The organism is Bradyrhizobium sp. MI1.7, from assembly GCF_055811795.1.
In genome coordinates this window covers 26,318-81,833 of sequence record NZ_JBVVPO010000036.1, presented here as the reverse complement: position 1 = coordinate 81,833, position 55,516 = coordinate 26,318, and the positions used below count along the sequence as shown (strand labels likewise).

Annotated in this window: 53 protein-coding genes, 1 pseudogene and 1 riboswitch (1 of these 55 only partly in view); of the genes and pseudogenes, 20 read left to right on the top strand and 34 right to left on the bottom strand. The window is 63.3% G+C overall.

Translation table 11 applies throughout. The annotated features are described in order from the left end of the window. Positions 1–617 carry the 5' portion of a TrmJ/YjtD family RNA methyltransferase gene (locus tag AC0L3X_RS28285; protein WP_166342520.1) on the bottom strand. Its footprint begins 583 nt before the window's first position, so only the first 617 of its 1,200 coding nucleotides appear in the window; it begins with the start codon at positions 615–617; its stop codon lies beyond the left edge, outside the window. Between the two features lie 348 nt (positions 618–965). Between AC0L3X_RS28285 and AC0L3X_RS28280 the strand changes: the two genes are divergently transcribed. Next, on the top strand, positions 966–2,177 hold the full coding sequence (locus AC0L3X_RS28280; protein ID WP_231142293.1) for an NADP-dependent isocitrate dehydrogenase: 1,212 nt from the start codon (positions 966–968) through the stop codon (positions 2,175–2,177). A 98-nt stretch (positions 2,178–2,275) separates the two neighbouring features. Next, complete coding sequence (locus AC0L3X_RS28275) at positions 2,276–2,779, top strand: DUF3455 domain-containing protein (protein WP_354131436.1); 504 nt, start codon at positions 2,276–2,278, stop codon at positions 2,777–2,779. Between the two features lie 4 nt (positions 2,780–2,783). Here AC0L3X_RS28275 and AC0L3X_RS28270 read toward each other — a convergent pair whose 3' ends face one another. Both AC0L3X_RS28270 and alaS read right to left on the bottom strand, forming a co-directional pair. Then, positions 2,784–4,010 (bottom strand): cyclic nucleotide-gated ion channel, encoded by a 1,227-nt coding sequence (locus AC0L3X_RS28270; RefSeq protein WP_354131435.1) that lies wholly within the window; start codon positions 4,008–4,010, stop codon positions 2,784–2,786. A gap of 6 nt (positions 4,011–4,016) precedes the next feature. Continuing rightward, positions 4,017–6,695, bottom strand: coding sequence for an alanine--tRNA ligase (gene alaS / locus AC0L3X_RS28265; RefSeq protein WP_354131434.1), 2,679 nt, complete (start codon positions 6,693–6,695; stop codon positions 4,017–4,019). Between the two features lie 233 nt (positions 6,696–6,928). Further along, positions 6,929–7,017, top strand: a riboswitch (glycine riboswitch). Positions 7,018–7,160: 143 nt separating this feature from the next. Here alaS and gcvT point away from each other — a divergent pair. The 3 genes from gcvT (at position 7,161) to gcvP (ending at position 11,737) form a co-directional block, all read left to right on the top strand. Further along, positions 7,161–8,309, top strand: coding sequence for a glycine cleavage system aminomethyltransferase GcvT (gene gcvT / locus AC0L3X_RS28260; protein ID WP_354131478.1), 1,149 nt, complete (start codon positions 7,161–7,163; stop codon positions 8,307–8,309). An 11-nt stretch (positions 8,310–8,320) separates the two neighbouring features. Further along, positions 8,321–8,689 (top strand): glycine cleavage system protein GcvH, encoded by a 369-nt coding sequence (gene gcvH / locus AC0L3X_RS28255; protein ID WP_354131433.1) that lies wholly within the window; start codon positions 8,321–8,323, stop codon positions 8,687–8,689. Positions 8,690–8,869: 180 nt separating this feature from the next. Then, positions 8,870–11,737, top strand: coding sequence for an aminomethyl-transferring glycine dehydrogenase (gene gcvP / locus AC0L3X_RS28250; protein ID WP_354131477.1), 2,868 nt, complete (start codon positions 8,870–8,872; stop codon positions 11,735–11,737). Positions 11,738–11,889: 152 nt separating this feature from the next. Here the strand turns inward: gcvP and AC0L3X_RS28245 are convergent, their stop codons facing one another. From AC0L3X_RS28245 to AC0L3X_RS28235, 3 genes are all read right to left on the bottom strand, one after another. After that, on the bottom strand, positions 11,890–12,885 hold the full coding sequence (locus AC0L3X_RS28245; protein WP_166342527.1) for a hypothetical protein: 996 nt from the start codon (positions 12,883–12,885) through the stop codon (positions 11,890–11,892). 93 nt (positions 12,886–12,978) lie between these two features. Beyond that, entirely contained in the window at positions 12,979–14,067 is a 1,089-nt protein-coding gene (recA, locus tag AC0L3X_RS28240) for a recombinase RecA (RefSeq protein WP_014494106.1), read from the bottom strand. Between the two features lie 631 nt (positions 14,068–14,698). Further along, a complete protein-coding gene (locus AC0L3X_RS28235) occupies positions 14,699–14,872 on the bottom strand; it encodes a hypothetical protein (RefSeq protein ID WP_166091088.1) in 174 nt (57 codons plus the stop codon). A gap of 292 nt (positions 14,873–15,164) precedes the next feature. Here AC0L3X_RS28235 and AC0L3X_RS28230 point away from each other — a divergent pair, with 292 nt between their 5' ends. The 6 genes from AC0L3X_RS28230 (at position 15,165) to AC0L3X_RS28205 (ending at position 22,197) form a co-directional block, all read left to right on the top strand. Further along, positions 15,165–15,362: a hypothetical protein gene (locus AC0L3X_RS28230; RefSeq protein WP_063982347.1), complete on the top strand. Its 198-nt coding sequence runs from the start codon at positions 15,165–15,167 to the stop codon at positions 15,360–15,362. A gap of 1,653 nt (positions 15,363–17,015) precedes the next feature. Then, entirely contained in the window at positions 17,016–17,258 is a 243-nt protein-coding gene (locus tag AC0L3X_RS28225; RefSeq protein WP_085404277.1) for a DUF6894 family protein, read from the top strand. 1,632 nt (positions 17,259–18,890) lie between these two features. Then, the gene (locus AC0L3X_RS28220; RefSeq protein ID WP_354131432.1) at positions 18,891–19,904 is read left to right on the top strand and encodes a glycosyltransferase family 2 protein; all 1,014 of its coding nucleotides are present in this window, start codon (positions 18,891–18,893) and stop codon (positions 19,902–19,904) included. A gap of 1,189 nt (positions 19,905–21,093) precedes the next feature. Continuing rightward, complete coding sequence (locus AC0L3X_RS28215) at positions 21,094–21,330, top strand: DUF6894 family protein (protein ID WP_063986255.1); 237 nt, start codon at positions 21,094–21,096, stop codon at positions 21,328–21,330. Positions 21,331–21,575: 245 nt separating this feature from the next. After that, the gene (locus AC0L3X_RS28210; protein WP_085404274.1) at positions 21,576–21,767 is read left to right on the top strand and encodes a hypothetical protein; all 192 of its coding nucleotides are present in this window, start codon (positions 21,576–21,578) and stop codon (positions 21,765–21,767) included. A gap of 262 nt (positions 21,768–22,029) precedes the next feature. Continuing rightward, positions 22,030–22,197, top strand: coding sequence for a hypothetical protein (locus tag AC0L3X_RS28205; protein ID WP_094184405.1), 168 nt, complete (start codon positions 22,030–22,032; stop codon positions 22,195–22,197). Positions 22,198–23,086: 889 nt separating this feature from the next. On the opposite strand, the gene AC0L3X_RS28200 is transcribed toward AC0L3X_RS28205, so the two are convergent. After that, entirely contained in the window at positions 23,087–23,326 is a 240-nt protein-coding gene (locus AC0L3X_RS28200; RefSeq protein ID WP_354131430.1) for a DUF2798 domain-containing protein, read from the bottom strand. A gap of 93 nt (positions 23,327–23,419) precedes the next feature. Continuing rightward, positions 23,420–23,671: a hypothetical protein gene (locus AC0L3X_RS28195; protein WP_148312138.1), complete on the bottom strand. Its 252-nt coding sequence runs from the start codon at positions 23,669–23,671 to the stop codon at positions 23,420–23,422. A 452-nt stretch (positions 23,672–24,123) separates the two neighbouring features. Here AC0L3X_RS28195 and AC0L3X_RS28190 point away from each other — a divergent pair, with 452 nt between their 5' ends. Next, on the top strand, positions 24,124–24,312 hold the full coding sequence (locus AC0L3X_RS28190; RefSeq protein ID WP_071917357.1) for a hypothetical protein: 189 nt from the start codon (positions 24,124–24,126) through the stop codon (positions 24,310–24,312). 147 nt (positions 24,313–24,459) lie between these two features. Next, positions 24,460–24,699 (top strand): DUF6894 family protein, encoded by a 240-nt coding sequence (locus tag AC0L3X_RS28185; RefSeq protein WP_028152656.1) that lies wholly within the window; start codon positions 24,460–24,462, stop codon positions 24,697–24,699. Positions 24,700–24,702: 3 nt separating this feature from the next. On the opposite strand, the gene AC0L3X_RS28180 is transcribed toward AC0L3X_RS28185, so the two are convergent. After that, positions 24,703–24,957: a hypothetical protein gene (locus tag AC0L3X_RS28180; RefSeq protein ID WP_085404272.1), complete on the bottom strand. Its 255-nt coding sequence runs from the start codon at positions 24,955–24,957 to the stop codon at positions 24,703–24,705. 103 nt (positions 24,958–25,060) lie between these two features. Beyond that, positions 25,061–25,357: a hypothetical protein gene (locus tag AC0L3X_RS28175; protein WP_084795357.1), complete on the bottom strand. Its 297-nt coding sequence runs from the start codon at positions 25,355–25,357 to the stop codon at positions 25,061–25,063. Between the two features lie 363 nt (positions 25,358–25,720). Here AC0L3X_RS28175 and AC0L3X_RS28170 point away from each other — a divergent pair, with 363 nt between their 5' ends. Further along, positions 25,721–26,185 (top strand): PaaI family thioesterase, encoded by a 465-nt coding sequence (locus tag AC0L3X_RS28170; protein ID WP_354131429.1) that lies wholly within the window; start codon positions 25,721–25,723, stop codon positions 26,183–26,185. A gap of 123 nt (positions 26,186–26,308) precedes the next feature. Here the strand turns inward: AC0L3X_RS28170 and AC0L3X_RS28165 are convergent, their stop codons facing one another. After that, positions 26,309–26,602: an HdeA family protein gene (locus AC0L3X_RS28165; RefSeq protein ID WP_014494092.1), complete on the bottom strand. Its 294-nt coding sequence runs from the start codon at positions 26,600–26,602 to the stop codon at positions 26,309–26,311. Positions 26,603–26,787: 185 nt separating this feature from the next. On the opposite strand from AC0L3X_RS28165, the gene AC0L3X_RS28160 reads away from it, so the two are divergent. Beyond that, positions 26,788–27,030, top strand: coding sequence for a PilZ domain-containing protein (locus tag AC0L3X_RS28160; RefSeq protein WP_071917354.1), 243 nt, complete (start codon positions 26,788–26,790; stop codon positions 27,028–27,030). 46 nt (positions 27,031–27,076) lie between these two features. Here the strand turns inward: AC0L3X_RS28160 and AC0L3X_RS28155 are convergent, their stop codons facing one another. After that, the gene (locus AC0L3X_RS28155; RefSeq protein ID WP_354131428.1) at positions 27,077–29,125 is read right to left on the bottom strand and encodes a pyrroloquinoline quinone-dependent dehydrogenase; all 2,049 of its coding nucleotides are present in this window, start codon (positions 29,123–29,125) and stop codon (positions 27,077–27,079) included. Then, positions 29,126–29,350, bottom strand: a complete 225-nt coding sequence (locus tag AC0L3X_RS28150) for a hypothetical protein (RefSeq protein WP_085404269.1) — start codon at positions 29,348–29,350, stop codon at positions 29,126–29,128. 151 nt (positions 29,351–29,501) lie between these two features. Here AC0L3X_RS28150 and AC0L3X_RS28145 point away from each other — a divergent pair, with 151 nt between their 5' ends. Together AC0L3X_RS28145 and AC0L3X_RS28140 are read left to right on the top strand one after the other, a co-directional pair. Further along, on the top strand, positions 29,502–29,906 hold the full coding sequence (locus AC0L3X_RS28145; RefSeq protein WP_085404268.1) for a hypothetical protein: 405 nt from the start codon (positions 29,502–29,504) through the stop codon (positions 29,904–29,906). 114 nt (positions 29,907–30,020) lie between these two features. Then, complete coding sequence (locus AC0L3X_RS28140; RefSeq protein ID WP_028152664.1) at positions 30,021–30,350, top strand: hypothetical protein; 330 nt, start codon at positions 30,021–30,023, stop codon at positions 30,348–30,350. 59 nt (positions 30,351–30,409) lie between these two features. Here AC0L3X_RS28140 and AC0L3X_RS28135 read toward each other — a convergent pair whose 3' ends face one another. Further along, a complete protein-coding gene (locus AC0L3X_RS28135; RefSeq protein ID WP_354131427.1) occupies positions 30,410–30,877 on the bottom strand; it encodes a DUF6691 family protein in 468 nt (155 codons plus the stop codon). Positions 30,878–30,882: 5 nt separating this feature from the next. Then, positions 30,883–31,311, bottom strand: a complete 429-nt coding sequence (locus AC0L3X_RS28130) for a YeeE/YedE family protein (protein WP_354131426.1) — start codon at positions 31,309–31,311, stop codon at positions 30,883–30,885. A 157-nt stretch (positions 31,312–31,468) separates the two neighbouring features. On the opposite strand from AC0L3X_RS28130, the gene AC0L3X_RS28125 reads away from it, so the two are divergent. Continuing rightward, complete coding sequence (locus AC0L3X_RS28125) at positions 31,469–32,638, top strand: GNAT family N-acetyltransferase (RefSeq protein ID WP_354131425.1); 1,170 nt, start codon at positions 31,469–31,471, stop codon at positions 32,636–32,638. 7 nt (positions 32,639–32,645) lie between these two features. Here the strand turns inward: AC0L3X_RS28125 and AC0L3X_RS28120 are convergent, their stop codons facing one another. From AC0L3X_RS28120 to deoC, 10 genes are all read right to left on the bottom strand, one after another. Then, on the bottom strand, positions 32,646–33,311 hold the full coding sequence (locus tag AC0L3X_RS28120; protein WP_354131424.1) for a DsbA family oxidoreductase: 666 nt from the start codon (positions 33,309–33,311) through the stop codon (positions 32,646–32,648). 76 nt (positions 33,312–33,387) lie between these two features. Next, positions 33,388–34,209 carry a helix-turn-helix domain-containing protein gene (locus AC0L3X_RS28115; RefSeq protein WP_354120621.1) on the bottom strand — a complete coding sequence of 274 codons (822 nt, stop codon included), beginning with the start codon at positions 34,207–34,209 and terminating at the stop codon, positions 33,388–33,390. A gap of 260 nt (positions 34,210–34,469) precedes the next feature. After that, positions 34,470–35,561 carry an ABC transporter ATP-binding protein gene (locus tag AC0L3X_RS28110; protein WP_354131423.1) on the bottom strand — a complete coding sequence of 364 codons (1,092 nt, stop codon included), beginning with the start codon at positions 35,559–35,561 and terminating at the stop codon, positions 34,470–34,472. A gap of 85 nt (positions 35,562–35,646) precedes the next feature. Beyond that, on the bottom strand, positions 35,647–37,086 hold the full coding sequence (locus AC0L3X_RS28105) for an extracellular solute-binding protein (protein WP_354131476.1): 1,440 nt from the start codon (positions 37,084–37,086) through the stop codon (positions 35,647–35,649). A 49-nt stretch (positions 37,087–37,135) separates the two neighbouring features. Beyond that, the gene (locus AC0L3X_RS28100) at positions 37,136–38,173 is read right to left on the bottom strand and encodes a carbohydrate ABC transporter permease (protein ID WP_354131422.1); all 1,038 of its coding nucleotides are present in this window, start codon (positions 38,171–38,173) and stop codon (positions 37,136–37,138) included. Next, the gene (locus AC0L3X_RS28095; protein ID WP_354131421.1) at positions 38,170–39,045 is read right to left on the bottom strand and encodes a carbohydrate ABC transporter permease; all 876 of its coding nucleotides are present in this window, start codon (positions 39,043–39,045) and stop codon (positions 38,170–38,172) included. The genes AC0L3X_RS28100 and AC0L3X_RS28095 overlap by 4 nt, the downstream gene beginning before the upstream one ends. 7 nt (positions 39,046–39,052) lie before the next feature. After that, on the bottom strand, positions 39,053–39,976 hold the full coding sequence (locus AC0L3X_RS28090; RefSeq protein WP_354131420.1) for a ribokinase: 924 nt from the start codon (positions 39,974–39,976) through the stop codon (positions 39,053–39,055). A gap of 5 nt (positions 39,977–39,981) precedes the next feature. Further along, positions 39,982–40,437 carry an RbsD/FucU family protein gene (locus tag AC0L3X_RS28085; RefSeq protein WP_014494077.1) on the bottom strand — a complete coding sequence of 152 codons (456 nt, stop codon included), beginning with the start codon at positions 40,435–40,437 and terminating at the stop codon, positions 39,982–39,984. An 81-nt stretch (positions 40,438–40,518) separates the two neighbouring features. After that, on the bottom strand, positions 40,519–42,909 hold the full coding sequence (locus tag AC0L3X_RS28080) for an aldehyde dehydrogenase family protein (RefSeq protein ID WP_354131419.1): 2,391 nt from the start codon (positions 42,907–42,909) through the stop codon (positions 40,519–40,521). Positions 42,910–42,911: 2 nt separating this feature from the next. Beyond that, a complete protein-coding gene (gene deoC, locus AC0L3X_RS28075) occupies positions 42,912–43,829 on the bottom strand; it encodes a deoxyribose-phosphate aldolase (RefSeq protein ID WP_224580998.1) in 918 nt (305 codons plus the stop codon). A 340-nt stretch (positions 43,830–44,169) separates the two neighbouring features. Between deoC and AC0L3X_RS28070 the strand changes: the two genes are divergently transcribed. Then, the gene (locus tag AC0L3X_RS28070; protein WP_085404259.1) at positions 44,170–44,964 is read left to right on the top strand and encodes a DeoR/GlpR family DNA-binding transcription regulator; all 795 of its coding nucleotides are present in this window, start codon (positions 44,170–44,172) and stop codon (positions 44,962–44,964) included. 80 nt (positions 44,965–45,044) lie between these two features. Here the strand turns inward: AC0L3X_RS28070 and AC0L3X_RS28065 are convergent, their stop codons facing one another. The 3 genes from AC0L3X_RS28065 to AC0L3X_RS28055 all read right to left on the bottom strand — a co-directional run bounded on the left by AC0L3X_RS28065 (position 45,045) and on the right by AC0L3X_RS28055 (position 48,916). After that, entirely contained in the window at positions 45,045–46,196 is a 1,152-nt protein-coding gene (locus AC0L3X_RS28065) for a substrate-binding domain-containing protein (protein WP_166342549.1), read from the bottom strand. A gap of 105 nt (positions 46,197–46,301) precedes the next feature. After that, positions 46,302–47,294 (bottom strand): ABC transporter permease, encoded by a 993-nt coding sequence (locus AC0L3X_RS28060; RefSeq protein ID WP_283017018.1) that lies wholly within the window; start codon positions 47,292–47,294, stop codon positions 46,302–46,304. Beyond that, positions 47,291–48,916 carry a sugar ABC transporter ATP-binding protein gene (locus AC0L3X_RS28055; RefSeq protein WP_404979442.1) on the bottom strand — a complete coding sequence of 542 codons (1,626 nt, stop codon included), beginning with the start codon at positions 48,914–48,916 and terminating at the stop codon, positions 47,291–47,293. The genes AC0L3X_RS28060 and AC0L3X_RS28055 overlap by 4 nt, the downstream gene beginning before the upstream one ends. A gap of 372 nt (positions 48,917–49,288) precedes the next feature. Here AC0L3X_RS28055 and AC0L3X_RS28050 point away from each other — a divergent pair. Beyond that, positions 49,289–49,694: pseudogene (locus AC0L3X_RS28050) on the top strand (hypothetical protein); the annotation flags it as partial. 33 nt (positions 49,695–49,727) lie between these two features. On the opposite strand, the gene AC0L3X_RS28045 reads toward AC0L3X_RS28050, so the two are convergent. The 6 genes from AC0L3X_RS28045 to AC0L3X_RS28020 all read right to left on the bottom strand — a co-directional run bounded on the left by AC0L3X_RS28045 (position 49,728) and on the right by AC0L3X_RS28020 (position 55,416). Beyond that, positions 49,728–51,131 (bottom strand): amidase, encoded by a 1,404-nt coding sequence (locus AC0L3X_RS28045; RefSeq protein ID WP_354131418.1) that lies wholly within the window; start codon positions 51,129–51,131, stop codon positions 49,728–49,730. An 86-nt stretch (positions 51,132–51,217) separates the two neighbouring features. Further along, complete coding sequence (locus AC0L3X_RS28040) at positions 51,218–51,979, bottom strand: SDR family NAD(P)-dependent oxidoreductase (protein WP_028158375.1); 762 nt, start codon at positions 51,977–51,979, stop codon at positions 51,218–51,220. Positions 51,980–52,026: 47 nt separating this feature from the next. Then, positions 52,027–52,752, bottom strand: a complete 726-nt coding sequence (locus AC0L3X_RS28035) for an ABC transporter ATP-binding protein (protein WP_135214633.1) — start codon at positions 52,750–52,752, stop codon at positions 52,027–52,029. Beyond that, complete coding sequence (locus AC0L3X_RS28030; protein ID WP_085404254.1) at positions 52,742–53,461, bottom strand: ABC transporter ATP-binding protein; 720 nt, start codon at positions 53,459–53,461, stop codon at positions 52,742–52,744. Before AC0L3X_RS28030 ends, AC0L3X_RS28035 begins: the two co-directional genes overlap by 11 nt. Positions 53,462–53,463: 2 nt before the next feature. After that, positions 53,464–54,537, bottom strand: coding sequence for a branched-chain amino acid ABC transporter permease (locus AC0L3X_RS28025; protein WP_071912300.1), 1,074 nt, complete (start codon positions 54,535–54,537; stop codon positions 53,464–53,466). Positions 54,538–54,549: 12 nt separating this feature from the next. Next, entirely contained in the window at positions 54,550–55,416 is an 867-nt protein-coding gene (locus tag AC0L3X_RS28020) for an ABC transporter permease subunit (protein ID WP_028151201.1), read from the bottom strand. Positions 55,417–55,516: the final 100 nt, after the last annotated feature.

Genomic DNA, 55,516 nt, shown 5'->3' with positions numbered 1-55,516 from the left:
TCGAGCTCGCGGATGAGGTTGTCGAAGAAGGCCTGCATCTGGTGCTGCGAGGCGCGCTCGGAGCGCTCGGGCATGCTGTGCGGCAGCTCGCCTGACGTTGCCCGCTTGAACCATTCATAGCCGACCAGCAGCACGGCCTGGGCGAGGTTGAGCGAGGCAAAGCCCGGATTGACCGGGAAGGTGATGATGCGATTCGAGAGCCCGACCTCCTCGTTGGTCAGCCCCCAGCGCTCGCGGCCGAACAGGATGCCGGCCTTGCCCCCGGTCGCGACGTGACCCGAGATCTCGGCCGCGGCTGCCTCGGGCCCCACCACCGGCTTGGCCTGGTCATGGGGACGCGCGGTGGTGGCGAACAGCAGGTCGAGATCGGCGACCGCTTCGCCGACCGTGTCGAACAATTCGACCTTTTCCAGAATGTAGTCGGCGCCGGCCGCGGCGCGCTGGGCGGCGATGTTGGGCCAGCCGTCGCGGGGATTGACGATGCGCAATCGGCTGAGCGCAAAATTGCCCATGGCGCGCGCGGCCATGCCGATGTTTTCGCCAAGCTGCGGCTCGACCAGGATCACGATGGGACCGTCGAGGGAAAGGCCCGCCTTGCTCTTGTCAGTCCCCGACATCTCGCTTCGCTTTCACACTGGTTCTCAAGGCCTTGGCAAGGCGCTCTTCAGGAATTGATTCAAAGCCGGTCTGCCCCGATCCGTTGGGGCCGGCTGCCCGTTCGCCTGTCGTTTGCCTGTCCTGACGAAATTCTCAAGGGAAATAACGGGTTGGATTCGACTTTTGAATCTCTTCTGAAGCCTGAGGCCCGCCCCCGCGGCAGGGCCCGCCCCGCCCCCCATCTGGGCAAGCTGGATGAGCTAAAAGTGCATAATCCCTTGGCTTTCGCCCGCTGCAGTCCGGTGCTAAGAGGCGGCGGATATTCCCGTGGCGCGCCAAAGCGCCGTTCCCAAGAGGCTTCCCCGATCATGGCAAAAATCAAGGTGTCCAACCCCGTCGTCGAACTCGATGGCGACGAGATGACCCGGATCATCTGGCAGTACATCAAGGACAAGCTGATCAACCCGTACCTTGATGTCGAGCTGCTGTATTTCGACCTGGGCATGGAGTACCGCGACGAGACCAACGATCAGGTCACCATCGACGCCGCCGAAGCCATCAAGAAGGTCGGCGTCGGCGTCAAGTGCGCCACCATCACCCCGGACGAGGCCCGGGTGAAGGAGTTCAACCTCAAGCAGATGTGGAAGTCGCCGAACGGCACCATCCGCAACATCCTCGGCGGCGTGATCTTCCGCGAGCCGATCATCTGCAAGAACGTGCCGCGCCTGGTTCCCGGCTGGACCAAGCCAATCATCATCGGCCGCCACGCCTATGGCGACCAGTACCGCGCCACCGACATCAAGTTCCCGGGCAAGGGCACGCTGTCGATGAAGTTCGTCGGCGAGGACGGCACCGTCATCGAGAAGGAAGTGTTCAAGGCGCCCGGCGCCGGTGTCGCCATGGAGATGTACAATCTCGACGACTCCATCATCGACTTCGCCCGCGCCTCGCTGAACTACGGCCTGCTGCGCAACTACCCGGTCTACCTCTCGACCAAGAACACCATCCTCAAGGTCTATGACGGCCGCTTCAAGGACATCTTCCAGGACATCTACGACCGCGAGTTCAAAAAGGAATTCGAGGCCAAGGGCCTGACCTACGAGCACCGCCTGATCGACGACATGGTGGCTTCGGCCCTGAAGTGGTCCGGCGGCTATGTCTGGGCGTGCAAGAACTACGATGGCGACGTGCAGTCCGACACGGTCGCGCAGGGCTACGGCTCGCTCGGCCTGATGACCTCGGTGCTGCTCACCCCCGACGGCAAGACCGTGGAAGCCGAAGCCGCCCACGGCACGGTGACCCGCCATTACCGCGAGCACCAGAAGGGCAAGGAGACCTCGACCAACTCGATCGCGTCGATTTTCGCCTGGACCCGCGGCCTGTCGCATCGCGCCAAGCTCGACAACAATGCCGAGCTCGCCAAGTTCGCGAGCACCCTGGAGAAGGTCTGCGTCGACACCGTCGAGGAAGGCTACATGACCAAGGACCTCGCGCTCCTGGTCGGCGCCGACCAGCGCTGGCTCTCGACCACCGGCTTCCTCGACAAGGTCGCCGAGAATCTCACGAAAGCGTTGGCGTAAGCCCGCGCATTATTTTCGTCTGATCGGGGTTAGACATCATTATGGGCCGCGCCGAGGCGCGGCCCATTTTTTGAGACCCCTCGCGCGGAGATGCGACCATGTCGATCAAGCTTGCTGTCCCCTGCCTGATGCTGCTGGCCGCCCTGGCCGGGCCGGCCGCCGCCGCGGAGCCGCTCCCCGACGCCATCGCCGCCCCCGGCGAGACCGTCGTGCTCAGCGTCCATGCCGAAGGCGCGCAGGTCTATGACTGCAAGGCCGCCGCCGACGGCAAGCTTGCCTGGGCCTTCCGCGAGCCGGTGGCGACGCTGCTCGCCGAGGGCAAGACCGTCGGCCGCCACTATGCCGGCCCGAACTGGGAACTCGCCGACGGCAGCGCCGTGGCCGGCAAGGCCATCGGCAACGCGCCGGGCGCAACCGCCGCCGATATCCCCTGGCTGAAGCTGGAGGTCGCCTCCCGCCGCGGCAGCGGCATCCTGACGCCGGTCACCACCGTCCAGCGCATCAACACCCACGGCGGCAAGCTCGAGGGTTCTTGCGACAAGGCCGGCGAGTTCAAAAGCGCGCCCTACTCGGCCGAGTACGTCTTCCTGAAAAAGGGCTGACCGCCTAGCGGTCGGTGTCGTCGCGCTCCGCCTGCGCCAATTCTGCCGCCGCAAGATCGCCGGTCTCCTCGAGCCGTGCCTTCGCGGTCTGGTGGACGTGGGCGGCGAGCGTCGGCATGCGCTCGATCAGGGCGTGAAAATCCTGGGCGTCGAGCACGAGCAGCCGCGTCTTGCGCGTCGCCGTCACCGTGCCGCTGCGTTTGGTCTTGTGCAGCAACGCGATCTCGCCGAAGAAGGTGCCGTCGCCAAGCCGCACCTGCTGGCTCGGCAGCGCGATCTCGACCTCGCCCGCAGTGATGAAATACATCGACGAGGCGGCATCGCCACGGCGCACCAATATTTCGCCCTGCTCGATGGTGCGGGCGCGGAGCAACCGCATGATGTCGGCGATCTCCGCCGCCGAAAGATGCGAGAACAGCGGCACCCGCGCCAGCATGCCCCAGGTCACCACGAAGTCGCGCCGCCTCACCTCCTCGGCAAAGGCGGTCGAGATGATCGCGACCGGCAGCGCGATCATGGCAAAACCTGAGATGATCGCAAACACCGAGACGAATTTGCCGAGCGGCGTCACCGGCACGACGTCGCCATAGCCGACGGTGCCGAGCGTCACGATCGCCCACCACATCGCGTCGGGAATGGTGCCGAGCTTGCTGGGCTGCACGTCGCGCTCGATGGCGTAGAGCAGCGAGGCGAAGGTCAGTACCACGCCGATCAGGATGACGATGCAGCCGATCAGCGCACGCCGCTCGGCATGGATGGCCGCGAGCAGCGAGCGCATCGCCGGCGAATAACGGATCAGCTTGAAGAACGGCAGCACGCCGAGCCCAGCCAGCGTCGCGTGCCGGCCGGTGGCCAGCACGATCGCGGCCGGCAGGAACGCCATGAGGTCGATGATGCCGAGCGCGGAGAAGGCATAAGAGAGCCGGTCGGACAGCGCGGAGCCGTTGCGCTGGGTGTGCCCCGCCACGGTCCACAGCCGCGCCAGATATTCGAGCGCGAACACGATGACGGCGAGGACGGCGACCGCGCTGAACAGCGTGTCGAACCGCGCGTCGAGCTCCGGCACCGAGGCGAGGATCATCGCGACCACGTCGAGCACGATGACGCTGATGATCACCTGGATGAAGCGCGACCCGATCGAGTAGGCGAGCGGATCGTGCTCCAGCAATTCGTACAGGCGATCCCTTAGGTTGGGATCGGCCGAGCCACGTCCTCGCGGAACGAGGCGCATGGCCGTTTACGCGCCTGCCATCGCTTTTTCGATCGCCGCGAGCGCCTCGGGCGCCTTGGCGCCATCGGGACCGCCAGCCTGCGCCATGTCGGGCCGGCCGCCGCCGCCCTTGCCGCCGAGCGCCTCGGAGGCGACGCGCACCAGGTTCACGGCATTGAAGCGCGCGGTGAGATCGGCGGTGACGCCGACCACGATCCCGGCCTTGCCGTCCTCGGTGACGCCGACGATGGCGACCACGCCGGAGCCGATCTGCTTCTTGCCGTCGTCCGCAAGGCTCTTGAGATCCTTCATCTCGATGCCCTCGACCGCGCGCGCCATCAGCTTGACGTCGCCGACCTCGCGCACGCCTGCGGCTGCGCCGTTCCCGACGGATGTACCGCCGCCCATCGCGAGCTTCTTGCGGGCGTCGGAGAGCTCGCGCTCGAGCTTCTTGCGCTCCTCCATCAGGGCTGTGATGCGCGCCGGAACGTCGTCGATCGAGGTGCGCAGCTCGTTGGCCGCGGTCTTCGCCAGCGCCATGGTCTCGTTGGCGTGCCTGCGCGCATAGTTGCCGGTCAGCGCCTCGATGCGGCGCACGCCGGAGGCCACCGCGCTCTCGCCGGTCAGCGTGATCAGGCCGATGTCGCCGGTGCGCTTCACATGGGTGCCGCCGCAGAGCTCGACCGACCAGCCGAGCGCGTTGGCACCGCGCTCCCGCGCGGTCCGGCCCATCGAGACGACGCGAACCTCGTCGCCGTATTTCTCGCCGAACAGGGCGCGCGCGCCGGCCTCGCGCGCTTCGTCCACGCCCATGACGCGCGTGGTGACCTCGTCATTCTCCAGCACCACGTCGTTGGCGATGTCCTCGACGCGGGCGAGCTCTTCCGCCGTGATCGGCTTCGGATGCACGAAGTCGAAGCGCAGACGGTCGGGCGCGACCATCGAGCCGCGCTGGGCGATGTGATCGCCGAGCACCTGGCGCAGCGCCTCGTGGATGAGATGCGTCGCCGAGTGATGCGCGCGGATCGAGGAGCGCCTGCCGTGATCGACCTCGAGCTGGAGCGCGGTGCCGAGCTTCAGCTCGCCGCTCTCGACGGTGCCGACGTGAACGAAGAGATCGCCGAGCTTCTTCTGCGTGTCGGTGACGCGGAACTTGATGCCGCCTTCGCCGCTGAGCACGCCGGTGTCACCGACTTGGCCGCCGGACTCCGCGTAGAACGGCGTCTGGTTGAGCACGATCGCGCCGGTCTCGCCGGCCTTGAGGCTCGCGGTTTCCTGGCCGTCCTTCACCAGCGCGGAGACCACGCCTTCGGCGCTCTCGGTCTCATAGCCCAGGAATTCGGTGGCCCCGAGCTTCTCGCGCAGCGGGAACCAGATCGCTTCGGAAGCCGCCTCGCCCGAACCCTTCCAGGACTCGCGCGCCTTGGCCTTCTGGCGCTCCATCGCGTCGGTGAACGAAGCTTGATCCACGCCGATGCCGCGCGACTTCAGCGCGTCCTGGGTCAGGTCGAGCGGGAAGCCGTAGGTGTCGTACAGCGTGAAGGCGACGTCGCCGTCGAACATGTCGCCTTTCTTCAGGGACGCGCTCTTCTCGTCGAGGATGGCAAGGCCGCGCACCAGCGTCTTGCGGAAGCGGGTCTCTTCCAGCCGCAGCGTCTCTTCGATCAAATTCTCCGCGCGCATCAGATCGGGATAGGCCTGGCCCATCTCACGCACCAGCGCCCAGACCAGGCGATGCATCAGCGGCTCTTTCGCACCCAGCAGCTGCGCATGGCGCATCGCGCGGCGCATGATCCGGCGCAGCACATAGCCGCGGCCCTCGTTCGAGGGCAGCACACCGTCTGCGACCAGGAAGGCGGAGGAACGCAGATGGTCGGCGATGACGCGGAACGAGGCCACGGTCTGCTCGTTCGGCCCGGCGCCGAGCGCTGACGACGTCGCATCGATCAGATGGCGGAACAGATCGGTCTCGAACACGCTGTCGACGCCCTGCATGATGCTGGCCATGCGCTCGAGGCCCATGCCGGTGTCGATCGAGGGACGCGGCAGATCCACGCGCTCCTCCTTCGTCACCTGCTCGTACTGCATGAACACCAGGTTCCAGAATTCGAGGAAGCGGTCGCCGTCCTCTTCCGGCGAGCCCGGAGGTCCGCCCCAGATGTGATCGCCGCGGTCGATGAATATCTCCGAGCACGGGCCGCACGGGCCGGTGTCGCCCATCGCCCAGAAATTGTCCGAGGTCGGGATGCGGATGATGCGGTCGTCGGAGAAGCCCGCGATCTTCTTCCACAGCCCAGCCGCCTCGTCGTCGGTGTGGTAGACGGTGACGAGCAGCTTGTCTTTCTTGAGCCCGAACTCCCGCGTGATCAGGGTCCAGGCCAGCTCGATCGCGCGCTCCTTGAAATAGTCGCCGAACGAGAAATTGCCGAGCATCTCGAAGAAGGTAAGATGGCGCGCGGTGTAGCCGACATTGTCGAGGTCGTTGTGCTTGCCGCCGGCGCGCACGCATTTCTGCGAGGTGGTGGCACGCTGATAGGGCCGCTTCTCGACGCCGGTGAAGACGTTCTTGAACTGCACCATGCCGGCATTGGTGAACATCAACGTCGGGTCGTTGCGCGGCACCAATGGCGAGGACGACACGATCTCGTGGCCGTTCTCGGCAAAGAAGTTCAGAAAGGTCGACCTGATCTCGTTGACGCCGCTCATGTTCATCCAATCGGGTGTGCTTGGACCCGCGATACGCCATCCAAACCGGGCATTTGGGCTGATATCTGCGCGTCAAAGCGCTTTTAGACAAGGCCAGCTGCGCTGTCCAGAAACTGTGCAAGGAGATCAGTGAGTTGCCGCAGGCGCGCAACCCCGTTTGCAATCCCGTTGAAAGCCGCCAGGTGCGCGTTGACAGGCTTGGCCGGCCTGTGGTCTGTACCCATCTGTATCGTACGGCCACGTCGGGAGAGACCGGCTTTGGTGCCGGCGCCGAAGGAGCAACCGCCCCGGAAACTCTCAGGCAAAAGGACCGCGTGGCTTTGACGACATCTGGAAAGAGGCGCCGACGGGCATAGCCCGGACGACGTCCGCCGACGGGATAATACTCTCAGGCACAGCGACAGATGGGGCTTCGACTGGTTGCTACCGGGGAATCGTCCCCGGGGAACCGCCGAGGGCCCCGTGATGCTTGCGCGCGACGACCAAGATTCCCTGAAACGTACGCCCCTTCACGGGCTTCATGTCTCCCTCTGCGGCAAGATGGTGCCGTTCGCGGGCTATGACATGCCCGTGCAGTACCCCGCGGGCGTCCTGAAGGAGCACCTCCATACCCGTTCCTCCGCCGGCCTGTTCGACGTCTCCCACATGGGCCAGCTCGCGCTTCGGCCGAAGTCGGGCAAGGTCGAGGACGCCGCCCGCGCGCTGGAACGGCTGGTGCCGCAGGATATCGTGGCGGTTGCCCCGGGACGGCAGCGCTATGCCCAGTTCACCAATCCGGACGGCGGGATTCTCGACGATCTGATGGTCGCCAATTTCGGCGATCACCTGTTCCTGGTCGTCAACGCCGCCTGCAAGGAAGGGGACGAGGCGCATCTGCGCGCGCATCTCTCGGATGACTGCATCATCGATTCGCTTCAAGACCGCGCGCTGATCGCGCTGCAGGGCCCGAAGGCGGAAGCCGCATTGGCGAAATTGTGTGCAGAGGCGCCCTCCATGAAGTTCATGGACGCCGGCCCGCACAAGGTTGCCGGTCTCGACTGCTTCGTCTCGCGCTCCGGCTACACCGGCGAGGACGGGTTCGAGATTTCGGTCCCCGCGGCCGATGCCGAGCGCCTCGCCAGGACGCTGCTGGACAATCCCGACGTGATGCCGATCGGCTTAGGGGCCCGCGACAGCCTGCGGCTGGAAGCCGGGCTCTGCCTCTACGGCCACGACATCGACACCGCCACCACGCCGGTCGAGGCCGCGCTGGAATGGTCGGTGCAGAAGAGCCGCCGCAGCGGCGGCGCCCGCGCCGGTGGCTTCCCCGGCACTGATGTGATCCTCGCTCATTTCGACAACGGCGCGAGCCGCCGCCGGGTCGGCCTGCGCACGGAAGGCCGCGCGCCGGTGCGCGAGGGCGCGCCGCTGTTTGCGGATGAAGCGGGCGGCGAGCCGATCGGAAAGGTCACCTCGGGCGGTTTCGGCCCGAGCCTGAACGCGCCCGTCGCGATGGGCTATGTGCCCATGGCATCGAGCGCGCTCGATACAAAACTCTTCGCCGAAGTGCGCGGCCAGCGGCTGCCGCTCACGGTCGCCGCCATGCCCTTCGTAAAAAACACCTACAAACGCTGAGGACTGAGAAAATGACCACGACGCTGTACTCCTCCGACCATGAATGGCTGGCCATCGACGGCGACGTCGCCACCGTCGGCATCACCGACTACGCGCAGTCGCAGCTCGGCGACGTCGTATTCGTCGAGTTGCCGAAGGTCGGCCGCAGCCTGAAGAAGGCGGAAGCCGCCGCCGTCGTGGAATCGGTGAAGGCCGCCTCCGACGTCTACGCGCCTGTCACCGGCGAAGTGCTCGAGACCAACGACGCGCTCGCCGCCGAACCGGCGTTGGTGAACTCCGACGCGCAAGGCAAGGCGTGGTTCTTCAAGATCAAGATTGCCGACAAGAGCGAGCTCGGCGGCCTCATGGATGAAGCCGCCTACAAGGCCCACACGGCGTGAAATGAAGCGAACTCTGACCTCATATTCGGTGTCATCACCCGCCTTGTGCGCACTGCGCACTGGGGCGGGTGATCCAGTACGCCGCGGCTTCTCGGCTCAAGCCGTGACGCCTGCGTTTACTGGATGCCCCGCCTTCGCGGGGCATGACGGCGACAGCGAAATCTAAAGCGAGGACCCATGATGACCGCGCACCGCAAATCCAATGGCGACACCGCCGCCACCTTCGTTCGCCGCCACATCGGCCCGTCGGCGCGCGACGTCACCGCAATGCTGGAGGCCGTCGGCGCCAAGAGCGTGGACGCCCTGATGGCGGAGACGCTGCCGGCCTCGATCCGGCAGACCGCCCCGCTCGATCTCGGCAAGCCCTTGAGCGAGACCGAGGCGATCGCGCACATGGCCGAGCTCGCGCGAGAGAACCAGGTCTTCACCTCGCTGATCGGCCAAGGCTATTCCGGCACGGTTTTGCCCGCGGTGATCCAGCGCAACATTCTGGAGAATCCCGCCTGGTACACGGCTTACACGCCTTACCAGCCCGAGATCAGCCAGGGCCGGCTGGAAGCGCTGCTCAACTTCCAGACCATGATCTGCGACCTCACCGGGCTCGACGTCGCTAACGCCTCGCTGCTCGACGAGGCGACCGCCGCGGCCGAAGCCATGGCGCTCGCCGAGCGCCACTCGCGGGTCGAAGCAAAAGCCTTCTTCGTCGACAAGGACGTGCATCCGCAGACGCTGGCGGTGATGCGCACCCGCGCCGAGCCGCTGGGCTGGACCCTGATCGTCGGCGATCCCCTCGCCGATCTCGACAAGGCCGACGTGCTCGGCGCGCTGCTGCAATATCCGGGCTCCTCGGGCGCCGTGCGCGACCTCAGGCCCGCGATCGCGACGTTGAAGGCCAAGGGCGCACTCGCGATCGTTGCCGCCGATCTCTTGGCCCTGACGCTGCTCGCCTCGCCCGGCGAGCTCGGCGCGGACATCGCGATCGGCTCGGCGCAGCGTTTTGGCGTGCCGATGGGCTATGGCGGGCCGCACGCGGCCTATATGGCGGTGCGCGATGCGCTGAAGCGCTCGCTGCCCGGCCGCATCGTCGGCCTCTCCGTGGACTCGCGCGGGATGCCGGCCTATCGCCTCGCGCTGCAGACCCGCGAGCAGCACATTCGCCGCGAGAAGGCGACCTCCAACATCTGCACCGCGCAGGTGCTGCTCGCCGTGATCGCCTCGATGTACGCGGTCTATCACGGCCCCGAGGGGCTTGCGCAGATCGCGCGCAACGTGCATCGCCGCGCCGCCGTGCTTGCCGCCGGCCTACGCAAGCTCGGCTTCGCGCCGCAGTCGGATAGCTTCTTCGACACGCTCAGCGTGGACGCCGGTGCCAGGCGCGCCGAGATCGTCGCGCGCGCTACCGCCGAGACAATCAACCTCGGCGTTGGCGAAACCGCGCTCCGCATCGCGCTCGACGAGACCACAACGCCGGCGACCGTCGAGGCGGTCTGGCGCGCGTTCGGCGGCACGCTTGTTTACGCCGAAATCGACGCCACCACGCGCGAGGCGCTGCCGGAGGCGCTGAAGCGCACTACCGCCTTCCTCACCCATCCCGTCTTCCACGCGCATCGCTCGGAGACCGAGATGCTGCGCTACATGCGCAAGCTCAGCGACCGCGATCTCGCGCTCGACCGCGCGATGATTCCGCTCGGCTCCTGCACGATGAAGCTGAACGCGACCACCGAGATGATGCCGCTGACCTGGCCGGAGTTCGGGTCCTTGCATCCGTTCGCGCCGCGTGAGCAGGCCAAGGGTTACCACGCGCTGTTCGCGCGGCTGGAAAAGTGGCTGTGCGACATCACCGGCTATGACGCGATCTCGCTGCAGCCGAATTCCGGCGCGCAGGGCGAATATGCCGGACTGCTCGCGATCCGCGGCTATCATGCCGCGCGCGGCGAGACGCACCGAAAAATCTGCCTGATCCCCTCCTCCGCCCACGGCACCAACCCGGCTTCGGCCGCGATGGTCGGCATGGACGTGGTGGTGGTCGCCTGCGAGAAGAACGGCGACGTCGACGTCAATGATCTCCGCGCCAAGGCCGAGAAGCACTCGAAAGATCTCGCCGCGGTGATGATCACCTATCCCTCGACGCACGGCGTGTTCGAGGAGCACATTCGCGAGATCTGCGACATCGTCCACGACCATGGCGGCCAGGTGTATCTGGACGGCGCCAACCTCAACGCGCAGGTCGGCCTGTCCCGGCCCGGCGATTACGGCGCCGACGTCAGCCATCTCAACCTGCACAAGACCTTCTGCATCCCGCATGGCGGCGGCGGCCCCGGCATGGGCCCGATCGGCGTGAAGGCGCATCTCGCGCCGTTCCTGCCCGGTCATCCGGCGACGCAAGCCGAAGCACCGGTCGGCCCGGTCTCGGCCGCGCCGTTCGGCTCGGCGTCGATCCTGACCATCTCCTACATCTACATTCTGATGATGGGCGGTGACGGCCTGAAGCGCGCCACCGAGATCGCGATCCTCAACGCCAACTACATTGCCGCGCGCCTCGATGCGCACTTCCCGGTGCTCTACAAGAACGCGAAGGGCCGCGTCGCACATGAGTGCATCGTCGACCCGCGCGCGCTGAAGACGACGTCGGGCGTCACCGTGGACGACATCGCAAAACGCCTGATCGACTACGGCTTCCATGCCCCCACCATGAGTTTTCCGGTGCCGGGCACGCTGATGATCGAGCCGACCGAATCGGAATCGAAGGCGGAGCTGGATCGTTTCTGCGACGCCATGATCGCGATCCGGAAGGAGATTGCCGAGGTCGAGGCCGGCCGCTTCAAGATCGAGGCTTCGCCTTTGCGCCACGCCCCGCACACCGTGCACGACATCGCGGATGATGCTTGGAATCGCGCCTACACCCGCGCCGAGGGCTGCTTCCCCGTGGGCACCTCGCGCACCGACAAATATTGGTGCCCGGTCGGCCGCGTCGACAACGTCTACGGCGACCGCAACCTGGTGTGCTCGTGCCCGCCGGTCAGCGATTACGCGGAAGCGGCGGAGTAAGGGATCGTAGCTTCGTAGGGTGGGCAAAGCGACTTGTCCGCCGTAGCTCGAAGAGCGAAGGCGGAAGCGTGCCCACCACCTTTGTGCGCGTTGGAATATGGTGGGCACGGCGCTTACGCGCCTTTGCCCACCCTACGGCCCCGAACGCGTATCTAGGGTGCAACCAGCGAACAGTTCTTTCGGTCCCACCGCCAAAGCCGTTCGTTGGTGAGAAGCGTACCACCCCACCAGCGTCGAATCGGGTTTTGACGGCGGAAATCCTCCCGGCCTTCAAGGACCGCTTCCCCAAATTCGGTGAGCGATAGCCGGCTTCGGCGAAAGGCGGCGTTGCGGCCTCGCGCATCGTGCGGGGCCAGCGTCGCGAGTTTCGGATCGAGACCCGTGATCACCGGCATTGGGCCGGACCCAAGCCCTTCGAGCAGCGGGCCCAATTCCCATTGATCGAACACGCGCGTTTGCAGCGGACCGTCCGGTTGAAACAGCTCCTTGGTACGGTTGTGCCCCCGCGCAATCAGGTCGAGAAGCCGCGCTTCCGTCGTACCTAGTCCGGTGATTGGTGATGGCAGTTCTGCCAGCAATTGTTCCATCGCAGGCTTCAGGAAGGGCAGCCTGGGGAAATCCCTGCCGAGCAATCCGAAACAGAGCTCCGGCGTTGGCGCCCGGTAGGCTTCCCAGGCCATGTTGGCGATCTCGAAGTCGCAGTCCGCGACCTCCAATTCCCGCACCATACGATCGCGAAGCTCTGTGCCGTCCGCTCCGCGCAGATCGAAATTGACACGTCGCAATCTCAGACGATCGGTGATCGATGGATGGGACCGCAAATAATCGAGGATCCAGATCAGTTGCAACTGACTATTGGGCTCAGGGTCGAACCACAGCTCGATGAGATCGACGCCATAGGTCTCGCAAAACCAAATCAGGCCTGTCTCCTTGTGCGCTAGACCGGTCTGAGGCAACCGGCCAACAAGATCGGACCAACGCACCTCTGGATCGCCTCTGACATAGCCTCCCGTCAGGTATTGCTCGAGGTGATGCGAGGTAGGCAGTGGCCCCGAAACGAAGCGAAAGATAAACGGGACGACCATGTCGGCACGATTTGCGTAGGTGAGACCCACGCCGGACGAACTGGTCAGGATCACGCGTTTCATCGCGAACGCCCCCAAAACGAAACGGGCACTGACGACGTCGGCAACTCAACGTCTTCAGCGCCCGCTCCTCGCGATAATTTTTCGCGTTAGGTCTTACTCGTCCGCCGGCTCCTCGCCGTCGGCGTCGCGCTCGGGGGTGCCGGCAAGAATCTGCTCGGCAATCAGGCCGGAGTTCTGGCGAATCGAGGTCTCGATCTTGGCGGTGATGTCAGGGTTGGCCTTCAAAAACGCTTTCGAGTTCTCGCGGCCCTGGCCGAGGCGCTGGCTGTCGTAGGAGAACCAGGCGCCGGACTTTTCGACGATGCCGGCCTTGACGCCGAGATCGAGGATCTCGCCCATCTTGGAGACGCCCTCGCCGTACATGATGTCGAATTCGACCTGCTTGAAGGGCGGCGCCAGCTTGTTCTTCACCACCTTGACGCGCGTGGTGTTGCCGACCACTTCGTCGCGCTCCTTGATCGCGCCGATGCGGCGGATGTCGAGACGGACGGAGGCATAGAATTTCAGCGCGTTGCCGCCGGTCGTGGTTTCCGGCGAGCCGTACATCACACCGATCTTCATGCGGATCTGGTTGATGAAGATCACCATGGTGTTGGATTTGTTGATGGAGGCCGTCAGCTTGCGCAGCGCCTGGCTCATCAGACGGGCCTGGAGACCCGGCAGCGCGTCGCCCATCTCGCCCTCGAGCTCGGCCTTCGGCACCAGAGCCGCGACCGAATCGACCACCAGCACGTCCACCGCACCCGAGCGCACCAGTGTGTCGCAGATCTCCAGCGCCTGCTCGCCCGTGTCCGGCTGCGAAATCAGGAGCTCGTCGATGTTGACGCCCAGCTTGCGCGCATAGACCGGGTCGAGCGCGTGCTCGGCGTCGATGAAGGCGCAGATTCCGCCCTTCTTCTGCGCTTCCGCCACCGTGTGCAGCGCCAGCGTGGTCTTGCCCGAGGATTCCGGCCCGTAGATTTCCACGACGCGCCCCTTCGGCAGACCACCGATCCCGAGCGCAATGTCGAGCCCGAGGGAACCCGAGGACACCGCCTCGACATCCATCGACCGGTCGTTCTTGCCGAGCTTCATCACCGAGCCCTTGCCGAACTGGCGCTCGATCTGGGAGAGCGCGGCGGCCAGAGCTTTACTCTTGTCCATGGAAGATCCTTCGACGATACGCAGGGCAGTGTTGGACATTGGGTCGTGCTCCTTATGGCGAGGATTCGCTAGAGGGACAAACGATTGGCGGGGCGGGCCGGCGATAAAAGTAATGTACCCTATTTGTTCCAAGTTCGCAATATGTTCTTTCGCGGATTTTGGTACTGGCCTGTTTCCGGCGACATTGGCCTGGTTTGAAATGACACGTGGCCTGTTTTGTTCTGGGCCAACCATAAGGTGTATTCACGGGCGGAACACGCCGTCATATATTACCGAAATTTCCCGGTTCTGGCACAATCTGCATAGACGCTCGTTCCGATTGAGCGCAGGGTTCCCTCTCAATCGGGGGGTGACACCATGACCGAGCGACTTATTCAGACAGGTATTGTCACCGTAGGCACCGTGAACGCTGGCCTAATCGTCTGGCTGATCCTGATGATTTGAGGCCGCCTCAGTTGGCGGCCTCTTTTCCATCCAGCTTCTCATCGATGTAGGCCCGCGCTCCCTTTGAGGCCGCTCTAGTGGGAGCCATTCCTGCGAAGCGATCTCCTTGCCCGATCCTGGGATAAACAATCCATTCCCATTTTTCTTCGGTGAGTGGCCGGCCATAAAGCCGCCGTCCGGTGCGGTCCTATAGTGGCCCTACTTCGCATCTGCGAGTGGCCGGCATCTAACCGGCGGGTTTTTCTTTGTCCTCGTGCGGCTGCTCGCCGCGGTTTTCGGCAGTCTGCTCCGGATCCCCGGGCTTCTTCCCGGCCATGTTCCCAGGATTGAAATGGTACTTGCCGTCCGGATTCTCGCCGGGCTGCTTCTCATTTGGATTTTTATTGTTGTCGTCGGCCATAAGGCTGTTCCTTTAGAGGGAGGAACAACATGCAACAGGGCGGGCAATCCCTTAGTTCCTACCAGTGGCCTACTTTGCAATCCCGAGTGGCCTATTTCGGCAGTACCCGGATGCTGGCCTGGTTTCCGAGCGCGGTGGCCTAGTTTGATTTTCGCGGTGGCCCGATTTGGATTTGAAGAACGGACCGCAAACGAATGTGTTCCGCTAAGCGAACATGAGGTGTAGAGTTCCGTAGAACTTCTGTGCCCCTTGAAAGTTTTAAGCAGAGCGAACTTTGTGACAGGAGGAAGTCATGAAGCGCTTCCGATTCAAACCGGATAGAGTGCTTGGAGAGCGGCTCATCAAGGAAGCCAGACTAGCGCGAGAAAAGGCAGAACAATTGCAGGCGGCCCCAGAGCAAGAGGCTCTTTTGAAGAAGGCCCACGAATCCGATGTCGCCGCCCGCATTGAGGAATGGTTGAAATCATCCGGCTTGCAGCCGCCGAAGTAAGCCCGTCGCGTTGACTCCGCTGATTCTCGAAACAGCGGGCCAGCGGGCCATGCAAGATCATCTGGTTCAACTTGAGAAGCTGCGGAAGGACGCGGCGGAGTGCGCTCTCATCCGCGACCGACGCCGCTAAGCGCGAACTATTCGACCGCCTCGCAAGTCATCTCACAGTCCTGGCCGACCAAGTTGAAATGGCGATGCTCGAACGGAAGACCGGTTAAGGCCGCCTCAGTTGGCGGCTTCTTTGCCAGCTTCCCGGCGAAGCTTTCGCAAAAGGATTTCGATGTAGCCTTCCAAGTCAGCCACGCTGTCAGCCGACAATCCCTCCGGGAAAAACGCGCAAGCTCGCCATTCATAGAACCACGGAAAAGAAGTGCCCTAATCCGCCTCTGCGCGTGTGAAACGATCTCGTCTCCTGCCCGTATCTATTGGGCTGGGGGATTTCAATGCCCAGTTCGACGCAGCGCCGCCACGCATCCATTTGAGCTTGGTCGCGTTGTGCCGTTGAACCTTCTCGTCATCCATTCGGACTGATCAATATCCGGGATTTTGCTAATCCCTCTCGGGGCTGGAACGCCGCCGCCTGCGCTTCATTTCAAGCGGGCGGCGTTTTCATTTCATTTGTGGCCTGATCTCCACTGAGCGGCGCCGACAGTTTCACACGACTGTCATGGCACGTTCCTAGCATTGTCATGCGACGGGGGTCCGGCGCGCGGCTCTCCGTCCAACCTCGGCCTAGACCACCAGATGGGCGGAGAGCTCGCCGACCTCCTGAACCATGGCGGCACGCCCGGGTTGGTTCGGCATGTATCGCATCCGGTATTTTTGCACCTTCCTCGCCGTGACCGGAATCGGCTTCGTATTTCTGGTCACGCAAACCCGCTTTGTAGGCGGATGAAGTCAGGCCCCCGCAGTGGGCGGCCGGACGGGAACGACTCTCCAACATCGGGATTGAGATTCCGGTCTGTGGCGCGACACTCTCGCGCCATCCACCCGGAACGGTCCATCGTACAATGCGCGCGTTGGCGATGGGCCGGGTCTCGTGAGGCCGCCTCGGTTGGCGGCCTCTTTCGTTTCGTGAAGTCTTCCTTCCGCCAAGGAAGCCCCTCCGTACTGACTGGTTGATCCCGATAGATCATCTTGAAGATGCTGGCCGCCGGATCCATGCCGCGCCCGTTCTTTCTGCTTTAGCGACACGCCCAGCTCAATAACATGGCGCTAAGTTGCGGCGGAGCGTGCTGTCCGCATTTGAGCCGTTGTGTCCCAAGTTGAATTCGGCAGTGTCCTAATTCGTAAAAGTTCCGAATGGCGGGACAAATTGAGGACTCGCTAATCCCCTGATCCGAGCGCACACTTTCACCATCACCGCCCGGATCGTGGCTACCATCGGTGACGAGAACGCTCCATCACAGCGCTCCCGCCCCCTCGAACAGGGAGCAGCGCCTTGCAAAGACGGCAACGCATCAGACAATCCGTATCTCTTCAGGACAGGCTGCGGGTCTTCGCTGACGATATCCGCACCCGGGCGGCAGAGCTTTCGCCCGGCGTTCAGAAGGATGAGATGCTGAGGAAAGCCCGTCAGGCTGACACCGCATGTCACCTCGAAGAGTGGGTCAATTCCTCGGGTTTGCAGGCACCTAAGTAAGCTGAGCATCGATGGCTCAGTATTTTTTCGACCTCAGGTCGGATGGCATCTTCTCGCAGGACAAAGATGGCGTCGAACTGCTGGACGCCGAGGCGGCACACGATATGGCGCTCGGCGCACTTGTCGATGCCGCCCGCGATGCGGTCATGGAAGGTTCAACGGGCCAGCATTTCGCGGTGGAAGTTCGTAACAGAACTGGCCGTGTTCTCGAAGTCACGGCCATTTTCAATTCCAGGATTTTCAGCAAGCAATGATAACGCCGCCTCAGTGGCGGCCTCTTTCACTTGAAGACGTCGTCTTCGCAATCAGCCGAAAGCTCGCGTCAAAGGCCGGTAATCTGGCTAGACAGGCGAATAGTCCTTCGGCAATCCCGTAACAAGTACTGCCCCCACGACGTTCTTTCTTCGAGACAATACTGATTCTCAGAAGTTCGCGGTAGGTGGTGGCCCGATCCCCGCTGCGGCGTCCCGCAACGTGACATAAAACCTTGGCACAGGTTGTGCACACTCATCATCACCGGGGTTTTGCATCCACCTCTCCGGGGCTGGAAAGCCGCCGCCCGCGCGACATTTAAGCGGGCGGCGTTTTTATTGATGTCGCAATCTGACAGCCCCGCTGTCCTAATTAGGACAGCACCCGGATTTGGTGCTGGCTTGTTTCCGAGCGCGGTGGCCTGGTTTGAAATTCACCGTGGCTTGATTTGAAAAGTTCACTTTGGAACTGAAGGTGGCCCGTCTGCATATTAAGTTCGCTGGAACTCAAACCCTGCGGTTAGGACCCGTAAAGACGAGGTTGTGTCATGAAGCAGCGCCGTCGTTTCACGCAGACCGTGTCACTGGAAGAACGACTTGCCGGAGAAGCGAAACGCCTCCGCGAACAAGCTAAAGCCCTCCCTCACGGTCCTCAACGAGAGGACCTCCTCCGCAAAGCCAGACAGGCTGAGACCGGCTCGCACATGAGCGAGTGGCTGAGATCGCCGGGGCTTCAACCGCCCAAGCCAGCCTAGAAGCAGACGCGCCTGAGGTATCGCGTTGCCGGCACAGATCCGGTTTCTGTCCCGGCGTGGTCATTCGCGTTGGCGGCATCAACGCTTGAGGATGAAGGTTTTCCCAATTCCTGCGGCTGGCCCGATGAACCTTGGCACGGGACGTGCAGACAAAACGATATCGGGATTTTACAATTTCCCTCCCGGGGCTGGAAAGCCGCCGTCCGCGCTTCATTTAAGCGGACGGCGTTCTTGCTTCTGAAGCCCAACAAGCAGCCTGTCCTGACTTGATGTTCCGAGTGTCCCAATTGGGACAGCACCCGGGTTTGGGCGTGGTCTGTTTCCGACCTCACTGTCCGATTTTGAAACGAGCCTTTGAAACGAGCCGTGGCCGGATTTGAAGTCGTTCAATTGTCGCGAGGTGAGACAGCACGTCGCGGCAGGACGCAGTCACCCTCCACCTGTCACCGAGCGGCCCTTGGCAATCTACCGGTGATTGAAAACGCCATCACGCTCGCGCCTCGCTTCCCTCTCGGAAAGAAGCAACGCGGCAGAGCTTCGCGAAATCCTCCAAGAGCTCCGCAAGAAACTGAACCAACGCCGGCTCGATTGGCCGCCCCCGTCTTGATCCGTCACCGCGTTGGCGCGGCTGCTGCGGCGACAGAAAGCGAGGGGAAGCAGAACACTCTTTCACCAAGGCGGACAAGCGGCCGCTTCGAAACGTCGCGGCCTGCGGGAACAAAGTTCATGCGAATGGACGATGACCGCATCGAGATCGTCTCCCTAGCATTCACGCGCCTCGTTCGCTCGGTTCGATTCAAGATGCTCTGCGAACAGGCTCAAACCGAAGAAGGGTCTGCCACTTCCAGCCACGACCGCTTCGATCAACGAGGTACGATGAATGGATCAATTGTACGCCGAGCGGTTCGATAGCTCCCAGAGTTCGGAACACCGCCCATTCATTTCGGTGGCAATACCCACCTTCCGCCGACCGGAGATGGTGCGCCGTGCGATTCAAAGCGTGCTGCAGCAGGAGCACGCCGACTGGGAAATGGTGATCAGCGACGACGAAGGTCCGGAAGGCGCGACCTGGAGCATCCTGTCCGAGCACGCGCGGAGCGACCCGCGCATTCGCGTTATCGAGAACCACCGCGGCCGCGGCCAGGTTGAGAATACCAACAACGCGATGCTCGCATGTCGCGGCGACTGGATCAAAGTGCTGCACGACGACGACTGGCTCACGCCAGGATCGCTTGCGACTTTTGCGGAATTGGCGAGGAGGTACCCCGCCGCTGCGTTCATGACCTCCACATCTCATCTCGTTCAGGACAGCGGCATAAGGTACCGGCGAGGACGCCAGGTTTATCTGTATTCGGGCCAGCAGTGCCTGGCGGATCTCTATCTGGCGGGCAAGACCCGATTGCTTGGGATTGTCCCGTCGACCCTGCTGATCAACGGCAAGGTCATCCGGGCCGGTTGCCTGATGCGAAACTACAAGTCGATCAGTTGGGGCGTGGACCAACTGTTCTTTCTCGATCTCGCCTGCCAGGGCGACATGGTGGCGATCGACGACGGTCTTGTGTTCTACGACACGACCAACCACGCGAGCATCACGGCATTGGGATCGTTCCCTCAGATTGACCAGGAGACCATCGAACTCAAGCACCTCGCCTGGAGCCTTCTGGAGGATAAGCGCGGACTTCCCGATCCTGAAACGATGGTGCGTGCATTGCGGGTTGCCCGGCTGCGCACACGGATCCGTCGGCAGCCCCTGAGCGCAACGATCCGCGATGCGCTTCAAATGTTGCGCCCCTCGGTTTTGAAGGCGGCCAACCTGGCGATCCGAGCCTGGGCGCGCGCACCGGGTGCGATTGCAACCTTACCGGGGATCGCTCATTGCACGGATTTCCTGTGAGCTCATTCGGCAGTCCCGGTGTCAGAGTTGCCACAGCTGCGTTTGAGACACTGAGATAGGTGACCGAAAATCAGTCCCTCCCAAAGCCGCTCCCGTCTCCCGATCCGGAGCGCACCGAGGAAGCCGGACGGGAGTATGCCGCGGCCCATCGGTCGCGGGAATTTTTGGCAATGCGGCGGACTTGACTGCCGCGCGCCCGCATAGACATCGGGCGCAGCTGTTTCGATGATCGCCAGGCCCTTGCGCTCTCGGTCGGACATCATCCAACCGATGCCACCCATCCGAATGAAAAAATCTGCCCTGCGAGGGTGCCGGTCAGGCAATACGCACGTCTCCGTGGTCTGCCAATCGAAGACGACAGAGAAACCGTACCGGTCCTCGAGATGCATTTGCGCATGCGAATGCGGGGCAGGAAAATTTGGCAATTATGTGCTGAAACGAACAGAGGCGCGGTGGGGGTCGACTAAACTCGGATTCGCTTGGTCTTTGCCAAGGGCCAAGCATCCCCAAGCGGCCCCGGCCTTCACCCCTATCAAGCCCCACCGGCCGGGGCCGTCTTCAGGGACGAGCCTGTTTCCTGGCGTGGTGGCCTTTGATTTCGGGAGTGACGCGATTTGTGGCGCAGAACACAACCTGACGACGAATAGCTGTGGTAGGATGCGAGGCATTGCAACGCCAAGGGTCGTCAGCGCCCCGCGTGGGAACCGTATTAGGGTTGAGCTGTTGACCTGTTTCATAGATGGGCTCAATTATGATCGACGCTGCTAAATGCGAGGAACTCGCAAATCATTACAAGGTCCTCTCTCAAGCATCCGGGGTTTCGGCGGACAGGGCCTTCCTGTTGAAGAACATCGCCCGGAGCCTCACTGGCGTGGCTAGCCAATTGGACAGGCTGGCCGCCCTGACGAGAGACGAAGGAAGGGTGACGCCGCCACAGGTGTAGGAGGATGCAAGGCGGATCGAGACCGTCCGTAAAGGCAGCTATGATTGACCTGGTTCAACGGCGCTCCGCGTCCAGGTCTGCGATTGCCCAACCTGCAAGCGGCGGCCTTGGAATTCTCGTCGGCCAACGGGACGCCAACCGCGCCGCGGGGTTGGGACAGCACCCGGATTGCAGCCGCCGAAATTAAATAGGAACAGTCCTCACAAGGCAGGGTTGGCGCCGATACTCTCTCTGAGAGGCGGCGCCATGGTCCGGTACTTTTTCGATATCCGAGACGACACCGGCCTCTATGCCGACGATGAGGGACTGGAGTTTCGAACCCAGCGCGAAGCAGAGATCGAGGCGACGCAGACATTGAGCGGCCTTGCGCGCGACCTGGCGGGACACGAGGATCGAACAGACGTTGCGATCGAAGTCCGCACCGACGCCGGGCGGGTGTTCCAAGCCGCCCTCATCTTCGAGCCACCGACAACGAAGCAATAGGCCGCCACGGCTCGCCATAAGGGCGTGCACGTCGCGACGGACCGAGGCCGCCTGATCGGTCCATTCCGCGGAGCGCTCGCCCCGCCTCATCTGCGATCTACCTCACTTTGCCCCATCTCGGTCCGCCGCAAGGACGGCGGCTCGTCGTCATGCCTCTGATCGAACTTGAATGTAGCGCTACAATATGTAACGCTCACATCAGTAGCGCTACTTTGCGTACCGTTCGAACAACCTCGGGAGGCACGATGAAGGCAATCCTCAAGATCGCTCTGGCGCTGTCTGTCCTCGCCGGTTCGGTGCCGGCGCAAGCCCAGATTTCGAATGCCGCGACGGCATCGGGCGCCCCGAAGGTCGGCGCAAAGGTGACGAGGAAGTCTCAGTTGCACGACGGCTGCCACAGCCGGCATGCCCAGATGATTGGCAAGCCCTGTCGTTAGAAGCCCTGCCGCTAGAAGCCCTGCCGCTAGCGGGCAAGCGATTCAAAGATCAAGTGATTCAAAGATGATGAGAGGCCGCCTCGGTTGGCGGCCTTTTTGATTTTTGCCGATCCTCCGCATTCGTCACCCTTCGACTGAAGATGACGCGCATCAAAGACGCAGCCGCCGTGCGCCGTCATAATTCCGCAATCCTGCGGCATCGAACCTTTCTGCGATGTCCGGCTTTCTTCGAGATCGGATCGCAACGACGGGGACCAGGAACATGACGGAAGACGCGCACCCCAATGCTGTCAGGCGCAATCACCTCCTGGCGGCGGCGCACGAGGAAATGGTGAAGTTCGAGCGGAAGGAAAACGAGTTTCGCAAGAAGGACCGCGAAGAGCGCGCCGCCGAACTCCGCCTTCCTCTCGGTGAGATCAAGGTCCACTAAGCCCGCCGACGGGCTTCCGATCTGACCAAGGCTGCGCCGCGATGGGCGGGTAGCCGCCGTACCGGCCGTCGGGAATGCGCGTCGCAGGCGTGGGCCGGCAGAGCCAGCCCCTGTTCATGTCGAGGATCCGGCATTGCGCTCGGGGTGCGCCCCGGAGCCGTTGCGCGCCATTTAAGGTATCCAAATACCATAATTAAGCCATTGATCGCACAACGAAATCGCCCGACCCCCTACTGTGCATGGGGTTGTTTTCCATGTTTTGAAAGGGCGCGGCGGCGTCCTGGGTGCCCACCCAGGATCGAAGCGCCTGCTTTAGCCCGGTCCGGCCTTGGCTGCCGTCCGCCGGTACGCCTTACAGCAGCGCCAGCAGCACGAGGCCGATCACCAGCACGACGAAGCCAGCCGCCGTCGCGGCGGCGAATGACCGCTCTACGTTATCCATGATGCCACCCCGCTGCCGGCGCACCACGTTTCCCCCATGGCGTCGCCGACGATGCGAAATCTCGCCGAGGGGTGTGGCTCCAGTGGTGCGATCGGGTGGCCAAATTGGGACGCGTGCGGGGCCAGTCTGCGGCCTCCCGACGCAGATTTCGGTGCCGGCCGTCAGGCACCCGTAAGCCTGGTCTCCTAGTCTGGCTGTGCCCGGTGGACCAACACCGGGCCTCCATACACAGTCGAGGACCCCGCTCTGCCCCGAGCGGGGTTTTCTGTTTGCGGGCGCGGAGGTGCGGCAGGTTGAAAGCCGATCTGCCGGCCCTGTCAGGCTGTCGTAAGCTCAACCGGCTAGGGTCGTGGGGCTACGGTGTTGCAGCCCAGCACCTCAGCCTCCAATAACCTTTCACCCGCTTGGCTCTCCCCAAGCGGGTTTTTTTCATGCTTGCCGGCCGCCTCACGGAGCCCTCTCCTCTCGCGTCAGCCGCAGCGAGAAGGCGCGGATCGCAGGCGCCGCGAGCAGCACGATCGGCAGCATCGCGGCCCACGCGATCAGCCACGACACCATCCAGTGCGCGAGGAAGACCGTCGCGCCAGAAGCGGGAAAGCTGGCGATGCCCGCCGCGATCAGCGAGGTCAGGCCGGACTGGATGACACCGAAGACGAAATGAGAGTAGCGGCGGGGAATGCCGAGCATGACGCGCCCATGTTGTTTGCCGTCATGAGGCCAAGCAAGGCATATGCCGCAGCACGCATGGAGTGGACTTCGACGCGCACCACCGGCGCAGGATCAGTGCCGCGAATCGGACAGCGGCGCGCGCCGCCTCGCTTCAGTGCAATCGGGCCGCGACGATAGTCCTTCGAAACGCCAGAACGTGACGACGCTGGTCTCGCCGCACTCTTCGCAGACGAGCTTCTCGTCACCGAGCATGAAACGCGCGCGCTTGAAGCTCGATGAGGACGCGGGATGCCGGCAATGGGGACAGGTCAGCGAGAAATTCCGTGCACCCCAGCGCAGCACAAGATGTCTCAGCCAGCTCACACCTTCCCCTTCGTGACATCGCGTTCGAACCGTCGTTCACAAGCAGAGCATAGATACATGACACGCAAAAGTGGAAAAGTATCGACCGCACCTGTTCGCTTTGAATGGCGGCGGTAGCAACGCGCGCCGCTTTGGGTTCCACAAGATGCGGAATGGAATCCGGACCGCGCTTCGCAGCGATGTGTCATCAAATGCGCGGATCTCGCGTTCCGTGGTTCTCCGACCATGAACAGAGTTCCTCGGCGTGGCACGGCAAGGCCGTGTGAATTGCCACGCCTTGCCCGGATTCCGTGCACGGATTTCGGAACTCGATTTCGTTTGTTTCGGACCGCGCGCGGTTCCAAAGATTACCGTGAACTATCCAAGGCTTACCGCCAAATTTCGCTTGTCGCAGGAATAGGGTGACGCCCAACATGTTCACGGTGAATGGAGGGTGAATCGTGGAGATGACCATGAATCACAGGGGCGTTGAGTTCACAGTTGCCACGACGGCGCTTCCCGGAGTCTGGCAATGGCAGTTCCGCATCGGTGACGAGATCAGGACGGGCAAGACCGAGACGAAGATCGATCTGCTGGCGATCCGGCGGGTGCAGCTGCGCATCGATCGGGAGCTGAAGGCGATCGGGCGCAAGACCGCATGAACAAACCACCCGAGCCGGATGCCGGAGCCACGCGCGCCCGCGAGGTGTGGTCCGTAGCGGCCCGGAATTGATCTGTCCCTGGTTTGGGACTGTACTGCGCGCGCCCATGGCCCGGGAGGCGGGACCATCATGTGACCGGTGCCAGCCATGCCGCTCTACTTCTTTCGAATTCGGAACGGCCGCTATTCCGGCTGCGCGGACCAGGCGACGGAATTTGCCGATCGCGATGCGGCCTGGAAGATGATGACCAGCATCTGCGCCGACATGGCCGCCGGCCTCGCGCGCAAGCTCAACGAAAACTCCGAATGGCACATGGAGCTGCTGGACGAGGCCAAGGAGCCCGTGTTCCGGATCCGCATCATCGCCGAATCCTTCGAGGAGACTTGACGTCTAGTCGGCGCTGGGCAGCCGCCGCATGGTGAATTCGATGTCGCCGCCCGGCAGTTCGCGCCAGGTCTCGACCGCGCTCATGTAGCCGGCCTTGGGGTAGCGGGCGAAGAAAGCCTCCGCCCTCGCCCGCGCCGCCGGGCGCGGCAGAGTGAAAGTCTCACGCAAGAAGCCGTCGCCGCCGCGCTCGCCTGGCTTGCCGCCCATCTTGCGCCGGCGCGCCATCCGCTCGGCGAGATCCCGCGGACGATCGGCCATGCCGTTCCTCCTCAACGCAATACGCTCTCGGAGATGTAGGAAGCAGACCGGCCGAAGAGGAGTCCCGGCCGGAGGCATCAGCCGCCTCCGATCGGGGACAAGGTCAATTGGCGGTCGTGCCGGACTTCTTCTTGGGCGCGCCGGTTGCGGCCGACGCCTTCGGCGCAGCCGCCTGCTTCGGCGGGTCGGAACGTATGCCGCCCCAGGGATCGTTGGACGCCTTGGAATCCGGAATCTTCTTCAGCGTTTCCTTGTAGGCCTTGTCACGCTCGGCTTCCGCGGCCTTTTCCTCGGGGGTCTTGCCTGGACCCTCCTGCAGCAAATTGAGATTGGGCATTTGCGCGTAGGCCGGTCCCGCCAGCACGGCCAGCAGCACCGCCGCCATACGGAAAAGCTTCATCATTGACTCCTTGATCATCCATGAAGGGCGGGTCAACCGCGCCTTGTCGTTCTTGTCAACGTCCCGCCAGGGCCGAATGGCGCGCTAGAGCCGGTCCGATCTGCACGATTTCGGCGCCTGCAGCCAGTCGTCCCAAATCGGGCCGCATCTGGTGCACCCGTCCAGCGCGAGACCTAGCGCTATCAACCCAAACACAAGGACACACCGACGCAACATCGCCCACCCGCTCCCAAGCCCAGTATCATATCGGCCCAAGTCAGGCATTTTCAAGCCGACAGAGCCGACCGAAGACCGGGTGACTTTGCCGCGCCGATGCGCGCAGAATAGCCGAAACATCCAGCAACACAGGGGGGACCGACAGCAATGCCATCGCAGCCAGAAGCCGAGTTCGGCATCGCTGAGGCCAGACGCATACTCGGCGAGGTCTTTGCGCCCTGGGTCCAGGATCTCAACCTCGCCGTCGAGCGCCTCGAGCACCTGCCGCCGCTGGACGAGCCGGACTGGCAGCCAGGCGCGCTCCTGCGCATGCCATTCTCGGAGCGGCTGTGCCGCAACGGCGGCGTGGTGTGCGGCCAGGCGCTGATGGCGCTTGCCGATACCGCGATGGTGATCGCGAACCTCGCCGCCAATCGCCGCTATCGTCCGATGACGACGGTCGATCAGACCACGCATTTCATGCGTGCGGTCTCCTCCTCGGATGTGCTCGCCGACGCCCGCGTGGTGCGGCTCGGACGCACCATGAGCTTTGGCCGCGTCACGCTGCTCTCGGCCTCCGACAACAAGCAGGTGGCGATGGTGTCGAGCGCGTTCGCGATGCTGCCGGGCTGAGCATCATCCAAAAAGAAGAGAGCCGCGTGAGCGCGCAAGGCGCTCCGCGGCTCTCCAATCAATTTCGCATCGAAACGAGGGACTGAAGCGCGATTGCGTCCGCGCTTCAGTCAGCTTCAGGAATTACTTGCCGAGAATTTCGTCAGCCGCGGTGACGACGCTGACGGTCGGATTCTTTCCGCAATAGGCACCGAACTTCTTGGCGTTCTCGATGAACACCTCGGTGTCGATGATCGCGTTGTCCTCGTCGCCCTTGTACCAGCCGTCCATCCAGGTCAGCACGACCGCGATGTTGTCTTCGCCGCTCTCGAGGAACTGCTTGCAGGTCATGGTCGAGAGGTCCCACTTGACGGCGTGGGCGGGCATCGATGACAGCGAGAGCGCTGCGGCGAACAGAAGCGAAAGCGTAGTCTTCATCAATATCTCCATCGGCGCGTAACGCCATAAAGGAAGGGCTTATGAGGGAAAGTCGGCGGGAAGCGACTCACCGCTCCAACGTCGTAAACGAACTCTGAAGCGCTGTGCAAGTAGCGCCAGTATTGAGTTTATTTCAACGTAATTTCTATGCACTACTTCACAATCATCGTTATGGATTAATGCCGATGATCGAGAAACGTGCAGCGCAGCGTTACCGTGTTTTCAAGGGTGGAACGATCACCTTTGAAAGCAGCGGCATCGCGTGCACGGTGCGAAACATGTCGGAAGGCGGCGCGGCGATCGAGCTCGATTCCCCCGTCATATTGCCGAAATCATTCACGCTCTCGATCGCGCGCGACAATTTCGTACGGAATTGCCGCACCGTATGGCGCAATGACAGGCGCATCGGCCTCGCTTTCGTACGATAGCGTGCGCGATGTGAACAACCGTTCGCATCGCATACACAACGCAGCATCATGCTTGCTTTATACGACGTCGACGACGCCAGCGCAGGCTCGCGATGATCAGCAGGATGATCGCGAACACAATTGCTGACGACGACACCCAAAATCGTCCGCCCGGACGATCGATGGTGCGCGACCATAGCGACGGCCCTTCACCCGGCCGCGCCAGGCGAAACGCAACGACGCTGTCGCCGATCGAGGTGCCGACCTCGGAGTGGCCGCCGGCGCCGATCGCGACATATTGCTCGCCCTTCCAGAGATAGGTCATGGGGTTGGCGACGCCGGGCACCGGCAGCCGGCCTTGCCACAACTCGCGGCCGCTTCGCGCATCGAAGGCGCGCAGATAGGCATCCATCGCGCCGGTGAAGACGAGACCGCCTGCGGTGACCGCGAGCCCGTTGACGAGCGGCGCGCCCCACGGCAGCGGCACGCCGAGCGGCGCAAGGTCTTCCGTGGTGCCGACCGTCGAGCGCCAGAGGATCTTGCCGGCCTTCAGATCGACTGCGACCATCTCGCCCCAAGGCGGCTTGTTGCAAAGAAGCCCGAGCGGCGACATCACCACCGCGCGCGACATCGCGAACGGCGCGCCCTTCTGCTGGCCGAAATCATGACCGGGAGGCGGATCGAATCCAGCCGCCTCCGCACGCGGGATCAGCTTGATGAGATGAACGGCGCGGGCGGTGTTGGCGTAGAGGATTTGGTTGACCGGGTCGAAGGCTGCGCTACCCCAGTTGACGCCGCCGCCGGTGAAGGGAAACTCCGCCGTGCCTTGCGTCGAGGGTGGGGTGAACAACCCCTCGTTACGTGCCTCCGAGAACTGCCTTTCGCAAGCGGAGCGACCCAGGCCGGGGAGGAGCGAGAGCGCATCCTCAGTCGAGATTCTTTGCGATGTCAGCGGCGGCACATGCGTCGGGAATGGCTGCGTCGGCGACAGTCGTTCACCTTCCGCGCCGCCTTGCGGCACCACGCGCTCTTCCACCGGCCACACCGGCTTGCCGGTATCGCGGTCGAGCACGAAGACAAATCCCTGCTTGGTCGGCTGAATCACGACATCGCGCTGGCCGTCTCCGGTGTCGATGCGCGTCAGCGTCGGCTGCGACGCCAGGTCGTAATCCCAGACGTCGTGATGCACGGTCTGGAATGCCCACACGAGCTCGCCGGTCTCGATGCGCAGCGCGACCACCGAATTGGCGTGCTCGTTGTTGCCCGGCCGCTTGCCACCCCAAAAGTCCGGCGACGGCGAGGATGTCGGCAGGAAAACCAGCCCGCGCGCCGCGTCGACCGACATCGGCGCCCAGACATTGGCATGACCGGCTTCGACACCGTCGCGCTTGAGCGGCTCGAAGGTCCAGCGCGGCTGGCCGCTGCGCGCATCGAACGCGCGCACCACGCCGCTCGGCGCGTCGACGCGGCGGTTGTCGCCGATCGCGGAGCCGATCACGACGACACCGCGGCCGACCGCCGGCGGCGAGGTGATCTGGAATTCGCCGGGCCAGTCCAGCTTCATGCCGATATCCGGCCTGACCTCACCGCCAGTGCCGAAACCGGCGCAGGGAATACCGGTCTTTGCATCGAGCGCGATCAGGCGGACATCGTTCGTGCCCATGAAGATGCGCGATCGGCAGGCGGCATTCGCGGGCGCCTCATCGTCGATCCAGTGGGTCACGCCACGGCAGACGTAGCGGTTGGCGGGCCGCTGGTTGGTCGCGATCTTCGGATCGAAGCGCCATTTCTGCGCGCCCGTGCCGGGATCGAGCGCGATCACCTCATTGAAGGGCGAGCAGAAGATCAGGCTGTCCTCGACGAACAATGGCGTCGCCTGGAATTTGGTTCGCCGCATCACTTCGGGCGGCCGCGCCGCGAGATCGCCGGTATGGAATTCGAAGGCCCGAACCAGATTGCCGACATTGTCGGGCGTGACCTCCCGCAAAGGCGAGAAGCGTGAGCCGCCGGGATCGCCACCCCAGCTCTCCCAGGCGATGCCTGGCCACGACGAAAACAGGAGGAGCACGATGGCGGCGGCCGACTGACACAGACGGCTCGCCAACGCCCCCCTCATTTATTTGGGCTTCTTGGCAGGTTCAGCCGGACGGGCTCCGCCCCACGGGTCGTACTTCTCCTTGGGCTCCGGAATGCGCTCGAGCGCGGCCTTGTAGGCCTTTTCGTCGACCTTGGGCTTATTGTCCGACTTCGCTTCGTTCGGCTGGCCTCTGCTGCGGCCCTGCGCCTGCGCCGACGCAGCCGTTAGTGCGAGCACGGCGGCCGCGATGACCAAAATCCGCATTGATGCAATCCCCCTCGTCTGGGGCACAAATTAGCCTGCAATCCCGTAATAGCAAATGCCGGGGGGCCGGGATTTCAGCAAATCTTGATCGGCCGGGACTTTGCCGGATCGCATTCCTGCCTATCTGTTGGCCCGCAGGGGACCTTCACGGATGTTGCGGATTGTTGCTCATGCGGCGCTGCTGGCCAGCGCCCTCGCACTCGGTTCTTGCGGCTTCGCCGACAGCCGCGCGCCGGTGCCCGAGTTCATGCGCCTGAAGGAAGCCGAGCAGCCGCCACCCGAAGCGCCCCCCGACGTCAAGCGCGTGGTCCGCGAGCAGATCAACGTGGTCTTCCTCAACACGTCCTATCCGCGCGAGGTGCACGTCGCCCCGCCCCATCGGGAGGTGCGGGGACAGGGCTGGACCGCCTGCGTCAGCGCGCAGCTCACCTCCGCCACCGGCTCCACGCTCGGCACCCAGATTTACATCGTGACGATATCAGGCGGAAAGGTCGTCGATCGCCGCCGCGCGGAAGCGGACGACATCTGCGGGACGGAAACCTACGAGCCGATCTAGAAACAAATCACGCCGACACGCGCTCCGGTTCCGGGAAAAACCTGTAATTCGACCCGGAACGATCACCGCCTCCCCTTCTTGTTACCCCCGAGGGCAGTTTCGGAGGAGGACACGATGAGGACATTCACGATCGCACTATTGGCTGGCGTCGGCGCCCTCGCTGCGGCGAGCGGCGCGAAGGCCGCCGATATCTATACGACCAGCGAATACGCCAACCCTGAGCTCGTTCAGGAAGTCCGGCTTGTCTGCGATGACGCTGGCAATTGCTATCGCACCCGTGGCGGCTCGCGCGTGATCGTGCGCGACTCCTACAACGCGATGCCGCGCGATCGCTATTACGAGCGCCGCACCTATCGCGACTGGGACGATGGTCCGCGCGGCGGCGTCGGCATTCGGGCGCCCGGCGTCAGCGTGGGCGTCGGTGTCGGCGGCGACCGCTGGTAGTCACTGAAGCTGTAACAGGGCAGGACCGGACGAGATCCACTCGCCCGGTCCTGCCCATGTCAGGTTTCGAGCGGATCGGCCGGCGCGACGAAGCGCGTTGACGACAGGAGCTGCGCGACGAAGCGGGCGAGCACCATGCCGGCAAGCATTGCGGCCACGAAGATGAAAGCGGACGCCGAGCCGAATCCGAGCGCGGTGAGCGCAGGGCCCGGACAAAAGCCTGCGAGCCCCCATCCGATGCCAAAGATGGCGGGACCGGCGATAACTCTCGAATCGATATCCTTTCGCGTCGGAAGGTAAAAGCGGTCTGCGAAAAACGGTCGCGCGAGTTTCAAGACACGGCTGAAGCCGATGAAGGTTACCGCAACCGCACCTGCCATCACGAAGGCGAGGCTTGCATCCCACGTTCCGGCGGGAATGCCGGCGACGTCCAAAAAGTTCAGCACCTTTGCCGGATTCGACATGCCGGAGACGATGAGCCCGATACCGAAGACGAGGCCGATCGCGAATTGAATGAGGATTGCCATCGTCGTCAGCCCCAGTGCCGCATCACGAAGACAGTGACGATGCCCGCCGACATGAAGGTGATGGTCGCGACCAACGACCGCAGCGACAGCCGCGACAGGCCACAGACGCCATGGCCGGAGGTGCAGCCGCTGCCCCAGACCGCACCGAAGCCCGTGAGCAATCCGGCGACGATCAGCACCGGCGTTCCCGCCGCGATCGTTTGCACCGGCAGGCTTCCGCTGACAATGCGCACCAGGATCGGCGCGGCGACGAGGCCGGCGACGAAAGCGAGCCGGCCGGCGAACTCGCGGTCCTCGTAAGGCGGAAACAGCCGCGCCGCGATGCCGCTGACACCGGCGATCCGTCCCGTCGCCCACATCAGGAGCACGGCGGACAGGCCGATCAACGCGCCACCAAGGAGCGACGCCATCGGCGTGAAAGGTGTGGCGATCATTGTGATCCTCCAGGTCGAGAGCTTCCATCATGGCACGCCGCGGCGGCCCGAATGCTCAATGAGACGTTAATATTACCATTCGAATTGAAGCGGCGTCCCAACGGAATTTTCCAATCTTTGCGCTAAGCATGACCTTCTGAACGGGGAACGACGGGACGTGGTCGATATCGCGCATCAGGCAGCGATCAATCCGGCATCGGCAAGGGCTGCCGCGGCAACCCGCGCGCTCGTCCCCCTCACGTCCATCGATCCCGGCCAATGGCGCGCGCTCGCTCAGCGCGCGATCGAGCCGAACGGCTACTACCTGCCGGGCTGGGAGCTCGCCGTGAGCGAGGCCGCACGCGGCCGCACGGACGCCTCGGCGCTGCCCGCCTTCGACGGCTCGTCGGCGCGGCTGATCGGGCTGATGCCGGTGGTCTCGCTCCGGCGCGCCTGGAAGATCCCCCTGCCCGCGCTGGTGAGCGCGCATCCCTACGGCACCCTGTGCAGCCCGCTGATCGACCGCGACGCGCCGATCGAAGCGGCCACGCGCCTGTTGCAGCAGGCGCGCGAGGCCGGCGCGCATGCGCTCGTGCTCAACGACGTTGCGCTCGACGGCGCGGCGATGAGTTCGCTCAATGAGGTTCTCAATCGCGACGGACTGAAGCCACGTGTCCTCTCCTCCTACATCCGCGCCAGCCTCGACGCGACGCAGGATGGTGAAACGCTGTTGCATGAAGCGCTCGGCGCCAAGAAGCTCAAAGAGCTGCGTCGCCAGCGCCATCGCCTCGAAGAGCACGGGCCCGTCGCCTTCGAGGTCGCGCGCAAGCCCGACGAGATCGGGCCGGCGCTCGAAACATTCCTGCAACTCGAGGCCAGTGGCTGGAAAGGCAAGCGCGGCACCGCGCTGATCCAGCATGCGGGCGATGCGACCTTCATTCGCCGCGCGGTTCCCGCGCTGGCAGAGACCGCGCAGTGCGAGGTCATCACGCTGCGCGCCGGCACGACGCCGGTGGCAGCCGGCATCGTGCTGCGCCACCAGGACCGCGCCTTCTTCTTCAAGCTCGGTATCGACGAACGCTTTGCAAGATATTCGCCGGGCGTGCAGCTAACGCTCGACCTTACCCGCCATCTCTGCGCCGATCCGGCCATCGCCAGCGCGGATTCCACGGCGAGCGCCGACCACCCCATGATCAACCCGATCTGGCGCGGGCGCTTTGCCATCGGCGACGTGTTGATTCCGCTGCGGCGTCACGATCCTGTCGTCGCGCTCATTCACGCGGCGCTGGTTGGCCTCAACGTCGCGCACGACGGCGCGCGACGCGTGGTGCGTCTGCTCCGCAAATAAGCGAAATCTACTCTGCCGCCTGCGCGTTGATCTCCGCCGAGACCTCGCGAATGGCGCGGGCGAGCAGGTTCGGATCCTGCGCGCCGGAGACGGCGTATTTCTGCGCGAACACGTAGGTCGGCACGCCGGAGATGCCCTTCTCGGCGGCCTCCTGCGCGTCGGCCGAAACGCGTGCGACGTCCTCGTCGGTGGCGAGGCGCTTGTGCACGTCGTCGGCATCGAGGCCCACATCGGCGGCCGCCTGCACCAGCACGTTCACGTCAGTGAGGTCGCCGCCGTCGCGGAAATACAGCTCCATCAGCCGCTGCTTCATCTCGGGCGCCTTGCCGATCCCCTCGGCCCAGAGGATCAGGCGGTGACAGTCGGTCGTGTTGGGCTGGCGCGCGACCAGCTCGGGCTTGTAGACGAGGCCCTCCTCGCTTGCAGCCGCGACGACGCGACCGGCAATGCCCTTATAGGCCTCGACCGAGCCGAACTTGGTGGTGAGATAGTCCTCGCGGCTGATGCCCTCGCGCGGCACCCAGGGATTGAGGAAAAAGGGACGGAAATTGAGTTTGACGGGAACGTCGGGAACGAGCGCGAGCGCGCTCTCGATCCGGTGCTTGCCGATATAGCACCAGGGGCACACCACGTCGGAGACGACATCGATCTGGAGCGGTTTCAACGTGCTCATAGCGCCTCCTTCGGGCGATGCGGGTTTGACCCAAGATAAGCCGAAGATAAGCCGAACCCGTCCCGAGGCAAGGGCGCTAGGTCATAGCTGCTGCCATCTGCTTGAGCCGCTCGGCGGTGCGCTCGTCCGCCGGGAAGAACGTCTCCAGCGCCAGCTCCGACAGCGTGATGTCGACAGGTGTGCCGAACACCATGGTGGTGGAGAAGAAACTTAGTATCTCTCCGCCATGGCGCAGCTTGAAGGGAATCGCGACATTGTCGCTCGACAGCGGCCCCGAGCGCGCCGGGATGGGGTAGCTCTTGAGGTCGTTATAGAGCTTGATCAGCTCGGGATCGGCCGTCGCCTCGCATTGCCGGTGCAGCCGCTCCAGCAGGTGCCCGCACCACTCCGCGAGATTGACCGTGCGCGGCGCCAGCGCCTCGGGGTGAAACGCGAGCCGCAGCACGTTGAAGGGCTGGCCGAGCAGCCGCTGCGGGATGCCGTCGAGCAGCGGCGCCACCATGCGGTTGGCGGAAACCAGATTCCAGTGCCGGTCATAGGCCAGCGCCGGATTGGGCTCATGCGCCCTGAGAACGAGGTCGATCGCCTGGCGAGCTGATTTCAAGGCGGGATCCTCCAGCGGGCGCTGCGGAAACGCCGGCGCATAGCCGGCCGCGACCAGCAGCACGTTGCGTTCGCGCAAGGGTACCTCGAGACGTTCGGCGAGCCTGAGCACCATGTCGCGCGAGGGCGCAGCGCGGCCGGTCTCGACGAAGCTCAAATGCCGCGCGGAAATCTCGGCCTCGCCCGCCAGATCGAGCTGGCTCATGCGGCGGCGTTGCCGCCATTCGCGCAAATGGTCGCCGATATGGACGGGCTGGCTGCGTTCGGCCTGTGCCGTGGATGCATGTGCGTTCATGCTCGAAAACCTAGCATGCGGATTTCAGCCCTTCCATTACCCGCGAGGTAATGAATATTGGCATGTAACCATCTGAAATCGCTTAATCTCTTTTCGCAGACTCTGCTCGACACCAATACCGGACCAGCAAAGTTTGCGAAGAAGGGGGCAACGTCGCCCGCATCACGTGCGAGCTCGCCGCAGCGCAAGTGACCGCGATGAGGCATGCGCACGCTGGAAGTAAAGATTTGGAATTACCTGCACCGCCAGAGGACGGCCGACTATGAAACGGCCTCCCCGGAAACCTTGTCGAAAAGGTGCGTTCGCTCCAGATCGATGGCGACATCTATTGGGCAATCGGGCGCCGCAGAAACACCGACTTGCATCTGCGCCGTGAATGGAAATGCGCCCACGGTTCCAATCACGAGAGTATGCGGCCCGAGCGGCTCCACGTCTTTCACCATCATGCGGACGGAGGAGCCCGATGGCGCATCTTGCCGCAGCACGTGGTCGGGCCGCACGCCGAGCACAACCGGCTTGCCGATGCTCCCTGCATAGGCCGCCTCTCGGGATTTCGGCAATCTCAACGCCGTACCCGAGGGTTCGGTGAAGATCAGTGCACCGTCGCGAGCGGCAATCTCCCCGTGGATAAAATTCATGCTGGGCGCGCCCATGAAGCCCGCGACGAAGAGATTGCTTGGTTTCTCATAGATCGTGATCGGATCAGCCGCCTGCTCGATGCGGCCGCGATTCATCACCACGACCCGATCGGCCATGGTCATCGCTTCGACCTGATCGTGTGTGACATAAACGATCGTCTTGGCGAGACGGCGATGCAATGCCTTGATCTCGGTCCGCATCTCGATGCGGAGTTTGGCGTCGAGGTTTGACAATGGCTCGTCGAACAGAAACACGTCCGGGCTGCGCACGATGGCACGGCCGATCGCCACGCGCTGACGCTGCCCACCGGAGAGCTGCTTGGGCCGACGGTCCACGTATTGCTCGAGGTCGAGAACCCGCGCCACGTCCTCGACGGCTTTCGCGATCTTGGCGCGCGACTCGCCCCGCGCCTTCATGCCGTAGCCGATATTCTCACCAACAGTCATATGCGGATAGAGCGCATAGTTCTGGAACACCATCGCGCAATTACGCAAGCCCGGGCGCAGCTGCGTCACATCGCGATTACCGATACGAATGGTTCCGCTGGTGACCGTCTCCAGTCCCGCTATCATGCGCAACGTCGTGGTCTTGCCGCAGCCGGACGGCCCGACAAGCACGACAAACTCCTCGTCGGCCACACTCAGATTAAGCCCCTCGATGATCTTGTAGGGCCCATATGCCTTGCTGACGTTCTCGATCTCGACGTGCGCCATGGATTCCTTTTTCCGTCCCCTATATCGACGGCCAACAAAGCCCGGATGATGCTCACGCATCATCCGGGGCAGTCTCTGCGGGAAGCTAGTTCTTCGGTGAGAGGCCCATCGCCGCGCGATAGGCGGCGAGCTGCTTCGCGCGGCCGAACTCATCAGTCAGGCGATTCCATTCCTTCGCGACCGCGTCCAGCGCGGCCTGCGGCGTGGTCTGGCCGGCCAGCGCCTTGCCAAGCTCAATCTCCACAACCTCGGTGTAGGAGAAATAGCCGGGCAAACGCATGTCGAGCGCAACGTTCTTGCCGTTAATGGAGTCGGCCTGGGCGCCGAGATATTCCTTGGCTTCCGTCGGCGAGAAGATCTTGCTCCACAACTCCAGATTCGTGGTGTGCGACTTGCGGTATGGGTTGACACCCGTGCCACCGGTAATCGCGGCCTTGCCGGAGACTTCAGGACTTGTCAGCGTCTTGACGAAATCCCAAGCCGCCTGCTGGTTCTTGCCCACCTTTGGCACGGCAATCTGCCAGCCTCCGAACGCCATGAAGGGTGCCGGCAGCACTGCCGGAAACTTGTCCCACTTCTTGGTTTTGGCGTTCCATATCTCGTCAGAGCCGGGCAGCACTGCAGAGCCCACCTTGCCGGAAATCTTCGATTGCTTGGGGTCGGCGGCGATCACGCCGGTGTCGCCCCAACCGATCGACTCGGCCACCTGGCCGCCGGCCACGGCGGCATTGACCTCGCCGAACGAAAAGTTCAGCGCATTGGGCGGGCCAAGCTTGGAAGCGCGAATATATTCCTCCAATCCCTTCACCCAGCCCGGATTGTTGATCTGGGCATCCATCGTTTCGGGGTCGAAGAACATCGCGCCCGGATAGTTCGGGTTGTTGGTATAGGCCGCCGCGTGGCTGAAGAAGAACCAGAACTGCTGGCCACCGCGACGGAAGGCCTCCGCCGTGCCCCAGAGTCCCTTGTCGGGGCGCTGAAAGAACTCCGCGATGTCGAGATATTGCTTCCAGGTCTTTGGCGGCGCCAGGTCGTAGCCGTACTTGGCCTTGAAGGCGTCCTTCTCCTTGGGATCGCTGAACAGGTCGGTGCGATAGGTGTAGGTGTGAACGTCGCCGTCCATCGATTGCGAATAGATCTTGCCTTCCCACACCATCAGGCGCTCACGGTAGGCCGGCTCGACATCGTCCCAATCCTTGCCGGACTGCATCGCTTTCGGCATCTCGCTGAGATAGGTGACGAAGTCGGGCAGCCAGGCCGGCGCAAAGCTGACCAGATCGAACGCCGCGTCCGATCCGGTAAGCGATGTAACGATCTTCGGGTAGAGCTCCGACCAGGGGAACTCGACCACATTGACCTTGCCGCAGGTCTTCTTGGTCCATTCGTCCGCGCCGAGCTTGAGCGCGGAGGCGATATACGGTCCGGTCTGCGACGCCACAGTCAGGGTGACGCCGGAGTAATCCGGGCTACAAGCAGCGTTCGCCTGGCTCGCGGTGCAAGCCATCGCGAGCGAGGTGGTCAGCATCAGAAACGTCCGTCGCAACATCGTCCAGTCCTCCCTACATAGGTTTTTGCTATTTGATCGCTCCGAGCAGCAGGCCCGACCGCATCATGCGGCTGAGCAGACCTGCCATGATCATCATCGGAATGATGGCGACGAGCGCCGCGGCCGAGATCGCCCACCATTCGTCGCCGCGCTGGCTGTTCTGTCCCGCCACCAGGATCGGCAGCGTCTGCCATCTGGAATTGGTCAGGAACAGCGCGAACAGGAACTCGTTCCAGACGAAGGCGAGCGTGATCATGAAAGTCGCCAGCAGTCCGTTCATCGACATTGGCACCACGATGCCGAGGAAGATGCGCCAACTTGGCACGTTGTCGACCATCGCGGCTTCTTCGACCTCGATCGGAATGGCCTCGAAAAAGTCGCGCATCAGCCAGACCACGATCGGCAGCGAGAACGCGACGTAGCACAGCGTCAGGCCGACATAGCTGTCGATGAGCTGGAAGCCGAGCCGGCCGATTTCGCTGTAGAGGAGATACAGCGCGAAGGCCGTGACGATCGGCGGAAACATGCGCTGGCTGACGAACCAGAACAGGATGTCTTCATTGCCGAGGATCGGCCCCGGCAGCGGCAGGCGGTTGGCCAGGATTGCAGCGACAAGCGCGATCGGGAACGCCAGCAGCAGCGCCTGCGGGCGGGTGAAGCCGAGCGAATTGTTGAACAGCAGATAGCCGCCGAGCGCGAGCAGGAAGAAGATCAGGCCGGCGCCGAAGCGCACCCTGAATTCGAACCGCACCAGCGCGTAGGCCGCCATTGCGCCGACGGCAGTCGCGATCGCTGCCGCCGACAAGCCAACGATTGTCGAGTTCAAAAAGGTCCGGAAGAACTCGCCACGGATACCCTGATAGAGATCAATGAAGGGCTGCAGGGTCGGCGTGAAATCGACGAACGGAATATAGGTCGGGCCGCCGACCACGCCCGGCGGGGTCTTGAACGCCGTCACGACCACCCAATAGAGCGGAAACGCCGTGATCAGGCACCATGCGAAGACACCGGCCGCGACCAGGCGGCGGCTCCAGCGCGACAGTCCGGTAAGGCCCTGCCCGCTCATCGGTGCTTCTCCAGATGCGGCCGCAGCAGCGCCAGATAAGTGACGCCAATGATCGTGATGGCGATCAGGAACAGGAAGCTGAGCGCCGACGTGTAGCCGAGATTGAACTTCTTGAAACCCTCCTGATAGGCGAACAAGGTCAGGGTCTCGGTGTCCACCCCCGGTCCGCCGCCCGTCATCACGAATACGGTGTCCATGATCTTGTAGCTCTCGATCAGGCGGATGAAGACGACCGCGGCGGAGATCGGCAGCATCATCGGAAAGGTGATGCCCCAGAACTGTTGCCAGGCGCTGGCGTTCTCAAGCTCGGCCGCCTCGTAGACATCTTCGGGGAGCGTTTGCAGGCCAGCCAGCATCATCAGGATGATGAACGGGGTCCACTGCCAGATCTCAACAGCGATGATGCAGGCGAGCGCCCAATGACCGTTGGTGAGGAACGGCAGGTTCGCCATGCCGAACATGGAAAGGAACTGGTTGAGCGGCCCCATGGTCGGATTGAAGATCATGCGAGCAACAAGCGCGACGGCGACCGGGGCCAGAAGCATGGGCAGCAGCAAGGCCACGCGAAATAGCCGTTCGCCCGGAACGCGCGCGTTCAGCGCGAGCGCAACGCCAAACCCGATCACGTATTGCAACCCGACGGCAATGAACGCGATCAGCGTCGTCGTGAAGATCGCATTCCAGAAGCGCGGCTCTTGCAGGAGCGTAGCATAATTGCCGAACCACACGACCCGCGGCGGGATCGGCGGAACCAGGCGATAGCTGAGGAAGCTCGTGGTCAACGAATAGATCAGCGGAAAGATCGAGATCGCCAGCACGACGAGCACCGCCGGCCAGATGAAGACATGCTTGATCGGATCATTCCGCATCATGAGCAGATCATCCCTTCAACAGGGCTTCAATCTCAGCGCGCCGCGGCATGGCAGGCGCAGTCCCCGCGCGCGTCACGGAAATCCCCGCCGTGGCGGAACCGAAGCGCGCCGCTTCCAGGGGATCGGCGCCGCCCGCAAGCGCTGCAGCGAAGCCGCCGACGAATGCATCGCCCGCGCCCGCGGTTTCGACCACCTTGCCGGCGGCAAACGGGGGCACGTGTAGCGAGCGATCTCGCCCGTGAAACAGCGCCCCGCGTTCGCCGAGCGTGATCAGCGCGGTGCCCGCTCCCTTGGCCACCAACGCTTCGCCGGCGCGGCGGGCGCCGGCAAGATCGCTCACCGCGATCCCCGTCAGCGCTTCCGCCTCGGTCTCATTGGGAACGACGTAGTCGCACAAGGCAAACAGGCCATCGTCGAATTTGACCGCAGGTGCCGGGTTGAACACGGTGATGCTGCCCGCGGCGCGCGCGATCTCGAGCCCGCGCTGCGCGGCCGCGACCGGTTGCTCGAGCTGGGTCACGAAGACGCGGCTGGTGCGGATCGCATCCGCCGCCGCATCGACGTCGGTGGGGCTGAGACCGTCGGCCGCTCCGCTCACCACGATGATGGCGTTGTCGCCGCGTGTCTCGTGGACATAGATGAAGGCCGCGCCGGTCGGCGCCTCCGCAGTCCTGGCGACGCGCGGTCGAATGCCCTCGGTTTCCCACGTCTTGATGGCAAGATCACCGAAGGCGTCGCGGCCGATCCGGGAGATGAAGGTCACACCTGCGCCTGCGCGCGCAGCGGCCACGGCCTGGTTCGACCCCTTGCCGCCTGGTCCCATGGCAAATCCCGAGCCGGCGATCGTTTCACCGATCGCGGGCATGTTGCCGGCCCGGAAGGCCAGATCGACGACGAAGATGCCGAGCACTGCGACGCCAGTCTTGCTCATGGTCGTCACTCTCCGTCCGGCGCGATGACGCCCTTGGAAAACAGGAAGCAGCCGTAGAAGCGCCGCTCTCCCGTGGCGATCACGCAGTAGGCCGTCTTGGCCTTTTCATAGAAGGCATGGCGCTCGACCCCGACCAGCGGCCAGGAGCGTCCCTCGGCGCGGTCGATCGCGGCCTGCACCTCGCGCTGCACCGGCGGCACCTCCTGGGGCTGGCCAACAATCTCCATGCGGATTGCGGCATCGTCGACGAACGTGTCGAGCGGCAGCACCGAGAGGATGGCTTCGATCGCCTTTGCCGTACTGACGTTGTCGATGCGAAGCAGCTCGCCGAACACGGTCTGGCGCGCGATGGAGTCGGCAGGAAAATTGGTGTCGCACACCACGAGGCGGTCCCCGTGCCCCATTGCGCGCAAGGCATAAAGCACGTCGGCATTGAGCAGTGGATTGATGCCCTTGAGCATGTTGCGTCCCTCCCTTGTCTTCAAAATCGCCCGAACTCTGATGGTCCGGATGCCAACCCGTATCACCGCAAGGTGACGTCTTTAGTCCCCATAGGGAATCCAGATGTTCTTCACCTGCACCGCGTGGCGGAGCAGGATCGGACCTTCGCTCGCCACCCGGTCGTACCAATCGAGCGCCAGCCCGTGGTCGACCAGCGTGCGCTTGAGGTTGCCGATCGACAGCCGCTCCGCAGCAGTCGAGGCCGCCTGCGAGCCGAACACCCAGAGCGCATCGACGTCGTCATGCTCGGCAAGAACCTTTGCGAGCGCATCGCGCTCGCCGGTGACGATATTGACGACGCCTGCCGGCACATCCGACGTCTCCAGCACCTGATAAAAATCGGTCGCTGCAAGCGGATGCCGCTCGCTTGGGACGGCGACGACGCGGTTGCCCATCGCAATCAACGGTGCCACCAGGCTGATGAAGCCCAGCAACGGGGCCTCGTCCGGACAGGCCACCCCGACCACGCCGATCGGCTCGTGCATGGCAAGCGCCACGCCGCGCAACGGCGGTGCATGGATCGTCCCCTCGTATTTGTCGGCCCAGGCCCCATAGCTGAACAGCCGCTCGATACTCGCCTCGACCTCCACGCGCGCCTTGGCGGGCGAAACGCCGGTCATATCCCCGATGCGCCGGGCGAACTCGTCGCCACGCGCGGACAGATTCTCGGCAAGGTAGTAGAGGATTTGGGCGCGATTATGCGTCGTCGCCCGCGCCCAACCCTCGGCCGAGCGCGCGGCGGCCACCGCGTTACGGATATCCTTGCGATTGCCCTCGCCGGCTTCGCCGAGGTGCTTCCCCTTCGGCGACAGCACCGCGCGCGAATAATTTCCGTCGGGACGAACCTGCTTGCCGCCGACGAACAGCTTGGCGGTTCGGTCGATCGGCGGCGTGCCAAATCCGGCGCCGTCGTTAGAAGCCGCCGGGGATGGCGGCGGCACCTTCGCCCGCGGCTTCCGCCCGCTCCAGGCTTTCGGCTTGAGATATTCGTAGAGACCTTCCCGGCCGCCCTCGCGACCGAAGCCGGACTCGCGATAGCCGCCGAAGCCGACGCTGGCATCGAACAAATTGGTCGCATTGACCCAGACCACGCCGGCCTGAAGCTTCGGCGCGATATCGAGCGCCAGCCCGATGGTCTCGCTCCACACGCTGGCGGCAAGGCCATAGCGCGTGTTGTTGGCGAGCATCACCGCCTCGTCCGGCGTGCGGAACGTCATCGCGACCAGCACCGGGCCGAATATCTCCTCGATCGCCACGGTCGATGACGGATGTACGTTCCAAAGCAAGGTTGGGGGATAGAAGCATCCCTCAGCGGGGATCGGCCCCGGCGCCTGATACTTCTCGCCGCCCTCCTTGACGCCGGTTTCGACCAGCGCCTTGATCCGCTCGAGCTGCACCGGTGCGACCACCGCGCCCATGTCGATCGCCTTGTCGAGCGGCGGACCCACGCGCAGCGTCTCCATGCGGCGGATGAGGCGCTTGCGGAATGTCTCTGCGATCCCTTCCTGCAGCAGAAGCCGCGATCCGGCACAACAGACCTGGCCCTGGTTGAACCAGATCGCATCGACCACGCCTTCCACGGCGCCATCGATGTCGGCGTCGTCGAACACGATGAACGGCGACTTGCCGCCGAGCTCGAGCGTCAGCGACTTGCCGCTGCCTGCGGTCGACTGACGGATCAACCGCCCGACCTCGGTCGACCCCGTGAAGGCGATCTTGTCGACACCGGGATTTTCGACCAGCAACGCGCCGGTGGCGCCATCACCCGTCACCACATTCAACACGCCGGGCGGCAGGCCGGCTTCCGCCGCGAGCTCGGCGAACAGCAGCGCGGTGAGTGACGTGAACTCCGCCGGCTTCAGCACCACGGTGTTGCCGGTCGCCAGCGCGGGCGCGATCTTCCAGGCCAGCATCAGCAGCGGAAAGTTCCAGGGGATGATCTGGCCGATCACACCGACCGGGACATGGTCGGCGAATTCGCGGTCCTGCAATTGTGCCCAGCCGGCGTGATACAGGAAGTGGCGCGCGGCCAGCGGCACGTCGAGATCGCGGGTTTCCCTGATCGGTTTGCCATTGTCGATCGCTTCCAATACCGCGAACAGACGAGCGTGACGTTGCAGCATGCGCGCCAGCGCATAGAGATGACGGGCACGACCGTGACCACCGAGCTTTGCCCATGACGACTGCGCCGATCGCGCGGCGCCGACTGCAGCCTCGACATCCGCTGCGATGCCTTGCGCGATCTTGGCCAGCGTCTTTCCGGTGGCTGGCTCGATCGTCGCCAGATGCTTGCCCGAAGCCGGCGCGACGAATTTGCCGGCAATGAAATGCCCAAACGTCGCGTCGTGCCGCTTCAGCCAGGCGCGCGCCTCGCCGTCCGCCTCGGGAGCGGGACCATAATCCATGGTCTCAAAGTAATGTGCGATACTCATGCTCAGCCCACGGGATGACGGTTGAAGGCCGAGTAGCGGCCGGTGACGTGATGCTCGAGCTGGCGCTCGATGTCGGCGAGCAGGCTCGAGGCGCCGACGCGGAACAGATCCGGCTCGAGCCAATCGCGTCCCAACTCCTCCTTCATCAGGAACTGGTAGTTGAGCACATCCTTCGCCGTCGAGATTCCGCCGGCCGGCTTGAAGCCTATCTTGAAGCCGGTCCGCTCCTCATAGACCCTGATCATGCGCAGCATCGCCAGCGTCACCGGCAGCGTGGCATTGACGCCTTCCTTGCCGGTGGAGGTCTTGATGAAGTCCGCGCCGGCCATCATGCAGACCATCGACGCCTTGGCGACGTTGCGCAGCGTTTTGAGGTCACCGGTTGCCAGGATCGTTTTCAGATGCGCATCGCCGCAGGCTGCGCGGAAATCCCGGACCTCGGCGTAGAGAGCCCGCCAGTCTCCGGTCAGCACATGCTCACGCGTGATGACGATGTCGATCTCCTGCGCACCGTCCCTGACGGACGCCTCGATCTCCTTGAGTTTCAGATCGTGAGGCACGAGGCCTGCCGGAAATCCAGTCGAAACCGCAGCGACCGGAATGTCATACCCATCGAGCGCTTCGACCGCGGTTGCGACGAAGCGGTGATAGACGCAGATCGCGCCCGTGTGCAGCCGGCGCCCGGCAAAACCGAGTGCCTCGACGAGGTCACTTCGTATCGGGGCCCTCGCCTTGGCGCAGAGACGCTTCACCCGTTCGGCCGTATCGTCGCCGTTGAGTGTCGTCAGGTCGATGCAGGTGATCGCCTTGAGCAACCACGCCGCCTGCGCGTCCTTCTTGACGGTGCGCCGGCCCGGCAGACTCGCAACGCGGCGCTCGGCGGCGGACAGATTGATCCGGATATCATCGACCCAGTCCATCTCGAGCGCGCGGCCGCTGTTGCGCGCGATCGGATGCGGATGATTGTGATCCCGCGCATGGGGCTGCGCCGGCACCGCGGATGGATTTGATATCAAGACGCCCTGCGCCATCGGTACGCCGCGCAATGCTAGCGAATCGGCTGAAACGGCAGATAGACTGAATGTGCCGATTGCAACATGCGATCCTCCCATCCCTTGGCCGCCGGCGCTTCTGCTGCCTCCCGTCGCCGACAGCGAAACACCCCTTGGGCCAAATGTTATTATTGTAACAGATTGACGTTGCTAAACTCACATCATTGTAAGATCATTGTCAACCGGATAAGCAAGCTCGGTGACGAAAATGACTGAAACACCGACCGCACGCCCCAGCGAGACCCGCGTCCAACGGCTGCAACGGCTGCGACGCGCCGTCGAGACGAGCGGCGCACTGCATCTGAAGGACGCCGCAGAGCTGCTGAAGGTGTCGGAGATGACGGTCAGGCGCGACCTTGCCGGGCCCGAGGCGGCGCTCGCCCTGCTCGGCGGCTACGTCGTCAACGCGGCGTCGCCGACCGGGATCAAGTACACATTCGAACAGGAAATCGACCAGCACACACAGGACAAGCGCCTCGCCTGCCGATCCGCAGCCGCCTCGATCAAGGAAGGTGACACCATCTTCATCGACTGCGGCACCACGATGCAGTCGCTGGCGGATTGCCTGCCCGAGGACATGCCTCTCTCGGTGATCTGCTATTCGCTGAACGTCGCCTCGATCGTCACCCACCGGCCAGCGACGCAGGTGATGTTGATGGGCGGGCTCTACCATCCGTCGTCGCAGTCGTTCTCGTCGGATGACGGCCTGTCCTACCTGCGGCGGCTCGGGGTCAACAAGGCTTTCATCTCGGCCGGCGGCCTGCACTGGACCCGCGGCGCCAGCTGCTCGAATTTTCACGAAGTCGCCATCAAGCAGGCCGTCATCGCTACCGCGATGGAGAGCATCCTCGTGGTCGACGCCAGCAAGCTCGGCAGCCTCAAGCCGGCGTTCTTCTCCGACGTCAGCTCATTCTCGCGGATCATCGTCGGTGGCTCCGTGTCGGCAGACACGCGCAAGCACTTCCGCAGCCTTCCCGTCGAATACGTCACCAGCACGGCCTGATCCGGACGGGGGCTGGTTCGCCCGGATCAGGCTTGCTGAGCGATGCGCGGTCTCGGTGGATCGCGCATCGCTGTTTCGGGCTAGTTGCAGGCGGGCTTCGCCTTTTTGCAGGCATCCGTCAGCTCGGCCGGCGGGTCCTTCTTGAATACGGTCTTGTAGGACTCCAGCACATTCGACTGCGTCACCGGCAGCGACTGCACACCGATCCAGCCAGGCGTTTCCTTACCCAACAGCGCGTTCATCATCGCCATCGCCTCGGCGACGCCCTGGTCGTAGGGACGCTGCGAGCCGGTCGCCTTCAGCGGCCCGCCCTTGGCAATCTCGATCGCCGATTGCAGACCGAGGTCGACCGTCGTCATGGGAATATCGATGCCCTGAGCCCGCATCGAGCTCAGCGTGTCGAGCGCCGGTTGATCCCACACCGCGTACAGTCCCTTGACGTCGGGATTGCCGGTCAGGAAGTCGCCCGCGATCTGCGAGACCTTCGGCGGATCGGTGAAGTCGACCTGCTTCATCTTGATGTCAGGGCGGTTTGCTTTCATCCACTCCCGCACGCCCTTGGTGCGCTCGTTGGTGCTGAAATAGTCGACGCCGAAATTGACGAGACCGATGGTGCCGCCCTGCGCCACGCAGGATGCCAGGATCTGTGCCGCGATCTGGCCATTGCCCTGGCTATCGGCCGAGACCATCGTCGCATATTCCTCGGGATGCTTCAGACCAGTCGGGATGCTGTCCATCAGCACGAGCTTGATGCCGGCTTTGGCGATCTTCTTGTAGGTCGGCGCGGTCGCGGTGAAATCGACCGGAATCGAAATGATGCCGTCCGGATGCTGCTGGATCGTGTTCTCGATATCGGCGATCTGCTTGTCCACCTGATATTCGGCGGACGCGACGCCCGTCACCGTCACGCCGTACTTCTTCAGCGTATCGGTGATGCCCTGGATCTGGAGCTGCGACCAGTCGAGGTTGACCGTCTGCATGGAGATGCCGACCTTGAAGTTCTTCTCCTTGATCTTGGCGGCGTCGGCTTCCGACAGCGCGAGCACCTCGGGGGAAGCCGCCTTTTCGCCGTGGGGTCCCTGGCCGACGATCGACTTCGGCCCGAGCTTCGCGAGATCGACACCCTTGACGCAGGTCGCGGGCACTTCGGCGCGAGCCGACGGGATCATCGAGAGGGCGGCAGCGGCCACCAACGCAGTCAAAGGCAAGGTTTGTCGCAAGATTGGCTTCATTGTTTCCTCCATTTTTTGGTCGCCGATTCACCGGAGGGCCAGCGACCTTGCCCCTACCCGCGCAGCGCAATGAACTTGTTGTTCATGCGCCGCGCCTGACGTCGACTAGCGTTTCGTGAAAGCAACCGCGGCAACGATGATCGCCCCCTTGATCACGAGCTGCATCGGCGAGCTCACGCCGAGCAGAACAAGGCCGTTGTTGAGCGTGCCAATGATCAAGCTGCCGAACAGCGTCCCCAGGATGTAGCCGCGCCCGCCGAACAGGCTGCAGCCACCGAGGATCACCGCGGCGATGACGTCGAGTTCCATGCCCTGCACGACATCTGGCCGCGCAGCATGTGAACGCGCCGACAGCACCAGCGCCGCCAATCCGGCCAGCGTGCCGGTCAGGACAAAGGCCGCAGTCGTGATCCGTTTGGTGTTGATGCCGGAATAGAGCGCCGCGGTCGGGTTGCCGCCGACCGCATAGATGCGCCGGCCGAACACATTGTAGTGCAGCAGCAGGATGCCGATAATCATCGCCGCCAAAGTCCAGGCGATCGGAACCGGTATGCCGAGGAACGTGCCTTCGCCAAAGATCGCGAAATAGGTCTCGTTGGTGATGATCACCGGCTTGGTGTTGGTCACCATCATCGCCAGTCCCCGCGCCATGCTCAGTGAGCCCAGCGTCACCAGGAATGACGGGATCGATAGCTGCGTGGTCAGGATGCCATTGAGCAGCCCGACCAGCGCACCGGTGCCGAGCCCGGCCACGGCCCCCACGATCCAGCTGTTGTTGATCTGGCTCATCGCGAGAGCGGCCGCCATGCCCGACAACGCCAGCGTCGAGGCAACCGACAGATCGATCTGACGTGCGATGATGATGAAGGTCATGCCGACTGCAATGATCGACACCAGCGTGGTCTGGCGCCCGATGTTCAGGAAATTGTCGACCGAGAGAAACCAGGGCGAAGACAGGCTGAACACGACCAGCAGGATCACGAAGGCGATGTACAGCATGTACGGCCGCTCGCCCCGCAGCAAATTCTGGAGAATCTTGCGGCGGCGATCAGATGGGGTCGACGAGGCGACCACGTTGGGAGCAGTCAGTTCGGTCATGCGGGAAGCTCTTGCAAGTGGCCCGGCCCGGAGGCCTGGTACATCTGGAGGAGATGATGCAGCTCTTCGGCATCATCGATCTCGCCGCGCGACAGCGTACGAGCTACACGCCCGTTGACGATCACGGAGATGCGGTCGCAGAGCTCGATCAATTCGACGAGATCGGACGAGACGACCAGGACCCCGCTGCCGTCGCGGACGGCATTCCGGATCACGGCATAGATTTCCTCGCGTGCGCCCACGTCGACGCCGACCGTCGGTTCATCCAGGAGCAGCACGCGCGGCCGCGGATCATTCCATTTTCCGAACACGACCTTTTGCTGGTTGCCGCCGGAGAGCGTCCTGACCAGGCTGAACGCGCCTGGCGCTTTCACCGAAAGCCTGGCGACCGCGGTTTCCGCCCGCCTGGCGGCGGCGCGTTGCTGCATCCAGCCCCAGCGCGAGAAGTGGGGAATTCGCGGCAAGGTGACGTTTCGCTCGATCGAATGGTCCAGGACCAGACCCTGCACATGCCGGTCTTCCGGCACCAGCGCGATGCCCTGCTCGATCGCATCGGCAGGCCCTCTCGGCAGCCATCGCCGGCCCTCGATCTCGATTGCGCCGCTCTCGAGCGGCCGGAGGCCAAACACTGTCTCCAAAATCTCCGTGCGGCCGCTGCCGATCAATCCGGCGAGGCCGTGGATCTCGCCCTTCAGCACGGACAGATCGACGGCGCGAAGCCGATCGTTGGACACGTCGGACAGCGACAGAACCGGCGACGGATCCAATTCACGCTTCGCGACAGGTTCGGTGCGCGGGCCCGTGGGTGCCGATCGATCGGTTCCGACGATCGCGTTCACCAGCCGCTTCATGTCGGTCTCGGCGGTGACAAACGTGCCTGCGTTAGCGCCATCGCGCAGCACCGTGACGCGCTGCGAGATCTCGAACACCTCATTGAGCCGATGGGTCACATAGATCACGCCGACTCCGCGGCGCGTCGCCTTCCCGATCGCATCGAACAGGATCCGGACCTCATCCGATGTCAGCGAGGAGGTCGGCTCGTCGAGGATCAGAAGCCGGACCTCGCCCATCAGCGCCTTGGCGATCTCCGTCATCTGGCGATAGGCGAAAGGCAGCGAGCCGACAGCCGCACTCGCATCCAGGGGAATGCCGAGCGCGTTCAGGAACGCCTCGGCCCTGGCCATCAGCGCGCGCTGCCGGACGAAGCCGAAACGCGCACGCGGCTCACGGCCGAGCAACAGATTGTCCGCAACGCTCAAGGATTCGACGAGGCTGAGATCCTGATAAACGACAGCGATCCCCGCCTCGCGCGACTTCGCCGGGCTGTCGAATTCCACCGGCCTGCCGGCGATCTCGATCGTGCCGCTGTCGAGGGCATGAACACCACTGAGAATCTTGATCAGGGTAGATTTTCCCGCGCCGTTCTCGCCCAGTAGCGCATGGACCTCGCCGGCGCGAACCTCGAGGTTGACGTCACGCAGCGCTCGCACGCCGCCGAAGCGCTTGTTGATGCCACTGACCATCACAAGCGAGGTCGACGACCGAGGTTCTGCTGCAACCGAACCGGACAGTTCCAAACTTTCCTCCCGTCGCCCCGCAAGACGCTGGTACGATGGTGACATATTGTTATTTTTGCAACTTATCCTGTTATAATTCTATCATCTCCGCCGACCTGTCAATGGCGGATCACGTCGCCGGGCCGGATCTAACCCTGGCCCTATCTCGATTTGTGCGGTTGCGAACGTCAGTAGAGACAGCCGGCCTTCCGCGGATCTGTTCAACATCAGGAACGGAGCAAAGCTTCACGACGCGCTCCATCCGGTCCTGGCGGCAAGCACCCGATCATCCAAGCGAGAGGAGGCAGGCCCCGCGATCGATCAGCACAAGCGTGTGCCGACAGAAAGGTAGATGCATAGGCGACGCGTGACAGCCATGGCGATGAGGCGGCCTTAGCCAAGCACACTAGACCGCGCGCGACACCTCGCTCCAATTCTGTGGATGACAATCCCTGCGATACGTCGTGCTCGTCGCGTCATTCCCGCCGCGCGGGATTACGTTCCTCGCCCTCGATCGTGCCGGCCGACCGCATCGACCGCGACATCTATCTGGTGCTTGAAGACGTCGGCGCGCGCTGGTTGCGCCCGGCGCGAGACCGACGAGGCTGACACCAACCTCGAGATCATCCTGCAAAATCTGCGGTCCGGCCAGTACGCCTATCCGGTCCGAATTGTATCCTTCAATCCCGTCCAGGGGTAGTCGCGGGATGCGACTTCCGAGGTCACCGACGCACTGGCTCGGCGTGCGGCCGACACCGACGCCGAGATCTCGTCGGCACTGCAGAACTTCATCGCCGCTAACGCCACAAAGCGCTTCGGCATGCAGCCAGCGCTGCGCCTTCAACTTCAGACACGTTATAATGCCTTTCGCTGCCTTTCATTCGATGGAAGCACGCTGCGTATGCCAATCCGTCACTGACTGGAAGGCATACCCGGCGCGGGCAAGCGTATCTTCGGACAGATGCGGACCGACGAACTGCATGCTGAGAGGCAATCGGTCCGCCGCCATGCCGTTCGGTAGCGTGATGGTCGGGCTGCCCGAGAAGTCGAATACCGCCGTGAAGCGCAGGATGCTGAGCAGCACGTTCGGATCGGCGCCGTATTCGCCCATCTTGGTCAGCGTTGGGATCGGCACGGGCATGGTGGGAATCAGGAGCAGGTCAATATCGCCGAACAGCGCAGCGAGGCTGCCGCAGAACTTCAACCGCTCATGATGGATCTGAGCGATCTCGAGGCCGCTGATCGATCTGCCCTGCTCGATCAGCTGCGCCAGATCGGGACCGTATTCCGACTTCCGCGACGGATAGGTCTCGAGATGCGCCTCTGCGGTCTCGATGGAGCACATCGGAATCCACATGCTCACGAGCTTCTCGTAAGCTGGGAACTTGACCTCACGAATATCGGCGCCGAGGTCCGCAAGCGTACGCTCCGCTTCCAGCAAGGCGGCGACCACCTGCGGATCGATCCCGTCCTGCGTGTAGCTGCGGTCCACGCCAATCCGTAAGCCCCGCACGCCGTCACCGATCCCCGCCAGATAGTTCGGCACCGGCGCCTGAAGGGCGGTTGGATCATTGACGTCTGCGCCCGCGATGACGCCGAGCATGGCCGCGGCATCGGCTGCGCTCCGGCACATCGGCCCGACATGATCGAGAGAGTCAGCCAGCGGGAAGACGCCGTGGCGGCTCACACGTCCCCAGGTGGGTTTGATCCCGGTCAGCCCGCCCGTCGCCGACGGAAACCGGATCGAGCCGCCGGTGTCGCTGCCGATCGAGCCAAAGCAAAGTCCCGCCGAAGTGGCCACGCCCGATCCGCTTGAGGAGGAGCCGACCCAGTAGTCGGTCCCCCAGGGATTGAGCGGCGCCTGGTCGTCGGGATGATGGCTCGTATAGGCGCCCTCGGTCATTTTTAGCTTGCCGAGCGTGACGGCGCCGGCGTGTTCGAGCCGGTCCACGATTGTCGCGTTGAAGGAGGGTACGAACCGGGCGTGGATTGTCGTGCCGCCGGCGGTCGGCGCGAAAGTGGTGTAGCAGAGATCCTTCAATCCGATCGGCACGCCGTGCAGCGGCCCGCGCCAGATGCCCTTGGCAAGCTCGGCGTCGCAGCGCTTCGCCTGCGCCATGGCTCGCTCGGCAAGCACCAAGGCATAACCGTGAAACTTGCTATCGAGCTTCGCGATCCGGCTCAGCATTACCTCGGTCACTTTCGAAGGTAGAAGCTCGCCGCGGCGGAACAGCTCGGAGATTTCGATGATCGACTTGTAGTGAATTGGATCTGCTGACATCTGACAGTCCTGCTGTTGTCGGAAACGGCTTCGCCCACCGGCACCGCAGACGGCCCGGTTTCGTGACTGCGCTACTCAGGGAGCGCCTAGAACTGCACGCCGCGCGTGAGGGCACCGTCGACCACGAGGTTGGTCCCCGTGATGAAACTCGCTGCCTTGCTGGCAAGGAACACCGCACCGTTCGCCATTTCCTGCGGCGTGCCCATGCGGCCGGTCGGATTCAGCGCCAGCGCGGTCTTGTACAGCTCGGGATTGCCATCCTTGATCTGATTCCAGACACCGCCCTCGAAATAGGTGTTGCCCGGCGACACCGAATTGGCGCGGATGCCTTTGCTGGCAAGCTGGAAGGCGAGACCTTGCGTATAGTGGATGATCGCGGCCTTGAACGTGCCGTAGGGGCCGCTCGCGAAGTCAACCTCCCGCCCTGAAACGCTGGAGATGGTCACGATCGCCGCGGCCTTGCTCTTCTCGAGATACGGCATCGCCGCATTGACCAGCCGCACGGTGCCCATCATGTCGGTGGAGAATTCCTTCTCCCAGCTCTCCTCGTCCTGTCCGATCGACAGCGCACTGACATTGGCGACCACGACGTCGATGCCGCCAAGCTTCGAGGCCATGTCCTCGACCCAGGCCTTGAGCGCCGGGCCGTTGGAGACATCGACCGAACTACCAAAGGCAGCGACGCCCTTCGCCTTGATCGCGGCGACTGCGCTGTCGACGTCGGCCTGGTTGCGCGCGCAGATGCCGACATCCGCGCCTTCCGCCGCGAATGTGTCGGCGATCGCCCTGCCGATCCCCTTGGTGCTGCCGGTGACGAGAACCTTTGCTCCCTTGAGTCCCAGATCCATGTCCATTCCCTCCCTGTTGACGACTTGAAAACATGCCATGCGGCCGTTCAGAGCAGGAGCTGCTCGCGGACATTGTCCTCGTTAACCTCGCCACCTGCCAGCGACTGCGCGATCTTGCCCTTCTCCATGATGTAACAACGCTCGGCGATTGCCAGGATCGTGTCGAGGTTCTGCTCGACGAAGATGATGGTGGTCCCGAGCTCGTTCCGGAACGATCTCAGCGCCTCGCAGATGTGCTGGACGATCGAGGGCTGGATACCCTCGGACGGCTCGTCCAGGATCATCAAGGACGGATTGCCGATCAGCGCGCGGCCTATGGCGAGCTGTTGCTGCTCGCCGCCCGACATCGTGCCTGCGGCCTGCCGCCGGCGTTCCTTCAGTCGCGGAAAATACTCATAGACGAGTTCAGGCAGCTTCTTGCCGCCGGGACCGCCGATCAACTCGCCGACCTGCAGGTTTTCCTCGACGGTCATCTGCGGAAAGACATCGCGTCCCTGCGGGATGTAGCCGAAGCCCGCCCTCGCCCGCGCGTCGGCTTCGAGCTTTGTTACGTCCTGCTCCATGAAGCTGATCGTGCCACGCCAGGTTTGCAGCAAACCGATCAGGCACCGCATCAGAGTCGACTTGCCGACACCGTTACGGCCGATCACGCCGACAATCTCGCCGCGGGAGACCGACATGGTGACGCCCTGCAGAATCGGCGTCGCACCGTATCCCGCCCATAATTCCGATACGTCCAGAATCCGGTCAGTGGGCTTGGGTTCAGTGAGCATGCGTCTTACCGAGATAAATTTCCGCGACTTTCGCGTCCTGCAAAATGCTTTCGAGATCGCCACGTGCGAAAATCTTGCCGAGATGCAGCACTGTGACGCGCTGGGCGACCTGGCGCACGAAGGCCATATCGTGCTCGACGACAAGAACCGTCATACCCTCTGCATTGAACGACTTGATCAGCTCGCCGGTCTTGAAGGTTTCCTCCGGCGACATGCCGGCAGTCGGTTCGTCCAGTAGCAGGAGCTGCGGCTTCAGCGCCAGCGCCATCCCGATCTCGAGCCATTGCTGCTGGCCATGCGACAGCGCACCCGCGAGCTTATCGCTGTCCGGCCCCAGGTTGAGCAGAGTCAGCAGGCGATCCTCCTCGGCGATGCGTTCCGCGCCGGACAGTCGTTCCTGGAGCGCAGTCTGGATGTTTTGCCGAACCGGCAGCTCCTTGAACACGCTCGGAGCCTGCATCTTGATGCTCATGCCCCGCTGCACGCGTGCGTAGGGACGCTCCTTGGTGATGTCGACGGTATCGAACAGGATGCTGCCCTGGCTCGGCGGGTAGAGACCCACGATCAACTTGAACAATGTGCTCTTGCCGGCGCCATTGGGCCCGATCAGGCAGTGGACCTCGCCGGCGTTGACCGTGAGGTCGACGTCGGAGACTGCGGTCAATCCGCCAAAACGCTTGGATACGCCTTTGACTTCGACCAGCGCCATGATCAGGACTCTTCCGACTGCAAGCGACCAGCCTCCGCCATGACGGGGCTATCATCGCGCCGCCGACGTCCGCTCCACCAGTCGGCAGCAAGCTTGCCGATGCCGAGCACAAAACCCTGCGGCGCCAGCATCACCGTGGCGAGCAGCAGCGCTCCCATCAGCACGAGTGCTGCCTGCTGGCTGTAGACCGTGATGGTCTGAAAGCCGAACAGCAGCAGGAACGATCCGACCAGAGTTGCGGTCAGATCGCTCCGTCCGGAGAAAGCCACCCATACGATGGGCATCGCCGCCGCAGGCAGGCCGATGCTGGACGGCGTGATGAATTGGCCCCAGGACGTGTACAGCGCACCACTCAGCCCTGCGAGGCCGCTGCCGATCACGAAGGTCAGGAGCTGGTATTTCCGGACGTCATAACCCAGCATCTCGGCGCGCTGCGGGTTCTCGCGCGTCGCCACGATGACGTTTCCGATGCCCGAATTCACGAACATGCGCAACGCGAGATAGACGATCACGATCAGCGCGATCATGACGTAGTAGAGCGCCGATCCTTCGATATAGAAGTCGCCGACGGCGAGCGGGTCCATGCCCTTCATGCCGTTGAAGCCATTCAGCCGCGCCGGGCCGATGTGCCATTCCGGCCCCGCCGTCTGGCCGAGGAAGAAGGCAAGCACCAGCGTCGCAGACAGCGTCACGATCCCGAAGAAGATGCCGTTGATGCCACCCCAGATCATGAAATAGCCGAGGATGCCGGCCGCCACCATCGCAAGGACAACGGACAGCGCAAGCGCGGCGATCGTTGCGGTGCCGCCGCCCATGTTAATCGCGAGCACGCCATAACCGTAACCGGCGATGCCGAAGAACAAGGTCTGGCCGAACGACAGCATCCCGCCATAGCCCCACATCAGGCAGAGGCCGAGCGCCATGAATATCCAGATCAGGAAATAGGCGAAATTCCCCACATCATAGGAGTCGGCGAACAGCGGATATGTCAGTGCGCCCGCGAGCACTGCAAGAAAGCAGGACCAGAAGATCTTGCCACGTCCGAGCGTCTGCGGACCTTCCAGCAGCTTGAACATCACAAATTCCCTTTAGCGCCCACGACGAACCAGAACGCTGGAGAGCCCCTCGGGCAACACCCGAATGATCAAAATAACGGCGACCAGCATGCCAATCTGTCCGATGATCTGGCCGTAGCTCGCGTTCAGCGCCATCCGGATCATCGCCAGGAACACAGCGGCCGGCGCTGTTCCGAGCAGCACGTTTGCCCCTCCAATGACGACCGTAACGAAGCTTTCGACCACGAAGGTCGCCCCCATGGTCGGAATCAGCGTCATCGTTGGCGCGTAGAGCGCCCCGCAAAGTCCGGCAAGGCCGGTGCCGATCCCGAAGCTGATCGAATAGATTCGGCCCGTTCGCGCGCCCAGCGCCTTCGCCATCGCCGCATTCTGCATCGTCGCCCGGGCGATCACACCAAAGCGCGTCTTCATGAAAACGATGTAGAGACCGCCCAGCACGGCCACCGCGCAACCGAACAGAACCAGACGATAGGTCGAGAACGTATAGCCGCCGATTGCGAAGCTTCCTTCGGGCGTTCCGATGCCCCGCACGGCTGAACCGACAATCAGGAGCATCGATTGCGTCACGATGAGGCTGAGCCCCCAAGTGGCGAGCAGAGAATCCAGCGGCCGCTTGTAGAAGCGCCGCACGATCAGGAACTCGACGGCGACACCGATGAGCCCCGCCGTCAGCGCGGCCAGGATCTGGGCAATCGCGAGCGGAACGCCCAGATTCACCAGGCCGACGGTGACATAGGCGCCGCACATGATGAACTCGCCATGCGCCATATTGATGACGCCCATCATGCCGAACACGATAGCGAGACCTGCGGCCGAGAGAATGAGGAACGCGAACACGTCGGCGAACTGATAGAATACCGAGAATACTTCAGCCGACATCTTGGTCCCTTTGCCGATCCCGGGGCCGCCAAGGTTGGGGGGCGGGCGGGGGCCAGGGGGGCACGCGGAAAAAGAGCAAAAAACCGGGCCGGGAGGGGTG

What these genes read in the sequence shown, in the direction of transcription:
- AC0L3X_RS28165 (WP_014494092.1), bottom strand. Translation starts at nt 26,602, where the DNA reads ATGAAGACTACGCTTTCGCTTCTGTTCGCCGCAGCGCTCTCGCTGTCA.
- gcvH (WP_354131433.1), top strand. Translation starts at nt 8,321, where the DNA reads ATGACCACGACGCTGTACTCCTCCGACCATGAATGGCTGGCCATCGAC.
- AC0L3X_RS28055 (WP_404979442.1), bottom strand. Translation starts at nt 48,916, where the DNA reads ATGTCACCATCGTACCAGCGTCTTGCGGGGCGACGGGAGGAAAGTTTG.
- AC0L3X_RS28090 (WP_354131420.1), bottom strand. Translation starts at nt 39,976, where the DNA reads ATGAGCAAGACTGGCGTCGCAGTGCTCGGCATCTTCGTCGTCGATCTG.
- AC0L3X_RS28040 (WP_028158375.1), bottom strand. Translation starts at nt 51,979, where the DNA reads ATGGATCTGGGACTCAAGGGAGCAAAGGTTCTCGTCACCGGCAGCACC.
- AC0L3X_RS28070 (WP_085404259.1), top strand. Translation starts at nt 44,170, where the DNA reads ATGACTGAAACACCGACCGCACGCCCCAGCGAGACCCGCGTCCAACGG.
- alaS (WP_354131434.1), bottom strand. Translation starts at nt 6,695, where the DNA reads ATGAGCGGCGTCAACGAGATCAGGTCGACCTTTCTGAACTTCTTTGCC.
- AC0L3X_RS28085 (WP_014494077.1), bottom strand. Translation starts at nt 40,437, where the DNA reads ATGCTCAAGGGCATCAATCCACTGCTCAATGCCGACGTGCTTTATGCC.
- AC0L3X_RS28105 (WP_354131476.1), bottom strand. Translation starts at nt 37,086, where the DNA reads ATGCTGACCACCTCGCTCGCGATGGCTTGCACCGCGAGCCAGGCGAAC.
- AC0L3X_RS28080 (WP_354131419.1), bottom strand. Translation starts at nt 42,909, where the DNA reads ATGAGTATCGCACATTACTTTGAGACCATGGATTATGGTCCCGCTCCC.
- AC0L3X_RS28190 (WP_071917357.1), top strand. Translation starts at nt 24,124, where the DNA reads ATGAATCACAGGGGCGTTGAGTTCACAGTTGCCACGACGGCGCTTCCC.
- AC0L3X_RS28155 (WP_354131428.1), bottom strand. Translation starts at nt 29,125, where the DNA reads ATGAGGGGGGCGTTGGCGAGCCGTCTGTGTCAGTCGGCCGCCGCCATC.
- AC0L3X_RS28065 (WP_166342549.1), bottom strand. Translation starts at nt 46,196, where the DNA reads ATGAAGCCAATCTTGCGACAAACCTTGCCTTTGACTGCGTTGGTGGCC.
- AC0L3X_RS28030 (WP_085404254.1), bottom strand. Translation starts at nt 53,461, where the DNA reads ATGGCGCTGGTCGAAGTCAAAGGCGTATCCAAGCGTTTTGGCGGATTG.
- AC0L3X_RS28220 (WP_354131432.1), top strand. Translation starts at nt 18,891, where the DNA reads ATGGATCAATTGTACGCCGAGCGGTTCGATAGCTCCCAGAGTTCGGAA.
- AC0L3X_RS28245 (WP_166342527.1), bottom strand. Translation starts at nt 12,885, where the DNA reads ATGAAACGCGTGATCCTGACCAGTTCGTCCGGCGTGGGTCTCACCTAC.
- AC0L3X_RS28235 (WP_166091088.1), bottom strand. Translation starts at nt 14,872, where the DNA reads ATGGCCGACGACAACAATAAAAATCCAAATGAGAAGCAGCCCGGCGAG.
- AC0L3X_RS28230 (WP_063982347.1), top strand. Translation starts at nt 15,165, where the DNA reads ATGAAGCGCTTCCGATTCAAACCGGATAGAGTGCTTGGAGAGCGGCTC.
- AC0L3X_RS28160 (WP_071917354.1), top strand. Translation starts at nt 26,788, where the DNA reads ATGATCGAGAAACGTGCAGCGCAGCGTTACCGTGTTTTCAAGGGTGGA.
- AC0L3X_RS28120 (WP_354131424.1), bottom strand. Translation starts at nt 33,311, where the DNA reads ATGAGCACGTTGAAACCGCTCCAGATCGATGTCGTCTCCGACGTGGTG.
- gcvT (WP_354131478.1), top strand. Translation starts at nt 7,161, where the DNA reads ATGCTTGCGCGCGACGACCAAGATTCCCTGAAACGTACGCCCCTTCAC.
- AC0L3X_RS28150 (WP_085404269.1), bottom strand. Translation starts at nt 29,350, where the DNA reads ATGCGGATTTTGGTCATCGCGGCCGCCGTGCTCGCACTAACGGCTGCG.
- AC0L3X_RS28100 (WP_354131422.1), bottom strand. Translation starts at nt 38,173, where the DNA reads ATGAGCGGGCAGGGCCTTACCGGACTGTCGCGCTGGAGCCGCCGCCTG.
- AC0L3X_RS28110 (WP_354131423.1), bottom strand. Translation starts at nt 35,561, where the DNA reads ATGGCGCACGTCGAGATCGAGAACGTCAGCAAGGCATATGGGCCCTAC.
- AC0L3X_RS28135 (WP_354131427.1), bottom strand. Translation starts at nt 30,877, where the DNA reads ATGGCAATCCTCATTCAATTCGCGATCGGCCTCGTCTTCGGTATCGGG.
- AC0L3X_RS28200 (WP_354131430.1), bottom strand. Translation starts at nt 23,326, where the DNA reads ATGCTCGGCATTCCCCGCCGCTACTCTCATTTCGTCTTCGGTGTCATC.
- AC0L3X_RS28185 (WP_028152656.1), top strand. Translation starts at nt 24,460, where the DNA reads ATGCCGCTCTACTTCTTTCGAATTCGGAACGGCCGCTATTCCGGCTGC.
- AC0L3X_RS28270 (WP_354131435.1), bottom strand. Translation starts at nt 4,010, where the DNA reads ATGCGCCTCGTTCCGCGAGGACGTGGCTCGGCCGATCCCAACCTAAGG.
- AC0L3X_RS28280 (WP_231142293.1), top strand. Translation starts at nt 966, where the DNA reads ATGGCAAAAATCAAGGTGTCCAACCCCGTCGTCGAACTCGATGGCGAC.
- AC0L3X_RS28025 (WP_071912300.1), bottom strand. Translation starts at nt 54,537, where the DNA reads ATGTTCAAGCTGCTGGAAGGTCCGCAGACGCTCGGACGTGGCAAGATC.
- AC0L3X_RS28175 (WP_084795357.1), bottom strand. Translation starts at nt 25,357, where the DNA reads ATGAAGCTTTTCCGTATGGCGGCGGTGCTGCTGGCCGTGCTGGCGGGA.
- AC0L3X_RS28275 (WP_354131436.1), top strand. Translation starts at nt 2,276, where the DNA reads ATGTCGATCAAGCTTGCTGTCCCCTGCCTGATGCTGCTGGCCGCCCTG.
- AC0L3X_RS28115 (WP_354120621.1), bottom strand. Translation starts at nt 34,209, where the DNA reads ATGAACGCACATGCATCCACGGCACAGGCCGAACGCAGCCAGCCCGTC.
- AC0L3X_RS28130 (WP_354131426.1), bottom strand. Translation starts at nt 31,311, where the DNA reads ATGATCGCCACACCTTTCACGCCGATGGCGTCGCTCCTTGGTGGCGCG.
- AC0L3X_RS28210 (WP_085404274.1), top strand. Translation starts at nt 21,576, where the DNA reads ATGAAGGCAATCCTCAAGATCGCTCTGGCGCTGTCTGTCCTCGCCGGT.
- AC0L3X_RS28170 (WP_354131429.1), top strand. Translation starts at nt 25,721, where the DNA reads ATGCCATCGCAGCCAGAAGCCGAGTTCGGCATCGCTGAGGCCAGACGC.
- AC0L3X_RS28035 (WP_135214633.1), bottom strand. Translation starts at nt 52,752, where the DNA reads ATGCTCACTGAACCCAAGCCCACTGACCGGATTCTGGACGTATCGGAA.
- recA (WP_014494106.1), bottom strand. Translation starts at nt 14,067, where the DNA reads ATGTCCAACACTGCCCTGCGTATCGTCGAAGGATCTTCCATGGACAAG.
- AC0L3X_RS28045 (WP_354131418.1), bottom strand. Translation starts at nt 51,131, where the DNA reads ATGTCAGCAGATCCAATTCACTACAAGTCGATCATCGAAATCTCCGAG.
- deoC (WP_224580998.1), bottom strand. Translation starts at nt 43,829, where the DNA reads ATGGACTGGGTCGATGATATCCGGATCAATCTGTCCGCCGCCGAGCGC.
- AC0L3X_RS28215 (WP_063986255.1), top strand. Translation starts at nt 21,094, where the DNA reads ATGGTCCGGTACTTTTTCGATATCCGAGACGACACCGGCCTCTATGCC.
- AC0L3X_RS28060 (WP_283017018.1), bottom strand. Translation starts at nt 47,294, where the DNA reads ATGACCGAACTGACTGCTCCCAACGTGGTCGCCTCGTCGACCCCATCT.
- AC0L3X_RS28225 (WP_085404277.1), top strand. Translation starts at nt 17,016, where the DNA reads ATGGCTCAGTATTTTTTCGACCTCAGGTCGGATGGCATCTTCTCGCAG.
- AC0L3X_RS28145 (WP_085404268.1), top strand. Translation starts at nt 29,502, where the DNA reads ATGTTGCGGATTGTTGCTCATGCGGCGCTGCTGGCCAGCGCCCTCGCA.
- gcvP (WP_354131477.1), top strand. Translation starts at nt 8,870, where the DNA reads ATGACCGCGCACCGCAAATCCAATGGCGACACCGCCGCCACCTTCGTT.
- AC0L3X_RS28205 (WP_094184405.1), top strand. Translation starts at nt 22,030, where the DNA reads ATGACGGAAGACGCGCACCCCAATGCTGTCAGGCGCAATCACCTCCTG.
- AC0L3X_RS28180 (WP_085404272.1), bottom strand. Translation starts at nt 24,957, where the DNA reads ATGGCCGATCGTCCGCGGGATCTCGCCGAGCGGATGGCGCGCCGGCGC.
- AC0L3X_RS28095 (WP_354131421.1), bottom strand. Translation starts at nt 39,045, where the DNA reads ATGATGCGGAATGATCCGATCAAGCATGTCTTCATCTGGCCGGCGGTG.
- AC0L3X_RS28020 (WP_028151201.1), bottom strand. Translation starts at nt 55,416, where the DNA reads ATGTCGGCTGAAGTATTCTCGGTATTCTATCAGTTCGCCGACGTGTTC.
- AC0L3X_RS28140 (WP_028152664.1), top strand. Translation starts at nt 30,021, where the DNA reads ATGAGGACATTCACGATCGCACTATTGGCTGGCGTCGGCGCCCTCGCT.